This window comes from Cellulomonas sp. PS-H5, from assembly GCF_019265565.1.
Classification (GTDB): domain Bacteria; phylum Actinomycetota; class Actinomycetes; order Actinomycetales; family Cellulomonadaceae; genus Cellulomonas.
The window spans coordinates 55,016-103,409 of record NZ_JAHVCI010000008.1 but is presented as its reverse complement, the minus strand read 5'-3'; the positions used below and the strand labels follow the sequence as shown (position 1 = coordinate 103,409).

The 48,394-nt window shown below is 76.0% G+C and carries 48 protein-coding genes and 1 riboswitch (1 of these 49 only partly in view); of the genes, 18 read left to right on the top strand and 30 right to left on the bottom strand.

The genetic code is table 11. The features are described from left to right. Nucleotides 1-135 precede the first annotated feature (135 nt). Nucleotides 136-1,128, top strand: a complete 993-nt coding sequence (locus J5O08_RS05665; protein ID WP_218705898.1) for a Gfo/Idh/MocA family protein — start codon at nucleotides 136-138, stop codon at nucleotides 1,126-1,128. A 9-nt stretch (nucleotides 1,129-1,137) separates the two neighbouring features. Here J5O08_RS05665 and J5O08_RS05660 read toward each other — a convergent pair whose 3' ends face one another. Both J5O08_RS05660 and J5O08_RS05655 read right to left on the bottom strand, forming a co-directional pair. Then, nucleotides 1,138-1,746, bottom strand: coding sequence for a DUF664 domain-containing protein (locus tag J5O08_RS05660; RefSeq protein ID WP_218705897.1), 609 nt, complete (start codon nucleotides 1,744-1,746; stop codon nucleotides 1,138-1,140). A 49-nt stretch (nucleotides 1,747-1,795) separates the two neighbouring features. After that, nucleotides 1,796-3,061: an APC family permease gene (locus J5O08_RS05655; protein WP_218705896.1), complete on the bottom strand. Its 1,266-nt coding sequence runs from the start codon at nucleotides 3,059-3,061 to the stop codon at nucleotides 1,796-1,798. A 154-nt stretch (nucleotides 3,062-3,215) separates the two neighbouring features. Between J5O08_RS05655 and J5O08_RS05650 the strand changes: the two genes are divergently transcribed. After that, complete coding sequence (locus tag J5O08_RS05650; RefSeq protein ID WP_308281397.1) at nucleotides 3,216-3,704, top strand: nucleotidyltransferase domain-containing protein; 489 nt, start codon at nucleotides 3,216-3,218, stop codon at nucleotides 3,702-3,704. A 100-nt stretch (nucleotides 3,705-3,804) separates the two neighbouring features. Here J5O08_RS05650 and J5O08_RS05645 read toward each other — a convergent pair whose 3' ends face one another. From J5O08_RS05645 to J5O08_RS05630, 4 genes are all read right to left on the bottom strand, one after another. Further along, complete coding sequence (locus J5O08_RS05645) at nucleotides 3,805-5,100, bottom strand: MFS transporter (protein WP_218705892.1); 1,296 nt, start codon at nucleotides 5,098-5,100, stop codon at nucleotides 3,805-3,807. 213 nt (nucleotides 5,101-5,313) lie between these two features. Continuing rightward, complete coding sequence (locus J5O08_RS05640; protein ID WP_218705890.1) at nucleotides 5,314-6,693, bottom strand: UTP--glucose-1-phosphate uridylyltransferase; 1,380 nt, start codon at nucleotides 6,691-6,693, stop codon at nucleotides 5,314-5,316. A gap of 94 nt (nucleotides 6,694-6,787) precedes the next feature. Further along, nucleotides 6,788-7,315: a hypothetical protein gene (locus tag J5O08_RS05635; protein WP_218705888.1), complete on the bottom strand. Its 528-nt coding sequence runs from the start codon at nucleotides 7,313-7,315 to the stop codon at nucleotides 6,788-6,790. A gap of 268 nt (nucleotides 7,316-7,583) precedes the next feature. Further along, the gene (locus J5O08_RS05630; RefSeq protein WP_308281395.1) at nucleotides 7,584-8,177 is read right to left on the bottom strand and encodes a helix-turn-helix domain-containing protein; all 594 of its coding nucleotides are present in this window, start codon (nucleotides 8,175-8,177) and stop codon (nucleotides 7,584-7,586) included. A 143-nt stretch (nucleotides 8,178-8,320) separates the two neighbouring features. Here J5O08_RS05630 and J5O08_RS05625 point away from each other — a divergent pair, with 143 nt between their 5' ends. Genes J5O08_RS05625 through J5O08_RS05610 form a run of 4 tightly spaced genes read left to right on the top strand, consistent with a single transcriptional unit; the run spans nucleotide 8,321 to nucleotide 13,717 of the window. After that, nucleotides 8,321-9,973, top strand: coding sequence for an ABC transporter substrate-binding protein (locus J5O08_RS05625; RefSeq protein WP_218705887.1), 1,653 nt, complete (start codon nucleotides 8,321-8,323; stop codon nucleotides 9,971-9,973). Nucleotides 9,974-9,978: 5 nt separating this feature from the next. Further along, a complete protein-coding gene (locus J5O08_RS05620) occupies nucleotides 9,979-11,028 on the top strand; it encodes an ABC transporter permease (RefSeq protein ID WP_308281394.1) in 1,050 nt (349 codons plus the stop codon). Beyond that, the gene (locus J5O08_RS05615; RefSeq protein WP_308281393.1) at nucleotides 11,025-11,963 is read left to right on the top strand and encodes an ABC transporter permease; all 939 of its coding nucleotides are present in this window, start codon (nucleotides 11,025-11,027) and stop codon (nucleotides 11,961-11,963) included. Before J5O08_RS05620 ends, J5O08_RS05615 begins: the two co-directional genes overlap by 4 nt. Then, the gene (locus J5O08_RS05610; protein ID WP_308281392.1) at nucleotides 11,960-13,717 is read left to right on the top strand and encodes an ABC transporter ATP-binding protein; all 1,758 of its coding nucleotides are present in this window, start codon (nucleotides 11,960-11,962) and stop codon (nucleotides 13,715-13,717) included. The genes J5O08_RS05615 and J5O08_RS05610 overlap by 4 nt, the downstream gene beginning before the upstream one ends. A gap of 105 nt (nucleotides 13,718-13,822) precedes the next feature. Here the strand turns inward: J5O08_RS05610 and J5O08_RS05605 are convergent, their stop codons facing one another. After that, complete coding sequence (locus J5O08_RS05605) at nucleotides 13,823-14,746, bottom strand: NADP-dependent oxidoreductase (RefSeq protein WP_218705886.1); 924 nt, start codon at nucleotides 14,744-14,746, stop codon at nucleotides 13,823-13,825. Nucleotides 14,747-14,926: 180 nt separating this feature from the next. On the opposite strand from J5O08_RS05605, the gene J5O08_RS05600 reads away from it, so the two are divergent. Continuing rightward, on the top strand, nucleotides 14,927-15,373 hold the full coding sequence (locus J5O08_RS05600) for an SHOCT domain-containing protein (RefSeq protein WP_218705885.1): 447 nt from the start codon (nucleotides 14,927-14,929) through the stop codon (nucleotides 15,371-15,373). Nucleotides 15,374-15,425: 52 nt separating this feature from the next. Here J5O08_RS05600 and J5O08_RS05595 read toward each other — a convergent pair whose 3' ends face one another. The 3 genes from J5O08_RS05595 to J5O08_RS05585 all read right to left on the bottom strand — a co-directional run bounded on the left by J5O08_RS05595 (nucleotide 15,426) and on the right by J5O08_RS05585 (nucleotide 17,927). Beyond that, nucleotides 15,426-16,025, bottom strand: a complete 600-nt coding sequence (locus J5O08_RS05595) for a potassium channel family protein (RefSeq protein WP_218705884.1) — start codon at nucleotides 16,023-16,025, stop codon at nucleotides 15,426-15,428. A 65-nt stretch (nucleotides 16,026-16,090) separates the two neighbouring features. Further along, nucleotides 16,091-16,498: an ATP-binding protein gene (locus J5O08_RS05590; protein ID WP_218705883.1), complete on the bottom strand. Its 408-nt coding sequence runs from the start codon at nucleotides 16,496-16,498 to the stop codon at nucleotides 16,091-16,093. 85 nt (nucleotides 16,499-16,583) lie between these two features. Next, the gene (locus J5O08_RS05585; RefSeq protein WP_218705882.1) at nucleotides 16,584-17,927 is read right to left on the bottom strand and encodes a hemolysin family protein; all 1,344 of its coding nucleotides are present in this window, start codon (nucleotides 17,925-17,927) and stop codon (nucleotides 16,584-16,586) included. 352 nt (nucleotides 17,928-18,279) lie between these two features. Between J5O08_RS05585 and J5O08_RS05580 the strand changes: the two genes are divergently transcribed. Then, complete coding sequence (locus J5O08_RS05580) at nucleotides 18,280-20,163, top strand: penicillin-binding transpeptidase domain-containing protein (RefSeq protein WP_218705881.1); 1,884 nt, start codon at nucleotides 18,280-18,282, stop codon at nucleotides 20,161-20,163. A gap of 171 nt (nucleotides 20,164-20,334) precedes the next feature. After that, nucleotides 20,335-20,410: riboswitch (cyclic di-GMP riboswitch) on the top strand. Between the two features lie 13 nt (nucleotides 20,411-20,423). After that, nucleotides 20,424-20,594 carry a hypothetical protein gene (locus J5O08_RS05575; RefSeq protein WP_168216933.1) on the top strand — a complete coding sequence of 57 codons (171 nt, stop codon included), beginning with the start codon at nucleotides 20,424-20,426 and terminating at the stop codon, nucleotides 20,592-20,594. 97 nt (nucleotides 20,595-20,691) lie between these two features. On the opposite strand, the gene J5O08_RS05570 is transcribed toward J5O08_RS05575, so the two are convergent. Further along, nucleotides 20,692-23,259, bottom strand: coding sequence for a lysylphosphatidylglycerol synthase transmembrane domain-containing protein (locus tag J5O08_RS05570; protein ID WP_218705880.1), 2,568 nt, complete (start codon nucleotides 23,257-23,259; stop codon nucleotides 20,692-20,694). A 191-nt stretch (nucleotides 23,260-23,450) separates the two neighbouring features. Between J5O08_RS05570 and J5O08_RS05565 the strand changes: the two genes are divergently transcribed. After that, nucleotides 23,451-24,056, top strand: coding sequence for a DUF308 domain-containing protein (locus J5O08_RS05565; protein ID WP_308281390.1), 606 nt, complete (start codon nucleotides 23,451-23,453; stop codon nucleotides 24,054-24,056). A 4-nt stretch (nucleotides 24,057-24,060) separates the two neighbouring features. Here J5O08_RS05565 and J5O08_RS05560 read toward each other — a convergent pair whose 3' ends face one another. Continuing rightward, a complete protein-coding gene (locus tag J5O08_RS05560; protein WP_218705905.1) occupies nucleotides 24,061-24,801 on the bottom strand; it encodes a CPBP family intramembrane glutamic endopeptidase in 741 nt (246 codons plus the stop codon). 334 nt (nucleotides 24,802-25,135) lie between these two features. Here J5O08_RS05560 and J5O08_RS05555 point away from each other — a divergent pair, with 334 nt between their 5' ends. From J5O08_RS05555 to J5O08_RS05540, 4 genes are read left to right on the top strand one after another with little or no spacing between them, the layout of a single operon-like run. Further along, a complete protein-coding gene (locus J5O08_RS05555) occupies nucleotides 25,136-25,849 on the top strand; it encodes a hypothetical protein (protein WP_218705879.1) in 714 nt (237 codons plus the stop codon). Continuing rightward, nucleotides 25,846-26,148: a transcriptional regulator gene (locus J5O08_RS05550; protein ID WP_218705878.1), complete on the top strand. Its 303-nt coding sequence runs from the start codon at nucleotides 25,846-25,848 to the stop codon at nucleotides 26,146-26,148. The genes J5O08_RS05555 and J5O08_RS05550 overlap by 4 nt, the downstream gene beginning before the upstream one ends. Then, entirely contained in the window at nucleotides 26,145-27,086 is a 942-nt protein-coding gene (locus J5O08_RS05545) for an ABC transporter ATP-binding protein (protein ID WP_218705877.1), read from the top strand. The genes J5O08_RS05550 and J5O08_RS05545 overlap by 4 nt, the downstream gene beginning before the upstream one ends. Then, nucleotides 27,083-27,886 (top strand): ABC transporter permease, encoded by an 804-nt coding sequence (locus J5O08_RS05540; RefSeq protein ID WP_218705875.1) that lies wholly within the window; start codon nucleotides 27,083-27,085, stop codon nucleotides 27,884-27,886. Before J5O08_RS05545 ends, J5O08_RS05540 begins: the two co-directional genes overlap by 4 nt. 6 nt (nucleotides 27,887-27,892) lie before the next feature. Here J5O08_RS05540 and J5O08_RS05535 read toward each other — a convergent pair whose 3' ends face one another. The 11 genes from J5O08_RS05535 to J5O08_RS05485 form a co-directional block, all read right to left on the bottom strand. Continuing rightward, nucleotides 27,893-28,648: a copper homeostasis protein CutC gene (locus tag J5O08_RS05535; RefSeq protein ID WP_218705873.1), complete on the bottom strand. Its 756-nt coding sequence runs from the start codon at nucleotides 28,646-28,648 to the stop codon at nucleotides 27,893-27,895. 104 nt (nucleotides 28,649-28,752) lie between these two features. Then, nucleotides 28,753-31,275, bottom strand: a complete 2,523-nt coding sequence (locus tag J5O08_RS05530; protein ID WP_218705904.1) for a heavy metal translocating P-type ATPase — start codon at nucleotides 31,273-31,275, stop codon at nucleotides 28,753-28,755. Nucleotides 31,276-31,349: 74 nt separating this feature from the next. Further along, a complete protein-coding gene (locus J5O08_RS05525) occupies nucleotides 31,350-31,583 on the bottom strand; it encodes a heavy-metal-associated domain-containing protein (RefSeq protein WP_217614796.1) in 234 nt (77 codons plus the stop codon). Between the two features lie 32 nt (nucleotides 31,584-31,615). Then, on the bottom strand, nucleotides 31,616-31,897 hold the full coding sequence (locus tag J5O08_RS05520) for a metal-sensitive transcriptional regulator (protein ID WP_147794991.1): 282 nt from the start codon (nucleotides 31,895-31,897) through the stop codon (nucleotides 31,616-31,618). A gap of 51 nt (nucleotides 31,898-31,948) precedes the next feature. Next, complete coding sequence (locus tag J5O08_RS05515; RefSeq protein ID WP_218705872.1) at nucleotides 31,949-32,248, bottom strand: type II toxin-antitoxin system Phd/YefM family antitoxin; 300 nt, start codon at nucleotides 32,246-32,248, stop codon at nucleotides 31,949-31,951. Between the two features lie 557 nt (nucleotides 32,249-32,805). After that, nucleotides 32,806-33,951, bottom strand: coding sequence for a type 2 isopentenyl-diphosphate Delta-isomerase (fni, locus tag J5O08_RS05510; protein WP_218705870.1), 1,146 nt, complete (start codon nucleotides 33,949-33,951; stop codon nucleotides 32,806-32,808). Continuing rightward, on the bottom strand, nucleotides 33,948-35,099 hold the full coding sequence (locus J5O08_RS05505; RefSeq protein ID WP_308281386.1) for a phosphomevalonate kinase: 1,152 nt from the start codon (nucleotides 35,097-35,099) through the stop codon (nucleotides 33,948-33,950). Before J5O08_RS05505 ends, fni begins: the two co-directional genes overlap by 4 nt. Continuing rightward, entirely contained in the window at nucleotides 35,096-36,091 is a 996-nt protein-coding gene (gene mvaD, locus J5O08_RS05500) for a diphosphomevalonate decarboxylase (RefSeq protein ID WP_218705869.1), read from the bottom strand. Before mvaD ends, J5O08_RS05505 begins: the two co-directional genes overlap by 4 nt. Then, entirely contained in the window at nucleotides 36,088-37,110 is a 1,023-nt protein-coding gene (mvk, locus tag J5O08_RS05495) for a mevalonate kinase (RefSeq protein ID WP_218705868.1), read from the bottom strand. The genes mvaD and mvk overlap by 4 nt, the downstream gene beginning before the upstream one ends. Then, on the bottom strand, nucleotides 37,107-38,459 hold the full coding sequence (locus tag J5O08_RS05490; RefSeq protein ID WP_218705867.1) for a tripartite tricarboxylate transporter permease: 1,353 nt from the start codon (nucleotides 38,457-38,459) through the stop codon (nucleotides 37,107-37,109). The genes mvk and J5O08_RS05490 overlap by 4 nt, the downstream gene beginning before the upstream one ends. Before the next feature lie 95 nt (nucleotides 38,460-38,554). Then, nucleotides 38,555-38,815, bottom strand: coding sequence for a hypothetical protein (locus tag J5O08_RS05485; protein WP_218705866.1), 261 nt, complete (start codon nucleotides 38,813-38,815; stop codon nucleotides 38,555-38,557). Nucleotides 38,816-39,042: 227 nt separating this feature from the next. Here J5O08_RS05485 and J5O08_RS05480 point away from each other — a divergent pair, with 227 nt between their 5' ends. Then, complete coding sequence (locus J5O08_RS05480; protein ID WP_218705865.1) at nucleotides 39,043-39,936, top strand: SDR family oxidoreductase; 894 nt, start codon at nucleotides 39,043-39,045, stop codon at nucleotides 39,934-39,936. An 82-nt stretch (nucleotides 39,937-40,018) separates the two neighbouring features. Here the strand turns inward: J5O08_RS05480 and J5O08_RS05475 are convergent, their stop codons facing one another. From J5O08_RS05475 to J5O08_RS05460, 4 genes are all read right to left on the bottom strand, one after another. Then, nucleotides 40,019-40,768 (bottom strand): uracil-DNA glycosylase, encoded by a 750-nt coding sequence (locus tag J5O08_RS05475; RefSeq protein ID WP_308281384.1) that lies wholly within the window; start codon nucleotides 40,766-40,768, stop codon nucleotides 40,019-40,021. Between the two features lie 5 nt (nucleotides 40,769-40,773). Then, nucleotides 40,774-41,394 carry an L-threonylcarbamoyladenylate synthase gene (locus J5O08_RS05470; protein ID WP_218705863.1) on the bottom strand — a complete coding sequence of 207 codons (621 nt, stop codon included), beginning with the start codon at nucleotides 41,392-41,394 and terminating at the stop codon, nucleotides 40,774-40,776. Between the two features lie 58 nt (nucleotides 41,395-41,452). After that, nucleotides 41,453-42,052, bottom strand: a complete 600-nt coding sequence (locus J5O08_RS05465) for a bifunctional 2-polyprenyl-6-hydroxyphenol methylase/3-demethylubiquinol 3-O-methyltransferase UbiG (RefSeq protein WP_218705861.1) — start codon at nucleotides 42,050-42,052, stop codon at nucleotides 41,453-41,455. A 148-nt stretch (nucleotides 42,053-42,200) separates the two neighbouring features. Continuing rightward, nucleotides 42,201-42,665 (bottom strand): hypothetical protein, encoded by a 465-nt coding sequence (locus tag J5O08_RS05460; protein ID WP_218705859.1) that lies wholly within the window; start codon nucleotides 42,663-42,665, stop codon nucleotides 42,201-42,203. Between the two features lie 106 nt (nucleotides 42,666-42,771). On the opposite strand from J5O08_RS05460, the gene J5O08_RS05455 reads away from it, so the two are divergent. Together J5O08_RS05455 and J5O08_RS05450 are read left to right on the top strand one after the other, a co-directional pair. Then, nucleotides 42,772-43,794: an aldo/keto reductase gene (locus tag J5O08_RS05455; protein WP_218705858.1), complete on the top strand. Its 1,023-nt coding sequence runs from the start codon at nucleotides 42,772-42,774 to the stop codon at nucleotides 43,792-43,794. A 19-nt stretch (nucleotides 43,795-43,813) separates the two neighbouring features. Further along, nucleotides 43,814-44,230 carry a MerR family transcriptional regulator gene (locus J5O08_RS05450; RefSeq protein ID WP_308160915.1) on the top strand — a complete coding sequence of 139 codons (417 nt, stop codon included), beginning with the start codon at nucleotides 43,814-43,816 and terminating at the stop codon, nucleotides 44,228-44,230. A gap of 14 nt (nucleotides 44,231-44,244) precedes the next feature. Here J5O08_RS05450 and J5O08_RS05445 read toward each other — a convergent pair whose 3' ends face one another. The 3 genes from J5O08_RS05445 to J5O08_RS05435 all read right to left on the bottom strand — a co-directional run bounded on the left by J5O08_RS05445 (nucleotide 44,245) and on the right by J5O08_RS05435 (nucleotide 47,868). Further along, nucleotides 44,245-46,326 (bottom strand): elongation factor G, encoded by a 2,082-nt coding sequence (locus tag J5O08_RS05445; RefSeq protein ID WP_218705857.1) that lies wholly within the window; start codon nucleotides 46,324-46,326, stop codon nucleotides 44,245-44,247. Between the two features lie 124 nt (nucleotides 46,327-46,450). Then, the gene (locus tag J5O08_RS05440; protein WP_217614810.1) at nucleotides 46,451-47,380 is read right to left on the bottom strand and encodes an FKBP-type peptidyl-prolyl cis-trans isomerase; all 930 of its coding nucleotides are present in this window, start codon (nucleotides 47,378-47,380) and stop codon (nucleotides 46,451-46,453) included. 92 nt (nucleotides 47,381-47,472) lie between these two features. Continuing rightward, nucleotides 47,473-47,868: a helix-turn-helix domain-containing protein gene (locus J5O08_RS05435; RefSeq protein WP_218705856.1), complete on the bottom strand. Its 396-nt coding sequence runs from the start codon at nucleotides 47,866-47,868 to the stop codon at nucleotides 47,473-47,475. A gap of 120 nt (nucleotides 47,869-47,988) precedes the next feature. Here J5O08_RS05435 and J5O08_RS05430 point away from each other — a divergent pair, with 120 nt between their 5' ends. Continuing rightward, nucleotides 47,989-48,394, top strand: partial view of an SDR family oxidoreductase gene (locus J5O08_RS05430; protein WP_218705855.1) — the 5' portion only. Its footprint extends 458 nt past the window's final position; only the first 406 of its 864 coding nucleotides appear in the window; it begins with the start codon at nucleotides 47,989-47,991; its stop codon lies beyond the right edge, outside the window.

Sequence of the window (48,394 nt, the reverse complement as noted above, 5' to 3'; positions counted from 1 at the left end):
CGCTCGCGGCCGCGGTGGCGGCCCTGGCGGAGGTGCGCGCCGCCGCCGTGGGGGCGCCCGCGACCGGGCCGGGCGCGCCGGACCGCGCGCCGGACCGCGCGCCGCAGCCGACCGCCGCGGGCTAGGGTGCGGGACATGTCGACGGTGCGTCTCGGGGTCCTCGGTGCTGCTCGCATCCTGCACGACGCGGTGGCCGTGCCCGCCGCGTCCGTCCCGGAGGTCGAGGTGACGGCCATCGCCGCCCGCGACCGGTCCCGGGCGCAGGAGATGGCCGACGCGGAGGGCATCCCGCGGGTGCTCGACGACTACGACGCGCTGCTCGCGGACCCGGACGTCGACGCGGTGTACGTGCCGACCCCGGCCGCGCTGCACGGGGTGTGGGTGCTGCGGGCCATCGCCGCCGGCAAGCACGTGCTCTGCGAGAAGCCGTTCACGGCGAACGCGGCCGAGGCCGAGGACGTCGAGGCCGCCGCCGCGGGGAGCGGGCTGGTCGTGATGGAGGCGTTCCACTCGCAGCACCACCCGTCGTGGGCGCGGCTGCGCGAGCTGCTCGCGGAGGGCGTGATCGGCGACGTGACGTCCGCGGAGGCCGACTTCTGCGTCGAGATCGCCGACCGCGGGGACATCCGGTGGCAGGAGGCGATGGGCGGCGGGGCCCTGATGGACCTGGGCGTCTACCCGCTGCGGTTCCTCTCGCACGTCCTGGGTGCGCCGACGGTGCGGTCGGCCGAGGCGGTCGAGGTCGACGGGGTGGACGCGTCGATCGTGGTGCACCTGGACCTGCCGGGCGGGGTCGAGGGGACCGTGCGGGCCAGCATGGTCGCGTCGGAGGACCAGAGCGTGCGGGCCCGGATCGTCGGGACGAGGGGGACGATCACCGTGCACAGCCCGTACGGGCCGCAGAACGGCGGCCGCATCGTGGTCGAGCACGCCGACGGACGGGTCGTCGAGGAGCCCGTCGACCCCACCGCGTCGTACGTGTGGATGCTGCGGTCGTTCGCCGACGCCGTGCTGCGCGGCGGGGACCCGGTGTCGGGGACCGCGCAGGCCGTGGCGGCGATGCGGCTGGTGGACGACGCGTACCGCGCGGCGGGCATGGCGCCGCGGGAGCCCGCGCCGCTGGGCTGACCGCCCGGGTCAGGCCGGGCGCTCCGGCAGCGGGTACAGGGCCGGCGCCGCCGGCGGGTCCTCCCCGACGAGGCCGTCGACCGCCTCGCGGTACAGGTCCGCGTGCCCGACGTGCCGCGCGTACTCCTCGACGAGGTCGACCAGCACCCGGCGCACGTTCGGCTGCGCGTCGGGGTCGTCGGACCAGGCGATCGGCCGGTCCAGCCCGCCGTCGGCGATCGCGTCCGCGAGCGACTGCCGGGCCCGCAGCACCGAGTCCCGCCACAGGCCGTAGAGGTGCTCGGGGTCGTCGTCGGCGGCCGAGGTCCACGGCCAGTCGGGGGTGGCGTCCCAGTCGACGCTCTCCCACGGGTCGCCCGGCCGGCGCCCGTTCACCCGGGTGCACAGGTGGAACACCTCGACGAAGGCCAGGTGCTTCACCAGGCCCCCGAGCGTGATCGCCGACGGGCCGAGCGTGGCGGACAGCGCCGCGCGGTCCAGGCCGCCGACCTTCCAGGCGAACGTCGCCCGCTGCCGCTCGAGCGAGCCGACCAGCGAGGCGACCTCGTGACCGGCGACGGGCGGTCCCCACCAGCCGTCCCGGTCGTCCCGGTCGTCCCGCGCGGAGTCGTCGGACATGGTGCCTCCCTCGTCGGAGCCGCCGGCGGGCCCGCCGGTGCGGGGGACGCTACGCCGGGCCACCGACACGCCGGGCGCGGGCCTGCACGACGGCGCGCCACGCGACGCCCGCCGCGACGACGGCGGCCCCGCCGGCGACCGACGCGGGCGGCAGCGTCGCGGCGAGCACGACGCACCCGACGGCGCCGAGCACCTGGAGCGCGCGCGGGAACCGCCGGTGCGCCCGGTCCTGGGTCAGCGCGGCCGCGTTCGCGACCAGGTAGTAGAGCAGGACGCCGAACGAGGAGAAGCCGACGGCGCCGCGCAGGTCGACCGTGAGCACCAGGACGACGACCACCACGGCGAGCGCGACCTCCGCGCGGTGCGGCACCCGGTACCGGGGGTGCACGGCGGCGAGCGGCCGCGGCAGGTCGCCCTCGCGGGCCATCGCCAGCGTGGTGCGGCTGACCCCGGCGACCAGGGCGAGCAGCGCGCCGAGCGAGGCGGCGACCGCGCCGACGCGGACCACCGCGCCGACCCAGGGCCGGCCCGTCGCCGCCGCGGCGTCGGCCAGCGGCGCGGCGCTCGCGGCCAGGTCGTCCGGGCCCAGCACCGTCAGCAGCGTCACCGCCACCGCGGCGTACACGAGCACCGCGAGACCGAGGGCGAGCTGGATCGCGCGCGGGATCGTCCGGGCCGGGTCCCGCACCTCCTCGCCCATCGTGGCGATCCGGGCGTACCCGGCGAACGCGAAGAACAGCAGTCCCGCCGACCCGAGCACGCCGGACCAGGTCGCGTCGGCGCCGACCGCGACCCGGGCCCACGACGCGTCGCCGCCGGCCAGCCCGGCGAGGACGAGGGTGGCGAGGGCGCCGAGCGCGACCGCCACCACGACGCGGGTCAGCCGCGCCGTCCGGGTGATGCCGCGGAGGTTGACGGCGGTGAGGGCCACGACGGCACCGGCCGCGACCGGACGCTGCCAGCCCGGGGGCACGGCGTACGCCGCGAACGTCAGCGCCATCGCCGCGCAGCTGGCGGTCTTGCCGATCACGAAGCACCAGCCCGCGAGGAAGCCCCACCAGGCGCCGAGGCGCTCGCGCCCGTAGACGTACGTGCCGCCCGACGCCGGGTACTGCGCCGCGAGCTGCGCGGAGGACGTCGCGTTGGCGTAGGCCACCACGGCGGCGAGCGCGAGGCCGACCAGCAGCGCGGAGCCGGCGGCCTGCGCCGCGGGCGCGAAGGCGGCGAACACCCCGCCGCCGACCATGGACCCGAGCCCGATGACGACGGCGTCGCCCAGTCCGAGGCGCCGGACGAGCCCGGTGCTGCCGCTCATGCGTGGTCCTCCCGGGTGCCCGTGGTCACGGCGCGTGCCCGGCCGTCGCGGGCCAGTGTGGCCGACCGAGGTGTCCGGGCGGTGTCCGGCGTGCCCCGGGCGTCCGCGCGCTGGCACAGTGGGGCCGCACGGTGGCCGAGGGGAGGTGGCGCCGGTGGACGCCGACGAGGTGCACCGCGTGCTCGACGTGCTCGCGGCCGCGGGCTGCCGCGCGTGGGTCGCCGGCGGCTGGGGCGTCGACGCGCTCGCCGGGCGGCAGACCCGCCAGCACCGGGACCTGGACCTGGCCGTCGACGCGACCGGCGAGGGCGCCGCCCTCTCGGCGCTGGGCCGGCTCGGCTACGTCGTCGAGACGGACTGGCGCCCGGTGCGGGTCGAGCTCGCCGCCCCGGGCTCCCGCTGGGTCGACCTGCACCCGGTGGCGTTCGACGGTTCGGGGCGCGGGACCCAGGCGGGCCTCGACGGGACGACGTTCGACTACCCGCCCGAGTGCCTGGTGACGGGGACGATCGGTGCGCGCGAGGTGGGCTGCCTGTCGGTGGCCCAGCAGGTCGCCTTCCACACCGGCTACCCGCCGCGGGACGTGGACCGGGCGGACCTGGTGGTGCTGGGACGGCTGGCCGGGGGTGGCGCCGCGATCTGAGCGCGGGCGGGCGCGAGACGCGCGGAGCCCCGGGTCGGACGTGCGTCCGGGCCCGGGGCTCCGTGGCGGGGGTGCGGCGCGCGGCCGCCGGGGTGTCAGGTCAGCGGACCGACTTGATCCGCGTGATGAAGAAGGCGCCGAGCAGCGCGGCCACGATCGACACCGGGAACACCAGCCCGTAGCCGCCGGTCGCCACGACCAGGGCCGAGGTGATGAGCGGGCCGACGGTCTGGCCGGCGGTGGTCGAGAGGTTGAGGATGCCGAGGTCCTTGCCGGCCTCCTCCTCGTTCGGGAGCACGTCGACGTTCAGCGCCTGGTCGACCGACGTGTAGACGCCGTAGCCGAGGCCGGCGATGCCGGCGAACAGGAACATGCCGGCGGGGGTCGGCCAGACCCACGGCATCGCGATACCGACGGCGAACAGCACGCTCGACAGCACCACGGGGAGCTTGCGGCGGCCGATCAGGTCGGAGATCGGGCCGGCGGCCACGGAGCCGACCAGCGACACGACCAGCGTGATGACGGCCATCGTGGCGATGGTGGCCGCGGACTCGGCGGTGGTCTGCCCGACGTGGTCCTGCACGATGTAGAGCTGGTACGCCATGATCATCTGGTACGAGACCAGCATGAACAGGCGGCCCGCGAACGCCAGGTAGAAGTCGGGCGCCTTGCGCGGCGGCCGGAACGACTTGAGCAGCTCGCCGAACCCGGCAGCGGCCGGCGGCAGGTCGACGGCCGACTTCTCGCGCGGCCAGACGACCAGCGCGATGACCGCCGAGACGGCCATGAGCGCACCGCCGAGGACGAAGCCCGGCAGCGAGTTGGTGATGAACGCGGCGCCGACCAGCGAGCCGATCGGGGCGCCGCCGGCCAGGCCGCCGCCGTAGAACGCGGACATGGTGCCGCGGACCTTGCCGGGCACGCGGTCCGCGAGGACGGCGACCGCGGGGGCCAGCATCATGTTCAGGCCGACCATGCTGATGCAGTAGGACAGCGTGATCAGGCCGGGGCTGGTCAGGACGCCGATCGCGAACAGCGAGACGCCGCCGAGGACGCCGCCCCCGAGGATCCACGGGGTGCGGCGGCCGAACCGGCCGCGGGTCCGGTCGGAGAGGTTGCCGAACACGAGGTTCGACACCAGCGACACGATCGCGGTGATCGCGCTGATGGAGCCCAGGAGGGTCTCGGGGGAGTCGACGCCGATGTCGCGCAGGCGCTGCGGGAGCAGTACGGCCGCGACGATCTGCAGGCCGACGATCCACAGCAGGCCGTACGCGAAGAACCCGGCGCCGAAGCGCAGGGTGCGTGCCCGGGTGAACGGGGCACCCGTGTCGGGGGCGATGTCGTCCCGCGTCGAGGGGGTGCCCTCGGCGGCGACCGTTGCCTGCGCGTCCATGCGAACCTTCTTCGGCGTCATGGGAGTCGGACGGCTCCACGTTGAGACGTCGTGGGCCGGCCGACGCCGGCGCCACCACTACCTACCGCTTGGTAGGTACCGCAGAAATTACGACCGGGTGGTCGGGATGTCAACTCGCTCGCCGGGACGCACGAGGGCCCCGGCCGGCGTGCGCGCGGCACACCGGTCGAGGCCCTCGGGAGAGCTCGCTGGTCAGCCGCCGATCGTGGTGCCGCCGGCGATGGTGCCCGGCGCGCCGTCGGCGTCCACGACGGCCGCGCCGGTCGCGACGACCCCCGGCTCGAAGGTCCAGTCGCCCTTCACCGTGAACGAGGACGCGCCACGCAGCGACGGCGCGGCGGGGAACCGCTGCTCGAACTTCCCCACGGTCTTGTAGACCTTCGTGTCCAGGTCGACCAGCGGCGCCTTCTCGACCGCGAGCCGCAGTGTCGCGTCCTCGCCGAGGTCGTACGCGTCGGACCGGAGGAGCAGCAGGTCGTTGGTCGTCTTGACCGGCAGGAACCGCTCGCGGCCCACGGCGATCGCGGTCGCGCCCTCGAACACCTCGATCGCCGCGCCCATGGCCGTCTCGATCTGGAAGACCTCGGGCGAGGAGGAGTCGGTCGGGTCGACGGTCTTGACGTTGCGGATCAGCGGCAGGCCGAGCACCGCGCCCCGGGCCTCCAGCGCCGCGGCGATCTGCTCCAGGTCGAACCACAGGTTGTTCGTGTGGAAGTACGGGTGCCGGTGCTCGTCGGTGAAGTAGTCCATCTCGTCCGCGGGCGTCTGCGCGGTGTCGCGCAGGATGAGCCGGCCGTCGGACTTCCGGACCGCCAGGTGGCCGCCCTTGCGGTCGGCGGCGGTGCGGCGGCACAGCTCGGCGGCGTACGGCGCGCCCGAGGCGGCGAACCAGCCGGCGATGGTCGGGTTCGGTGCGGCGCCGAGGTTGTCCGAGTTCGACACCGACGCGTACCGGAAGCCCGCGTCCAGCAGCTGCTGCAGCACGCCCGAGGCGAGCAGCGCCGTGTACAGGTCGCCGTGGCCCGGGGGGCACCACTCCAGAGTCGGGTCGGCCTCCCAGGTCACCGGGGTCAGGTCGTCGGTCCGAAGCTTCGGCTCCTGGTTCTGCAGGAAGTCCAGCGGCAGGCCGTCGACGGCCAGGCCCTCGTGCTCCGCCAGCGCGGCGAGCGAGTCGGCCTGGGTGCGGAACGAGTTCATGAGGATGAGCGGCAGGCGGGCGCCGGTCTCGGCGCGGGCGTGCTGCACCTGCTCGACGATGAGGTCGAGGAACGACTTCCCGTCGCGCACCGGGAGCAGGGACTTGGCCTTGTCCATGCCCATCGAGGTGCCGAGGCCGCCGTTGAGCTTGATGATCGCGGTCTTCGCGAACGCCTCGCGCGCCGCCTCGGGGTCGATGTCGACGTCCGCGAGCTGCGGGGGGTCGAGCAGGGGGTCGATGGTGCCCTCGGGGATGAGGCCGGTGGCCCCCGCCTCGAGCTCCCGGTAGTAGTGGGTGAAGACGTCGATCGCGGTCGGGGCCACCCCGGCCGCCGCCATCTTGTCCTGGGCCTGCCGCAGTCCGGTGTCGCTCATGGGGTCGATCCTAGGAACACCGGGTGAGACGGGGCCACACGCGCGGGCGGTGGCGCGCGGCGAGCAGGTGAACGGCGGGCGACACGCGCTCCGCTCACGCGTCGACGACGAGGGTGACGATCCCCGAGGTGCGGCGTCGCCAGTCACCGCCCTGGCTCCAGGCCCACGCGACGGCGTCGGGGATCGCGAGGAGGGGCTCCGTCGCGGCGCGGGCGTGCGTGTACCGGAGTCGGTCCTGGCACCTGGCGTGACGCGCTGCCGCGTAGAGGGCCGCGCGATCCGGCTCGACGAGGGTCTCGTCGAGCTCGAGCACCAGGTGCGTCTCGCCCCGTCTCGCGAGGTCGCGCACGAGCCGGTCGAGGCATCTCCGTCGCCGCTCTCGATCGTTCGTGCCGCGACCGACGCGGTAGATGCCCACGGTGCCCGGCGTGCGGGCGATCGTCGAGAGGATCGCCCGCTGTCGTGACGCGCGTTCCTTGACCATGTGGAGCCGGCTCTGGCCGGGGAGGTGGAGCGCCCGGATCGCGCGCCGCGCAGCGGCGGCGTCCCCGCGCCGGAGGAGCGCGACCGCCAGGACGTAGTCCGACCTCTTGCTCTCGTCCGCGAGTGCGTACGTCGTCATGCAGGTGCGGGGTGGTCGGGCGCCGTCATGGCCTCGACCATAGGGAGAGCGTGCCGACGCGGTCGGCGTCGTCCCCAGGCCGTCCGTCCAGCGGTGGTGGAGTGTCCCGGTTCTCACCCACATGTCCGCTCGGCGATCGCCGTTGAGTCGGGCCCGATCGACCGCTACCGTGGGAGCAGCCCGCTGCACTAGCGGCGGGAAGTGGACCCGAGACCCTTCCGGACGGTTGTGGCGCTCGGGTCTCGCGCTGTGCGGGGCCTCCGGCTCGTCAGTCCAGCGCCCCGCGCACCGGCGCCAGCGCGCGGTCGAGAAGGTCCGGGAGCCGCGTTCGCGCGGCCCCCGCCAGCGCCCAGGCCTCGACCGCTGCGACGAGCGCCCCGGCCCAGGCCGCGCCCGCCACCCGGGCGTGCAGGGGGTCGACGCCGCGCCCGGCGGCGTAGGTGGCGATCGCGGCGCCCAGGTCCGCGGTGCGGCGCGCGGCCGCCAGCCGGAGGTCGTCGCCGAGCCCCATCGTGTCGGCCTGGGTGAAGGCGAGGGCGACGTGCTCGGCGGGGAGCCGGGCGGCGAGGTCGCGCAAGGCCGCCTCGACGACCTCGCCCGGGGTCGCGTCCGCCGGTCCGGCTGCGAGGGCGGCCCGCAGCGCCTCGACCCGCTCGTCGAACGCCGCCCACAGCAGGTCGGACTTCGCGGTGAAGTAGTTGAAGAACGTGCTCCGCGAGACACCTGCGCGCTGCGTGATGTCGGCGACCGAGGTGGTGGCGTACCCCCGCTCGAGGAACAGCTCGCCCGCGGCCTCCTCGAGCATCGCCCGCGAGGAGGCGTGCGGGCGCCCGGACCGGCGGGGGGCGGCGGGGCTGGGCACGCGCCCATGCTAGGCGGGCGGTGGGACCGGGATCACAGCCGGTGGGGCAGGATCCCCGCGCGACCCGGCCTATTGTTGGACGCAGTGCAACAAGCCGGTCGGTGGACGAGCCGCGGCCGGACCCCGACGCCCGAGGTGGACCCGTGCCCCACGCCCTCCGTCCGACCCGCGCCCGCACCGGCGCCGCGCTGGCCGCCGTCGCCGCCCTCGCCCTGGCGGCCTGCACCGGCTCCGGCGGCGACGCCGACGACGCCTCGACGCCCCGGGACGGCGGCACGCTGGTCTACGCGACCGGCGACGCCGAGCCCACCTGCCTCGACCCGCACGTCGGCGGCAACTACCCGCAGGCCCTGATCAGCACGCAGTACCTGGAGCCGCTGGTCGGCCGGGACGCGGACGGCACCATCCTGCCGTGGCTCGCCAGCGAGTGGTCGGTCAGCGACGACCTGCTGACCTGGGACTTCACCCTCGTCGACGACGTGACGTTCACGGACGGCACCCCGTTCGACGCCGCGGCGGTCCAGGCGAACATCGAGCACCTGCAGGACCCGGACACCGGCTCGTCGACCGGCTACCTCGCGGTGCAGAAGGTCGAGTCCGTCGAGGTCGTGGACGCGACGCACGCCCGGTTCCACCTCACCGAGCCGGACTCCGCGCTCCTGGAGTCGCTGAGCCAGCAGTGGACCGCGATGGAGTCGCCGGCCGGCATCGAGCGCGGGACGGACGAGAACTGCGCGGCCCCCGTCGGCACCGGCCCGTTCGTCGTGGACGAGTGGGTGCCGCAGCAGCAGGTGACCCTGGTGCGCAACGACGAGCACGTGCCGCTCGACCCGCAGGCGGAGCACGACGGCCCCGCCCACCTGGACGAGATCGTCTGGCGGTTCATCCCCGACGCGGCGACCCGGTATGCGGCGCTCCGCTCCGGCGAGGTGCAGGTGATCGACAACCCGCAGCCCGACGCGATCGCGCAGGCCGAGGCGGGCGGTGACATCACCCACGTCGACGCGCCGCGGCCCGGCTCGTCGAACCGGATCGAGCTGAACAGCGCGCAGCCGCCGTTCGACGACGTGCGGGTGCGCGAGGCGTTCGTCCGCGCGGCCGACCCGGACCCGGGCATCGAGACCCTGTTCGCCGGCACCGCGACCCGGTCGTACTCGCCGCTGTCGAGCGTGGAGCCGACCGCGTACGGCGACGAGGACCCGTTCACCACGGACACCGACCGCGCGGAGCAGCTGCTCGACGAGGCCGGCTGGACCGCCGCGGACGACGAGGGCTACCGGACCAAGGACGGGCAGCGTCTGACCGTGCGGTTCCCGGTGAGCACCAACCAGTCGGTGGCCGCGGAGCAGTCGCTGTTCGAGCAGATCCAGGCCAACGCGAAGGCCGTGGGCTTCGAGGTCGTGCTGACGCCGTCCGACCTGTCCGCCTGGTACGCCGCGCTCGGGGCGAACGAGTACGAGGCCGTGTCCGCGCCCTACACGAAGGTCGGCCCGGACGTGCTGCGGATCCTCTACCACTCGGACGGCACGGTCCCGGCGCCCAGCGGCTACTTCGCCAACCACGCGCAGGTGAAGGACCCGGAGCTGGACGAGCTGCTGGACCGCGCGTCCGCGACGGCCGACGACGCCGAGCGTGCCGACCTGTACCAGCAGGCGCAGCAGATCGTGCTGGAGGGCTACTACATCCTCCCGCTCTACGACCAGCAGAACCACTTCCTCACCCGCGGCGTCACCGGGATGCGGACGCTGGACACCGTGTCCACGCCGACGTTCCTCGACGCCCGACTCGGGTCCTGACCGCCGTGCGCGCCGTCGCCGTTCGCCGGGCGGTCCGCCGCCCCTGGCTGCGGTGGCTGCTGGCGCGCCTCGGCGCAGCGGCCCTCGTGGCCTGGGTGGTCGCGACGGTGGTGTTCTTCGCGCTCCGCGCGGCCGGCGGCGACCCGACCGAGGCGATCCTCGGCGGACCCGGCTCCCAGGCGGGACCGGAGGCGGTCGCCGCCGCGCGGGCGCAGTACGGGCTCGACCAGCCGCTCGTCGTGCAGTACCTGGTGCAGCTCTGGCGGGTGGCGACGTTCGACCTCGGCGACTCGTACGCGCGCCGGGTGCCGGTCTCCGACCTGCTCGCCGAGCAGCTGCCCGGGACGATGCTGCTCGCGGTGCTGGCGCTCGTCCTCGCGTGGGTGCTGGCGCTCGCGGTCGCGACGCTCGCGGTGCGGGCCACCGGGCCGGTCGGCCGGGCGTGCGCGGCGGCGCTGCGTGGGGCCGAGGTCGTGGCGGCGGTGCTGCCGCACTTCTGGCTCGGGGCGGTGCTGATCGTGGTGTTCTCGTCGACGCTCGGCTGGTTCCCCGCGACGAGCAGCGGCACCGACCCCGCGGGCCTGGTGCTGCCGACGGTCACGCTCGCGATCCCGGTGGCGGGGTTCCTCGGGCAGGTCATGCGCGACTCCCTGGAGGAGGCGGCGGCGGCGCCGTTCGCGACCAGCGCGCGGGCCCGCGGGGCGTCGCCGGTGCGGGTGCTCTGGCGGCACACGCTGCGGCACGGGGTGCTTCCCGCGGTCTCGCTGTCCGGGTGGGCGTTCGGGTCGCTGCTCAGCGGGGCCGTCGTCGTCGAGACGCTGTTCGGCCGCCCGGGGCTCGGCCGGCTGCTGCTCGACGCGACGATGCAGCGGGACGTGCCCGTGGTGGTCGGGGCCGTGGTCGTCGTCGCGCTCGCGTACGTCGTGGTGATGCTGCTGGTCGACGTCGCCGAGCGGCTGCTCGACCCGCGGCTGCGGGGTGCCGCCGAGGTGCCCGGGGCGCCGGGCGGGGCGGCACCGGCCGCGCGCGCCGGGGAGCCGGCGGTGCTCGGGTGACGGCAGTGGCGGCGGAGCGGCGGGGCGCCGCGGACGACGGGCACGGCGCGCGCGGGGGCGCGGGCGGCCCGGGGGGTCCGGGACGTGCCGGGGCCGGGGGCGCGGGGTCGCGGCTGGTCGCCGGTGCCGTCGCGGTGGTGCGCGGGCTCGGCGTCCCGGGCGTGCTCGCCGCGCTCGCGGTGCTCTGGATGGCCGTCGCGGTGCTCTGGCCCGACGCGCTGGCCCCGGGCGACCCGAACGCGATCGACGCGCGCGCGGCGTTCACGGCGCCGGTGCCCGGCCACTGGTTCGGCACCGACGAGTCCGGCCGCGACGTCTACACCCGCGTCGTGCACGGGGCGGCCGCGTCGCTCGGCATCGGCGCGGCCGCGACCGCGATCGGCGTCGGCGCCGGGCTGGTGCTGGGGTTCGCCGCGGGGCTCGGGCCGCGCTGGCTCGACGCCGGGATCGGGCGGGTGCTCGAGGTGCTGTTCGCGCTGCCGACGCTCGTGCTCGCGCTGCTGCTGGTCGCCGTGCTCGGGGCGGGGGTGGAGGCGTCGGTGCTGGCCGTCGGCGCGGCGACCGCGCCGGGGTACGCCCGGATGCTGCGCGCCCGGGTGCGGTCGGTGGCCACCAGCGGGTACGTGGAGGCGGCCCGGCTCGAGGGGCACCCGCCGCTCACCGTGCTGCGCCGGCACGTCGTGCCGAACACGCTCTGGCCGCTGGTGTCGGTCGCGACCCTCGGGATCGGGCAGGCGGTGGTGTGGGTGTGCGCGCTGAGCTTCCTCGGGCTGGGGACGCTGCCGCCGTCGCCGGAGTGGGGGGCGATGCTCAACGCCGGCCGGGTGTACATCGACACGGCGTGGTGGCTGACGGTGTTCCCCGGGCTCGCGATCACGGTGACCGCGGCGGCGCTGACGGTGCTCGGCCGCCGGGTCGGGGCGGTGGCGTCGTGACGGGGCGGGTCGGGGAGGCCGGTGGGCCGGGGGCGGCGCTCGGTGAGCCCGGCGGCGGCGGTGCGGGCGACGGGGTCCCGGTGCTCGACGTCGCCGGGTTGCGCGTCGCGTTCCCGGGCGGCGCCGAGGTGCTGCACGGCGTCGACCTGCGGGTGGCGGCGGGCGAGTGCGTCGCGGTCGTCGGCGGGTCCGGCGCGGGCAAGTCGGTGCTGGCGCGCACGCTCGTGGGGCTCGCGGGCGAGGGGGCGCGCGCGGACGTCCGGGCGGACCGGCTCGCGCTGCTCGGCCGGGACGCGCTGCGGTTCACCGAGCGGGACTGGCGCGCGGTGCGCGGGCCGGACGTCGGCCTGGTGCTGCAGGACGCCCTCGGCTCGCTGGACCCGCTGCGGACCGTCGGCGCCGAGGTGGGCGAGGCGCTCGCGGTGCGCCGGCCGGGCGCCGGCGGCACGTCGGGCGCGCGAGGCTTCCCCCGCCGATCCTCGCGCCGCCACCCGATCGATCAGGGTGCCGCGCGAGGATCCGGTGGGGATCCGGGGGCGCCGCGGGTCTCGCGGGTCGACCGCGCCGAGCGGGTGCTGGCCGCGCTCGACGAGGCCGGGCTGCCCGACCCCGCGGTGCGCGCGCGGCAGCGCCCGGGGGAGCTGTCCGGCGGCATGCGGCAGCGCGCGCTCATCGCGTCCGCCGTGGTCGCCCGGCCACCCCTGCTTGTCGCCGACGAGCCCACGACGGCGCTCGACGCCACGGTCGCGGCCCGGGTGCTCGCCCTGCTCGGCGACCTCCGCGACGCGGGCACCGCAGTCGTCCTGGTGACGCACGACCTCGGCGCCGTGGCGCGGGTCGCCGACCGGGTCGTGGTGCTGCGGGACGGCCTGGTGGTCGAGGAGGGCGCCACCGCCGACGTGCTCGGTGCGCCCCGGCACGAGTACACCCGGGAGCTGGTCGCGGCGGCACGGCTGGGCGAGGGGCCCGGCGCGGTCCCGGAGCCGGGCGCGGCGGTGCTGGAGGGCCACGGGCTGCGCCGGGTGTTCCCGCTGCCCGGCGGCGGTGCGGTGACGGCGGTCGACGGCGTGGACGTCGCGGTGCGCGCAGGCGAGGCCGTCGGGCTGGTGGGGGAGTCGGGGTCGGGGAAGACGACGCTGGCCCGGCTGCTGCTCGCCGCCGACGCCCCGGACGCCGGGGAGGTGCTGCTGGACGGCCGGCCGTGGTCGGTGCTGCCCGAGCGGGAGCGGCGCGGGCTCCGGTCGGGCGTCCGCCTGGTGCCGCAGGACCCGCTGGGCACGGTCGACCCGCGGTCGACGGTGCGGGCGGTGCTGCGGGCGGCGCTCGCGACGGGGCCCCGGCCGGCCGCCCGCGCCGACCGGGACGCCGCGGCGGCCGCGCTGCTCGCGCGCGTGCACCTGCCCGCGGCGGTCCTGGACCGGCGGCCCCGGACCCTGTCCGGGGGGCAGCGGCAGCGGGTGGCGATCGCGCGGGCGCTCGCCTCGGAGCCGCGGGTGCTGCTGCTCGACGAGCCGGTGTCCGCGCTGGACGTCCAGGTGCAGGCGGCGATCCTCGACCTGCTGGTCGAGCTGCGCCGGGACACCGGCGTGGCGATGGTGCTGGTGTCGCACGACCTCGGCGTGATCCGGCGGGTGTGCGACCGGGTGCTCGTGATGAGCGGGGGCAGGGTGGTCGAGCACGGCCCGGTGCCGGACGTCTTCGGCGCCCCGGCCCACCCGGTGACCCGCGACCTGCTCGCGGCCCGCGCGGTCTGAGGCGCCGCCGAGCGCCGTCGTCCGCGCCGAGCGCGGCAGCCAGAGCCACCGCGCTCGGCGCCGGGCACCGCGCTCGGCCCGAGCCACCGCGCTCGGCGGCGCGGGTCAGACGGTGACGACGATCTTGCCGCGGGTGTGGCCGGTCTCCAGGGCGCGGTACGCCTCGGCCGTCTCCTCGAGCGGGTAGGTCGCCGCGATCTCGACCTTCACGACGCCGCGCGCCGCGAGGTCGGCCAGGTGCGCGAGGTCGGCGCTGTCGGGGCGGACCCACACGTACTGGCCGCCGAGCTCGTCGCGGGCGCGGGCGTCGGTGATCGACGCGATCGTGCCGCCCGGACGCAGGAGCGCCGGCGCGGTCTCGACCGCCTGGCCGCCGACGTAGTCGAGCACGACGTCGAACCCGCCGGGGACGGCGGCGCGCGCGGCCTCGACCAGGCCGTCGCCGTACGCGACCGGCTCGGCGCCGAGCGAGCGCAGGTAGTCGTGGTTCCGCTCGGAGGCGGTGCCGACGACGCGGGCCCCGGCGTGCACGGCCAGCTGCACGGCGATCGAGCCGACCCCGCCGGCCGCGGCGTGCACCAGGACGGTCTGGCCCTCGGCGAGCCCGGCGCGGCGGATGCTCTGCAGCGCCGTGAGCCCGGCCAGCGGCAGCGCGGCGGCCTCCTCGAACGACAGCCCGGCCGGCTTCTTCGCCGCGGTCCGCACGGGGACCGCCACGTACTCGGCCAGGGTGCCGTCCTGCACGACGTCCTTGCGGGCGTAGGCCAGCACCTCGTCGCCGACCTGCAGCTCGGGGGTGTCGAGCCCGGCCTTCACGACGGTGCCGGACACGTCCCAGGCGGGAACCGCCGGGAAGTGCACGTCCATCAGGCCGCGCAGGTACCCCTCGCGGATCTTGTAGTCGACCGGGTTCAGGGACGCGGCGGCGACCTTGACGACCACGGCGTCCGCCCCGATGTGGGGCTCCGGACGGTCGACGACCCGGAGCACGTCGGCCCCGCCGAACTCCTCGTACACGACAGCTCTCATACCGGTGCGAACGGGCCGCCGGTCCGGGGCATTCCGGGGCGTGGCGCGGGTCACGGCTCATCCCGACCGGGTGGTCCGGCCCGAGACCGCCCGTCCTAGCGTGCGGGTCAGGGGCGCCACCCGGCGCCGCCCGCCGTCCCGGCCGGATCGCCGGCCTGTCGCACGAGGAGCGTGGTGGCGGTGGAGTTCTGGTCCGACTTCTGGGACATCATCTGGTGGTTCGTCTGGGCGTTCGTCTTCATCGCCTACCTGTTCGCGCTGTTCTCGATCATCACGGACCTGTTCCGGGACCGGGAGCTCAGCGGGTGGTGGAAGGCGGTGTGGCTGATCTTCCTGCTGGTGCTGCCGTTCGTGACCGCGCTGGTGTACCTGATCGCGCGCGGGCGGGGGATGGCGGAGCGCAGCGCCCGGTCCGCGGTCGCGGCGCGGAAGGCGGGCGACGCGTACATCCGCGACGTCGCCGGGTCGGCGTCGCCGGGGCAGCAGATCGCGCAGGCCAAGGCGCTCCTGGACGAGGGCGCGATCAGCGCGGAGGAGTTCGCCGCGCTGAAGGACCACGCGCTGGGGCAGGCGCGGGCGGCGACGACGGGCGCGGACGGGACGGGCGCGCACCGCGCACCCGCCTGAGGCCGGCGCGGGGCCGGGCGCCGGCCTGGGCTCGGTCGGCGCGGACGCGGGCTCAGGCGCCGCTCGCCGGCGGCGGCCCCGGGGGCTGCGGGCCGCCCGCACCGGTCTGCCCGTCCTGCGCGCGCCGGACCGCCGCCAGGAACTCCCGCCCCACGAGCGCCGCGAACGCGAACCCGCACACCATCTGCAGCGTCACGACCATGCGCGCGGGGCCGGTGACGGGCGTGATGTCGCCGAACCCGACGGTCGCGAGCACGGTCATCGTGAAGTAGATCGCGTCCAGCCGGTCGACGGGCTCGGTGAAGGCGCCCGGCGTCGACTCCGAGAGCGACGTGTACCCGGCGGCGAACAGCACGACGAACAGCACCGTCGCGGTCACGAAGGCCTCGATGGCGCGCAGCACCGGGTACGGGGACCGGACGACGCTGCGGATCTGCCAGCCGAGCAGCAGCACCAGCAGCGTGAGGCCGGCGACGAGCAGCACGAGCGTCGCCGGCGTCGCGCGGTCCAGCGGCCGGCCCAGGTACAGGCCGACGATCAGCGCCGTGCTGCCGACGGTGCGCTGGGCGGTGCGCAGCCGGGCGCGTCGACCGGACGGCCGCGTGGCGTTGTGCGGTCGGGACGGTGCGGGCGGGGCCTGCTGCGCCTCCATCCGTTCATCGTGGTGGCGCGGGGGCGGTGGCGGCATCGCCCGCAGCGGGCGGTGTCGTCAGGAGGTCAGGCCGTCAGCCCGTGCGTGCCCGCGGGGGTCTCGAACCAGACGGTCTTGCCGCGCCCCGGGTGCAGCTCGATGCCCCACGCGGTGGCGAGCGCGTCGACCAGACGCATCCCGTGGCCGCCGATCCGGCGCGCGTTGCCCGGCTTGACCAGCGGCAGCGTGGGGTCGGGGTCGGTGACCTCGACCCGGACGCAGTCGTCGTGGCACTCGGCGGTGAGGGCGATGTGCCGGTGCGCGCGGGTGTGCACGACCGCGTTGGTGAGGATCTCGCTGGTCAGCAGCTCGACGGTGCGGGCCGCCTCGGCGGTCGCGTGGCCGAGCTCGGCCTCGTGCGCCGCCCAGCGGCGGCCGGTCGCGACGGAGCCGGGCTCGGGGTCGAGCACGAGGCGGTGCGGTCGGTGGCCCACGCGCGCTCCCTCCTCGTCGTGCCCGGTCCCGGCAGGCTGGCAACAGGGTGGGGCACGGAGGCGCCGCGCGCATCCCGGACGCGGGTCAGCCGCGGCCCTCCCCGGTCCCGTCCGGGGCGGGCGCGCCCGGGTCCGGCGCCGCCGGCTCCTCGGGCGGCGGCACGACCCGCACCCGCGCGATGCGCCGGCCGTCGACCGCGGTGACCTCGACCCGGTGCCCGTCGACCTCCACGGCGTCGCCGACCTCGCCCAGCCGGCCGAGCTGCGCGATCACGAAGCCCGCGACGGTCTCGTACGGCCCGTCGGCGAGCGGCACGCCGGTGAGCTCGGTGAACTCCTCGATCGTGATGCCCGCGTCGTAGGAGCCGGGCGCGCCCTCGCGGGCCTCGGCCCCTGAGGACCCGGGCATGTCGTACTCGTCGCGGATGTCGCCGACGAGCTCCTCGACCAGGTCCTCGAGCGTCACGATGCCGTCGGTGCCGCCGTACTCGTCGACGACGACCGCGATGTGCACGCCCTCGCGGCGCATGGACGAGAGCGACGGCAGGAGCTTGTTCGTGCCGGGGAGCACCACGATCTCGCGCATGACGTCCCGGACCCGGACGCCGGTGCGGTCGGTGGCCTCGAGCAGCTCGCGGATGTGCAGGAACCCCAGGACGTCGTCGAAGTCCTCGCCGATGACGGGGTACCGGGACCAGGGCTGCTCGCGGACCTGGTCGAGCGCGTCGGCGAGGGTGAGGTCGGCCTCGAGGAAGTGCACCTCGGGCCGAGGGCGCATGACCTCGGCCACCGATCGGTCGGTCGCGGCGAACACGTCGCCGAGGATGCGGCGCTCGTCCTCGGGCAGGCCCTGGTGCGCGATGACGAGGTCGCGGAGCTCGGCCTCGGACATCTCCTCGCTGGTGGCGTGCGGGTCGCCGCCGAACAGCCGGACCAGCAGGTTCGTCGACGTCGAGAGCAGCCAGATCACCGGGCGCATCAGGGTGGCGAACCGGTCGAGCGGCGGGGCGACGGCCAGCGCGACCCGGCCGGACTGCTGGAGCGCGATGCGCTTGGGGACGAGCTCGCCGAGCACCAGCGACAGGTACGCGATCACGAGGGTCAGGGCGACGAGCGCGATGGTGCCGGCGAGGCCCTCGGGCACCCCGAGCGCCTCGATGACGGGCGCGAAGTCGGGGGCGATCGTGGAGGCGCCGTACGCGGCGGAGAAGAACCCCGCGACCGTGACGCCGATCTGCACCGCGGCGAGGAACCGGTTCGGGTCCCGGGCGACGGACGCGACCCGCGCGCCCCGGGCGCTCTGCCGCTCGAGGTGGTTGATCTGGCTCTCGCGGAGCGAGACGAGCGCGATCTCCGTCCCGGCGAACACGCCGCCGATCAGGATGAAGAGCAGGACGAGGGCGATGTTGCCCCAGGTCTCGGAGTCCATCAGCGGCGAGCCCCCGGGCGTTCGGCGCGGGCCGTCGGGCCGGTGCGCGGGGTGGTGCGGGCTCGCCGCACGGGACTGCAGGGCTGGTCGGGAGGCGACATCGCACCATTCCAGAGGCGTCCGGTGCTGTCGTCAACCGCTGGCGGCCCGGGACCCCGAGCGCACAGGACGCGCACAGCACGTCCCCGGATCGGCACGCCGAACGACCCGTCCGTGCAGGTCGGGGTCCCTAGGCTGACGGTGCCGGAGGCGCGTCGCCCCCGGTGAGGCGGCGGACGACGGGGTGAGGCGTGTGAGGTCGGTGCGGGTCGCAGGGGGTCGAGGCGCGGCGCGGCGCGGGGTGGCGGTCGGCGTGCTGCTCGCGCTCGTCGGGACGCTGGGGGCGTGCTCGGGCGGGCCGGACGACCGGCAGCGGACCGCGGACGCCCTCGCCGACGCCCTCGCGTCGGGCGACTTCGCGGACGTCCCGCTCGACGGCGCCACCGCCGCGGAGGCGGGCGAGGCGCGCACCGCCGCGTACGCGGGCCTGGACCCGTGGCAGCCGGAGGTCGCGGCCGGCGACGTGGTGGCGGCGGACGACGACGCGGCGGCGTCGGTCGAGCTGACCTTCACCTGGGACGTCGGCAGCAGCGCCACCGCGTGGACGTACACGACGCACGCGAACCTGGCGAAGGTCGACGACGAGTGGCGCGCCCGCTGGTCGCCGATGCTGCTCGCGCCGGACCTGGCCGCCGGCGAGGCCCTGCAGGTGCACCGGGTGCAGGCGGAGCGCGCGGACGTGCTCGGGGCCGGGGACGCGGTGCTCGTGGAGTCCCGGCCGGTGTTCCGGATCGGCATCGACAAGACCCGGGTCCCGGCGGAGCAGGCGGACGGGGCGGCGCGCGAGCTCGCGGCGGCCCTCGGCCTGGACGCCGACGCCTACGCGGCCCAGGTCGCCGCGGCGGGGGAGAAGGCGTTCGTCGAGGCGATCGTGGTGCGCGCGGACGACCCGGCGTACGACCGTGGCGCGCTCTCGGTGGTGCCGGGCGTGAACATGATCGAGACCGCACTGCCGCTGGCGCCGAACCGCGCGTTCGCCCGCCCGGTGCTGGGGACGGTCGGCCAGGCGACCGCCGAGATCGTCGAGGAGTCGGACGGCGCCGTCGTCGCCGGCGACCTCGCGGGCCTGAGCGGCCTGCAGGCGCAGTTCGACGAGCAGCTGCGCGGGGAGCCCGGGCTGACGGTCGTCGCGACCGCCGGCGGCGCGCAGGAGCGCGAGCTGTTCCACGTGGAACCCCAGATGGGTGCGCCCCTGCGCACGACGCTCGACCCCGCGGTGCAGCAGGCCGCGGAGGACCTGGTGGCCACCGTGGCGGGCAGCGCGAGCGCGATCGTGGCGATCCGGCCGTCCACCGGCGACGTGCTCGCGGCGGCGAGCGGGCCGGGCGGCGGCGGCATGTCGACGGCCACGCTGGGCCTGTACGCGCCCGGCTCGACGTTCAAGGTCGCGACCTCGCTGGCGCTGCTGCGCGCCGGCCTGACCCCGGACAGCACCGTCACCTGCCCGGAGACCGCCACCGTCGACGGCCGGTCGTTCCAGAACTACCCGGGCTACCCGGCGGACGCCCTCGGCGAGATCACGCTGCGGACGGCGGTCGCCGAGTCGTGCAACACCGCGTTCCTCACCGCGGCGGGCACGGCGCCGCAGGAGGCGCTCGCGGCCGCCGCGGAGTCGCTCGGCCTGGTGGCGGGTGCCGACCTCGGCTTCGCGGCGACGCTCGGCGAGGTGCCGGCCGAGGCGACCGGTGGCACCGACCACGCGGCGTCGATGATCGGGCAGGCCCGCGTCCAGGCGACGCCGCTCGGCATGGCGACGGTCGCGGCGTCGGTGGCGGCCGGCGCCCGGGTCACGCCGCGGCTCCTGCTCGACGCCGGCGGAGAGACCGCGACGGCCGTGCCGGAGCCCGCGCAGCCGCTGACGACCGCCGAGGCGGACGCGCTGCGGTCGATGATGCGGGCCGTGGTGACCGAGGGCGGCGGCGACTTCCTGCAGGACGTCCCGGGGCCGGAGGTCATCGCCAAGTCGGGCACGGCCCAGTACGGGTCGGGGGAGGACCTGCAGAACCACGCGTGGATGATCGCGGCGCAGGGCGACCTCGCGGTCGCGGTGTTCGTCGAGACCGGGGACTTCGGCTCGACGACGTCGGGGCCGCTGCTGGAGTCGTTCCTGCGGGCGGTGGCGGTGCCGGCCGCCTGAAACACGGCGTGACCTGCGCATTCACCGGAAAGCGGCGTCCCGCCGGCGGGGTACGCGCTCTCCGCGCGTTTTGTCCGCTTTGGCCCGAGTGGGTGAAATGCGTGTTCTGGGCTGAAGTTTCCCGTCCGCCCCCTTCCGCTCGGCCCGGCGCCGGGCCTACAGTCGCCGTGTCAGCGACAAGGGCAAACCCTCCGCGAGGAGGGGACGCAAAGCCACGGGACCCCCGCAGGTCAGCCGGGCTGCCGAACGAAGGATCTGCCATGGAACAGCGCGGCTTCTACGAGCCGGCCGAGCGTGAGGGCTCCGATCTCCGCTCCGACGTGACGGGGCGCAGCGCGACGCGCCTGTCCTCCTGGTCCCGCATCGCGGCGACCCTCGCGACGCACGGGGACCTCGTGCCCGCGCAGCGCGAGTGCACCTCCGCCTCCTGATCGCACGCCCCACGGGCGCCCGCGCCGCCGCGCGCCGGGCGCCCGTCGGCGTGCCCGGGGGCCGGACGCCGCGGTGGCCGCGGGCCGGCGCGCGGGGTCAGAGCTCGCCGACGCGCTGCATGTACCGCATGGACGCCCAGCCGACGGGGATGCGCAGCCAGTAGGTCAGCACCCGGAACAGGACCGCCACGGAGGTGGCGACACCGGGGTTCACGCCGATGACCGTCAGCGCGCCCGCCAGGGCGATCTCGGTGGTGCCGATGCCGCCGGGCGTCGGGGCGATCGAGCCGGCGGTGTTGCCCGCCAGGTAGACGATCGCGACCTGCACCAGCGACAGGTGCTGGTTGAACGCCAGCAGGCACACCTCGAACGCGAGGATGTAGCCGAACGTCGTGATGAGGTTGCCGGCGAGGCCGACCGCGAGCCGGAACGGCTGCCCGACCACCTCGATGAGCCGGGGCCAGGTCTGCTGCACCGTCGGCAGCGTCTTGGCGGCGACCCACTGCCGCACCTTCGGCACCAGGAGCGCGGCGCCGATCAGCGCCGCGAGCACGCCGATCACGACGACCACCGTCGGGGACACCGTGAACCGCTCGAGCTGGTTCGTGCCGGACGCGACCGACAGCACCAGCAGCATCGGCAGCGTCACGACGAAGTGCGACACCTGGACGAGCGCCACGGTCGCCGTCGCCAGCGAGGTCGAGGTGCCGCGGCGGGTCAGCAGCCGCAGGTTGATCGCGGCCGGGCCGATGCCCGCGGGCGCGGCGAGTGCCACGAACGTCGACGCCGACTGCGCGACCGACGCGCGCCACAGCGACAGCTTGACGGGGGAGAACGCCACCAGCGACAGCGCCGCCCCGAACAGCGTCGCCATGCCGAGCAGGAACGCGAGCACGCTCAGCCGCCAGTCGGTCGTGGAGAGCGCGTCGAGGATGGTCTGCAGGTTGATCGACGTCAGCAGGATGATGACGGCGGCCGTCGTCAGCAGGATCGTCAGCACGGCGCGCGCGCCGAACCGGACCAGCTGCACGGGCTCGACGTCGGCCTCGGGCAGCCGCGCGACCAGGGCCGACCGGAGCTCGGCGAGCACCTCCTTGTGCACGCGCAGTTCCTCGCGCGTGCGGCGGGGGAGGGTGATCGTCTGCAGCAGCGGGCCGATCGCCGCGATGTCGCCCTCCGGCAGCACCGCCACGGCGGACTCCAGGGCGCGGGCGGGCCCGACGCGGAGCGCCAGCAGCGCGACCATCTGGGTCCGGTCCATGCGCTGCGCGAGCTCGGAGGAGGCGACGTCGCCCTGGTCCCAGCCGACGAGCCACACGGTCGGGTCGTCCGGGCCGTCGGCCACCAGGATCACGTCGCTGGTCAGCGCGCGGTGCGCGAGCCCCGCCTCGTGGGCGGTGCCGAGCTGGCCCCAGATCGCGCGGAGCACGTCGTCGGTGATCACCTCGGGGTCGAGGTCCGCGAGCGAGGTGGCGGCCGGCACGGGGTCCTGCACCAGCAGCATCGACGAGTCGGCCTCGGCGATGCCGCGCAGCGCGGGGTTGCGGACGCCGGCCGCGGTCGCGGTGTACGAGAGCAGCGCGGCGCGCTCGGCGGCCTGCCGTAGCGACACGACCGACCGCCCGTCCAGGCCGCGCAGCCGCAGCGACCGCCACAGCCGGCTGAGGAAGCCGATCACCTGGCGGTCGCCGTCGAGCACGAGCACGTCGAGCTCCTGGCCGTCCTCGGTGACCATCTCGTATGCGCGGTGCTCGGCGTACCGGACCGCGGCCCGCGCCCCGGCGCTGGGCGCGACGGCGGGGGTCCCCGGGGTGGCCTGCATCGCGGCGGGGCGGTGGTCGGCGTCGTCCGCCGCGTCGTCGTCCTCGTCGGGCACCCGCACCAGGACCCGCGGCTGCCAGCCCGCGCGCCGCACGCCCGCGACGAGGCTCGCGCCGTAGGCGCGCTCCGAGCGGACGCCGGACACGTACCGGACGGCGAGGCCGGACGCGCGGCCCAGCAGCAGCGCGACCGCCACGCCGGGCAGCGAGGCACCTGCCGTGATGACCATGACGCCGACCGCGACCCAGACCAGGTTCCACGACCAGGAGACAGTCCGACGGCGGCTGCGCGGGCCGGTCGCCGTCAGCAGGCCGGCGATGAGCGCGAGGTACTCCGGGATGGACAGCGTCAGCTGACCGTTGAGCCGGACGGAGAGCCCGGCGACGAGCTGGTCCGATCCGAGGTGCTGGACCAGCCACGCGACGCCCGCCGCGGCGAGCACGGCGACGATCGCGGCGATCGACGCCTCGACCATCTGCCGCCCGAGCCGGCGCAGCGCGAGCTCCGCCAGGACGGCGATCGGCACGAGGTAGGTGACGACGGTCTCGAGCAGGGTGACCGGCACGACGAGGATCTGCCGGAGCAGCGACGCGAAGCCCTGCACGTCCTCCGCGACGCCGGACGTCGTGTTGTGCGCGTACGTCGCGAGCGCCATGACCGCGACGGCGCCGACGAGGCTGAGTACCACGCCCAGCAGGTCGCTCGGGTGGTGCACCCGGACCGCGGGGGTGTCCAGCACCTGCGGACGGCCGAGCCCGTCGAGCGGCACCCGCGTGCGCGCGCCTGCGGCGGGCCCGTCGGGTCGACCGGGCGCCGCCGGCGCGCTGGTCGAGGCGTCGGGCATGGTCGCGAGTCTAGGCAGCGCGGGTCGCCCCCCGGGGCCCCTGCGTGCGCGCCGTCCGGATTTCCGTCCGCGAGGATGACCCCCTCCGGGCACCGTCTCCGTCGCGAGGATGACCCCCGGGGGCTAGCGTGACCCGCGAGGACGCCGCCGGACGGGCGGAGCCCCGACGGCATGACGACCGGGAGGCGCGCGTGGCTCAGGACGTGGAGGGCCGGGTCGCGGCGGTGCTGCGGTCGGTCTGGTGGCTGCCGGTGCTCCGGGGCGTGCTCATGGTCGTGCTGGGGCTGCTGCTGCTGGTCGAGCCGCTGGGCACGCTCGTCGCGCTCGTCTGGGTGTTCGGCGTGTTCGCGGTGGTCGACGGCGCCGTGGTGCTGATGCAGGCGCTGCTCGCGCGGGGGCGGCCCGGGTTCGGCTGGCTCGTCGCCGAGGGCCTGGTCAGCATCGGGTTCGGCGCGCTCATCATGCTGTGGCCCGACCTGACCGCGCTGGTGCTGTTCTACCTGCTGGCGCTCTGGGTGCTGGTGCTCGGGGTGACCGCCGTGATCGTCGCGGTGACCCAGTACCGGGCGCGGGACCTGGCCTGGTCCGGGACGCTGGTGTTCGGCCTGATCGGCTTCCTGTTCGGTCTGCTGCTGGCGATCAAGCCGCAGGGCACCGTGGACGTCATCCTCACCGTGTACGGGCTGTTCGCGTTCGTCGCGGGCGTGGTGATGCTGGTGTCGGGGTTCGCGACCCGGTCCCTGAGCCGGCAGCTGGCCGCGGGCGGCCGGACGCCCACGGGGTCGACGCCCGCCTGAGGCGTCAGCGGATCCCGAGCGCCTCGCGCCACGCCGCCGGGAGCAGGGCGTAGCCCACGAACGCCACGACGTCGAGCACCGTGTGCGCCACCACGAGCGGCATCGTGCGCCGCCTCCGCCGGTAGTACTCGGCGAACACCAGTCCCATGACGACGTTGCCGAGGAACGGGCCGATGCCCTGGTAGAGGTGGTACGAGCCGCGCAGCACCGCGGAGGTCACGAGGATCGCGGGGGTCCGCCAGCGCAGCTCGCGCAGCCGCTCCATCAGGTAGCCGACGACGACGACCTCCTCGAGCAGGGCGTTCTGCAGCGCGGAGAGGATCAGCACCGGCACGGTCCACCACGCGGCGTTCAGCGCGGCGGCCTGCACCTCGACCGTGATGCCGACCGCCCGGCCGACGACGTACAGCGCGAGGCCCGGCAGGCCGATCAGGGCGGCGAGCCCGAACCCGACGCCGAGGTCCCGGCCGGGGCGCGACCCGTCCAGGCCGATCCGGCGCGCGGCGCTCCGCCCGTTCGCGGACAGCAGGTACAGCGCCAGGGCGACCGGGACCAGCGCGAACCCGATCGACAGCAGCTGGTAGGTGAGGTCGAGGTACGGGCGCGGGGACCGGCTGGCGTTGAGCGTGGTGCTCTGCGACGCCAGCGGGGTGCCCGCCGTGAGGCGCGCGGCGATGTTGACCACCGCGTACACGGCCGACTGGCCGAGGGACAGGCCGAGGACGATCCAGATCTCGGCCGTCAGGCGGCGGCGCCGGGCGCGCTCGGAGACCGGCGGGGTGCCGGAGGGCTGCGGCGCGACCGTGGCGTCGGCGGGTGCGGGTGCGACGCCCCCGGGTGCGACGCCCCCGGGGGCAGCGGCGCCGGGCGCGTCCGGGGCGGTCTCGGCGGGCGGGCGCGGGTCGCGGGCGGTCACGCCCGGCAGCGTAGGCCCCGTCGCTGACCGTCGGCTGGACGTCGTCTGAGCGGGCGGCTCTTGTGCGCGCGGTCGACGCGGCACTAGGTTTGCGACACAAAGTAGTTGGTGAGTTGCTCCCGCCCGGGTCCGCCGCCGCCGAGCCGCACCGAGGACAGCCGCCATGCCGCACCCCGCCGACGCACCCGACGCACGCCGTGTCGCCGACGCGCCCGACGTCGCCGACGCGCCGGACGTCCCCGACGGCCCGCTCGACCCGGCGCTCGCCCGGGCGATCATCGACGCCCAGCGCACCCGGGTCCGCACCACCGCCTACACCGACGACCGCGTGATCTTCGGCGTCTGGTCCGTGGCGTGGCTGGTCGGCTACGGCGTGCTGTGGGCCACGAGCGGCGACGGCGTCACGGCGATCCCGTGGTGGGCGTGGGCGGTGTTCGGCGTGCTGATCCTCACCGGCGTCGCCACGACCGTGCTGCACTCCGTGCGCCGGATGTCCGGCATGGACGGCGTCAGCCGCCGCACGGGGCAGCTCTACGGCTGGTCCTGGTTCGTGGCGTTCGCCGCGGGCCAGACCCTGGTCGGCGGGCTCGCGGGGGCGGGCCTGCCGGACGAGGCCGTGACCCTCGCCGCGAACGGCATCTCCGCGCTGATCGTCGCGGTGCTCTACATGGCGGGCGGCGCGCTCTGGCAGGACCGGGCGCAGTTCGCTCTCGGGGTGTGGATGGCCGTGGTCGCCGCGGCCGCCACCGTCGTCGGGCTGCCCGGCACGTTCGTCGTCATGGGGCTGGCGGGCGGCGGCGGGATGGCGGTCGGCGCCCTGCTCGCGCACGTCGCGCAGCGCCGGGGACGCGCGGCCCGCCGCGGGGCGGTCGCGTGACGGACGCCGACCTCGACCCGGTGATCCACGCGCAGTCCCGGCTGCGCGTCGTCGCCACCCTCGCGGCCCTCGCCCCCGGCGACCGGCTCGCGTTCCCCCGGCTGCAGCAGCTCCTCGAGATGACGGCCGGCAACCTGTCCACGCACGTGCGCAAGCTGGAGGAGGCGGAGTACGTGACCGTCGAGAAGACCTTCGAGGGCCGCACGCCGGCCACCTACGTCGAGCTGTCGCCGGAGGGCCGGGCCGCGTTCGCCCGGTACACCCGCGCGCTCACCGACCTGCTCGGCGGTGCCCGGTGACCGGCGCGCTCGTCGAGCTGGACGGCGTCACCCGCCGGTACGGCGACGTGGTCGCGCTCGACGACGTGTCGCTGGCCGTCGGTGCCGGGGAGATGGTGGGCCTCCTGGGCCCGAACGGCGCCGGGAAGTCGACGCTGCTGTCGCTGGTGAGCGGCCTGCGCCGACCCGACGCCGGCACGGTGCGGCTGGCCGGCCGCGACCCGCGGGACCCGGCGGCGCGCGCCGGGCTCGGCACCACGCCGCAGGAGACCGGGCTGCCGTCGACGCTGCGGGTCGGCGAGGTCGTGGACCTCGTGGCCGGGCACTACGCCGACCCGATGCCGCGCGTGGAGGTGCTGGAGCGGTTCGGGCTCACGGACCTCGCCCGCCGGCAGACGGGTGGGCTGTCCGGCGGGCAGCGGCGCCGGCTGGCGGTCGCACTCTCCCTCGTCGGGCGCCCGCGGGTCGTGCTGCTCGACGAGCCGACCACCGGGCTCGACGTCGAGGCGCGCCACGTGCTGTGGGACGCGCTGCGCGACTACCAGTCCGGCGGGGCGACCGTGATCGTCACGAGCCACTACCTCGAGGAGATCGAGGCGCTCGCCCGCCGGGTGGTCGTGGTCGGCGGCGGCCGGGTGCTCGCCGACGACGACCTGCCGACGATCCTCGCGATGGCGGCCGCGCGGCGGGTGCTGGTCGAGGTGCCCGAGGCCGAGGAGCCGCGGCTCCGCGCGCTGGCCGGGGTGCTGGACGTCCGGCGCGAGGGCCGGCGCACCGTGCTGCTCGCCGGGGACGCCGACGCCGTCGTCCGGGCGCTGGTCCGCGAGGACGTGCCGTTCCGCGACCTCGAGGTCCGGGGCGCGTCGCTCGAGGAGGCGTTCCTCGCGCTCACCTCGTCGGCGTCGTCGGCCGCGTCGTCGCCCACCCCGTCCGCCACCACCGACCGGGAGACCCGATGACCACCGACGTGCCCGCCGCTGCCGCCGCCCCCGCGCCCGCCGGGACCCGGTCCTGGCTCTCGCTCGCCCTGCTGCACACCCGGTTCCAGCTGCTGGAGTCCGTGCGGGTGCCGATCGCCGTGATCGGCAACCTGCTGTTCCCGTCGCTCGCGCTGCTGTTCTTCGTGGTGCCGCAGCGCGCCGTGGCCGACGACCCGCTCGCCTCGGTCGCGGCCGTCGCCCAGCTCGGGACGTTCGCCGTGATGTCGGCGTGCCTGTTCACGCTGGGTGCGGGGGTGTCGGAGGACCGGCAGCTCGCGTTCGACCCGTACGTCCGCACGCTGCCCGCGGGCGCCGGGCCTCGGCTGGCCGGGCGGATCGTCAACGCGATCGTGTTCTGCCTCGGCGCGCAGGTGCCGGTGATCCTGATCGCGGTCCTGCTGACCTCGGCGTCGGTGACCCCGGCCCGCGGCCTCGGCGGGCTCGCGATGGTCCCGGTCGTCGCGGTGCCGTTCACGCTGCTCGGGCTCGCGATCGGCTACGCGCTGTCGGCGAAGGCGGCGATCGCGGTCGTGCAGGCGGTGCTGTTCCCGCTCGCGTTCGCGGGCGGGCTGTTCCTGCCGCCGGAGGCGTTCCCGTCCTGGCTCGACGCGCTGTCCCAGGCCCTGCCGTCCCGCGCCGCCCGCGACCTGGTCGTCGAGGTGACGACCGGGATCGAGGGCTCGCCCTGGGCACTGCCGGTGCTGCTGGCGTGGACCGCGGCGTTCGCCGCCCTGGCGGTCCTGGCGTACCGGCGCGACGAGGGCCGCAGGTTCCGCTGACCCGCGTCAGGCGCGCGCCAGCGCCGCGGCAGCCTGGGCGACGAGGTCCGGGTCCGTGACCGTCCAGCCGCCCGCGGAGCCCCCGCCGCCCGGTCCGCCGTCGCCGGCGACCGCGCGGCTCGCGGACAGGTGCACGGCGTCCACGCCGGCCGCGACGAGCACGCCGACGTCGACGGGCCGCACGCCGCCGCCGGCCATGACCTGCACGGCGCCCGCGGCGTGCTCGACCATCGCGGCGAGGCGCCGGACGCCGTCGATGCTGCGGGCCTCGCCGCCCGAGGACAGCACGCGGGTCACGCCCGCGGCGGCGAGGGCGTCCAGGACGGCGAGCGGGTCCGCCACGGAGTCGACGGCCCGGTGGAACGTGACCTCGCGGCCGTCCGCGGCCGCGACCAGCGCGGCGAGCGCGGGCTCGTCGACCCGGCCGTCCGCCGTCAGGGTGCCGACCACGACGCCGTCGACGCCGAGGTCGACCGCAGCGCGGACCTCGCGGACCTGCACGTCGAGCTCGTCGGCGTCGTAGACGAACGACCCCGGCCGCGGTCGGACCAGCACGTGCACGCCCGTCGGTGCGGCACCGCCGGCGGCGCGGGCCTCGCGCTCGGCGACCAGCGCCGCGAGCAGGCCGGCGCCCGGGGTCAGCCCGCCGGTCGCGGCGAGCGCGGCGCACACCTCGACGCGCGCGGCCCCGGCGTCGGCGGCCACCCGGTAGCCGGCCAGGTCCTGGACGGCGATCTCGAGGACGGGTCGGGACACGCTCACGGGCTCCTCCTGGGCGGCGGGGGTCGGTGCCGACCGTAGCGCCTCCGGGCGCCACCTCCTCGGGACGTCCGCGCCGGACGCGTCCGAGGAGGTGGGCCGCCGGGTCAGGCGAACCGGCGCAGCCGGAGCGAGTTCGCGACCACCAGCACCGACGAGAACGCCATGGCGGCGCCCGCGATCATCGGGTTGAGCAGGCCGAGCGCCGCGAGCGGGATCGCCGCGACGTTGTACGCGAACGCCCAGAACAGGTTCTGCTTGATGACGCGCAAGGTGGTGCGGGCCAGCCGCACCGCCTGCGGCGCCGACCGCAGGTCCCCGCGGACGAGCGTCACGTCGGCGGCCTCGATGGCCACGTCGGTCCCGGTGCCCATCGCGAGCCCCAGGTCCGCGGTGGCGAGCGCCGCGGCGTCGTTCACGCCGTCCCCGACCATCGCGACCCGCCGGCCCTCGCCCTGCAGCCGCCGGACCACGTCCACCTTGTCGGCGGGCAGCACCTCGGCCACCACGTCCGCCTCGGCGATCCCGACCGACCGGGCCACCGCGCGGGCCGCGCCCGCGTTGTCGCCCGTGAGCAGCACCGGCCGGAGCCCGAGCGCGCGCAGGTCCTCGACCGCGCGCCGCGAGCCCTCCTTGACGGGGTCCCGCAGCACGAGCACGCCGCGGGCGGCGCCGTCCCACGCGACCAGCACGGCGGTCGCGCCGTCGGCCTCGGCGGCGGCGAACCGCGCGCCCAGGTCGCCGTCGGCGGGGACGCCCTGCTCGGCGAGCCAGGCCGGTCGGCCCACCAGCACGCGACGGGACAGCCCGACGCCGGCGTGCGCCGCGCGGACCACGCCGCTGACGCCCCGCCCGGCCTCGGCCCGGAACTCGTGCACCTCGTCGGTGCCGATCCCGACGCCGTCGCCGCCGACTCCCGCGGCCTCCGGGGCGAGCCCGGTGGCGGCCTCGGCGACCGCGCGGGCGATGGGGTGCTCGGCGAGCGCCTCGACGGCCCCGGCGTACCGGAGCACCTCCCGCTGCTCGGCGCTCCGGGCCGGGGAGTCGGGACCGGGATCCGCGTCCCCGTCGCCGGGGGTGAGCACGGCGACCAGCGCCATGCGGCCCTCGGTGACGGTGCCGGTCTTGTCCAGCACGACGGTGTCGACCGCGCGGGTCTGCTCGAGGATCTCCGGGCCCTTGATGAGCACGCCGAGCTGCGCCCCGCGACCGGTCCCGACGAGCAGGGCCGTGGGCGTGGCGAGCCCGAGGGCGCAGGGGCAGGCGATGATCAGCACCGCGACCGCGGCCGTGAACGCCGTCTGCGCGGACGCGCCGGACAGCAGCCAGACCGCCAGGGTGCCGGCCGCGAGCACGAGGACGATCGGCACGAACACCGCCGAGATCCGGTCCGCCAGCCGCTGCACCGGCGCCTTGCCGGTCTGCGCGGCCGCGACGAGCCGGCCGATCTGCGCCAGCCGGGTGTCCTCGCCGACGCGCGTCGCCCGGACCACCAGGTGGCCGCCCGTGTTGATGGTCGCGCCGGTGACGTCGTCGCCGGGGCCGACGTCGACGGGCACGGGCTCGCCGGTCAGCAGGCTGGTGTCGACCGCGCTGGTGCCGGACACGACCACGCCGTCCGTGGCGACCTTCTCGCCCGGGCGCACGGCGAACTCGTCGCCCACGCCGAGCCGGTCCACGGGGACGCGCTGCTCGGTGCGCCGGCCGTCGGGGCCGGTCACGAGGAGCGCCACGTCCTTGGCGCCGAGGTCGAGCAGCGAGCGCAGGGCGTCCCCGGCCCGGCGGCGCGAGCGGTGCTCGGCGTACCGGCCGGCCAGCAGGAACGTCGTCACCACGGCCGCGACCTCGAAGTACAGCTCGGGCATGTGCGTGCCCATGCCGTCGTCGGCGGCGGGCCAGAGCGTCGGCGTCATGGTCATGCCGAGCTCGCCGGCGCCGCCGAGCAGCAGCGCCCAGAGCGACCAGCCCGTCGCCGCGACGATGCCGATCGAGACGAGCGTGTCCATCGTCGACGCGCCGTGCCGGGCCGCCCGGACCGCGGCGCGGTGGAACGGCCAGGCCGCCCACGTCGCGACCGGGAGCGCGAGCACGGTGACGAGCCACTGCCAGCCGGTGAACTGCCACGCGGGCACCATCGACAGCAGCAGCACGGGGACCGTGAGGACGGCCGCGACCCGGAGCCGGCGGCGCAGGTCGGTGCCGCGCGCGTCCGTCGGGGCGGAGGTGTCCTCGTCGGGGTCCATGTCGTGCCCCGGCGCCATGCTGTGGCCGGACAGCGCGTGCTCGGTCGGGTCCATGCCGGCCATGTCGTGCCCGGCGTGCTCCGCCCCGTGGCGCGCGGCCGTGCCGTGCTCGGCACGCTCGTCCGTCGCCGTCGCCGTCGCCGTCGCCGTCGCCGTCGCCGTCGCCGTCGCCGAGGGTGCGGTCAGGTCGCGGCTCCCGGTCACCGTCGCGTCGTACCCGGCGGCACGCACGGCGGCGACCAGCGCGTCGACGTCCGGCGTGCTGCCGTCCTCGCCCGGGGACACCTCGACGTGCGCGCTCTCGAGCGCGAGGTTCACGGTCGCCCGGGCGCCGGGGACGCGGTTGAGCCGCTTCTCGACGCGCGCGACGCAGGACGCGCAGGTCATGCCCTCGACGGCGAGATCGACGGTGCCGACCGGGGCGACGGGCAGGTCGGCGGGGGTGCGCGGGTCGTCGGCTGTCACAGCAGCGACTTCCGCGGGGTGACGGCGTAGCCGGCCTCGTCGACGGCGGCGGCGATCGCCTCGTCGGTCAGCGGCGCGTCCGACGTGACGGTGACGGGCGACGACCCGCCGGCGACCAGGTCGACCTGCACGTCGGTGACGCCGGGCAGCGCGGTGAGCTCCTCGGTGACGTGACGGACGCAGTTGCCGCAGGTCATGCCGTCGACGGCGAAGCTGGTGGTCTGGCTCATGGTGGTTCCTCTCGCGGTGCGGGTCGGGGGGATCAGGAGCGGACGAGCCGGGCGATGGCCTCGGAGGCCTCGCGGACCTTCTCGGCGCCGGCCTCCTCGGACTGCCGGGCCGCGTCGACGACGCAGTGGCCCAGGTGGTCCTCGACGAGACCGATGCTCACGGCCTGCAGCGCCTTGGTCACGGCGGCGACCTGGGTCAGGACGTCGATGCAGTAGACGTCCTCGTCGACCATGCGCGCGATGCCGCGCACCTGCCCCTCGATGCGCTTGAGGCGCTTGAGGTAGTCGTCCTTGTCGCCGCTGTACCCGTGCATGTCCGCTCCCTCCGGGCGAGGCGCGACCGCACCCCGTCACGAGACTGAACGCTATACCCCCTGGGGGTATTCCGTGGGGACCGAGGTCCCGGTGGGCGGCCAGTCGGTGGCGGCGTCCGGGGACGTCCGGATGCGGGCGGCCCACTCGTCGAGCGTCTCGACCTCGCGTGCGCCGGGGTCGTCCTCGAGCCGGCGGAGCAGCCGGAAGTCGTCGACGCCGATGAGGACCGCGACGAGCTCGCCGTAGCGCCACAGCCCCACGCGCCCGTGCCCGAACGCCACCTCGTTCACCATGGACGCGAGGTGGGTCCGGAACTCCCGCGCCGTCGCTTCTCTCGTGATCGTGTGCATGCCTCGACGCTAGGGCCCGGGAGCGGCGTCACGGCGGTCGTCCCCAGGCGGATTCGCCACTGCTGGTGGCGCTCGGGGCGGCTGGTGGGTGCACCGTGTACGCGGCGTGATCTGGCGGACTCGGCGTTCATTCTGGGCGTGAGTACACCAGGTACGCGGTGAGCGCGGTGCACGCGAACGCGAGCTCCAGGGTTCCTCGACGGCTCGGGGCGGCACGGTGGACGCACGCGGAGAACGGACCCGGTACCGCTGCGCCGAGCCGGCGTGCGGGCAGGGCGCGGTCCGCCCGCGCTGCACGACACCGTGTACGCACGCTCAGATTGAAGGTCGGATCCGCTCGGGTACGCCGTGTACGCACGCTCAGGTTGGAGGTCGGGTCCGCTGGGGTACGCCGTGTACGCACGCTCAGATTGGGAGTCGGGTCCACTGGGGTGCGTGTACGCGCGCGCGGGCCGCGGGCCGCGGGCCGCGGGGTGCGCGGGGCGCGGACCGCGGGGGGTGCGGGGCGCGGAGCGCCGGTCGGGCCGGGGTGCGGTGCGGCGCCGCGTCCCGGGGGGTCAGAGACCGCTGCGGCGGGCGAAGGCGCGGGCGTCGACGCCGCGGAGGTCGCAGAACTCGCGCACCGGACCGGTCAGCAGCAGGTCCACGTGCCGGAGGTCGGCGACGGTGCGGGCGCCGAGCAGCGTCATGATGTCGCCGACCTGGGTCAGCCAGGACTCGATGCGGGCGACCAGGGCGGCCTCGCCGTCGGTGAGCAGCGTGCGGAGGAACCCGCCCGCGACGCCGACCGCCGTGGCGCCGAGCGCGAGCGCGCGGACGACGTCGAGCGGGTGCCGGACGCCGCCGGACGCCAGGAGGTCGACCCCGTCGACCGACGAGGCGTCGAGCAGACCCTCCACGGCGGACTGGCCCCAGGACGCGAGGTAGTCCATGCCGCCGTCGGTGCGGCGCGCGGACTCGATGGCGGTGAAGTCGGTGCCGCCGCGGCCGGAGACGTCGACGGCGGCGACGCCGAGGTCGCGCAGCCGCTCGACGGTGCCGCGGCTCATGCCGGCGCCGACCTCCTTGACGACCACGGGGACGTCCACGCCGTCGACGATCGCCGCGATGTTGTCGGCCCAGCGCGTGAAGTCGCGGTCGCCCTCGGGCATGACGATCTCCTGCGCCGGGTTCACGTGCACCTGGAGGCCGTCGGCGCCGAGGATCTCGACGGAGCGGCGCGCCTGGGCGGGCGTGAGGTTCGCGTTGACGTTCGCGAGCACGAAGCCGTCCGGGTTGAGGTCGCGCAGCACCCGGAACGACGGGATCGCGGCGGGCTCGCGGTGCAGGATCCCGGTGGAGCCGGACGCGATCGGCACGCCGGTCTCCCGCGCGGCGACCGCGAGGGCGCGGTTGATCGTGGCGGTGTGGGCGGTGCCGCCGGTCATGCCGTTGATGTAGAGCGGCACGGGCCAGTCCAGCACCCGGCCGGCCGTCCGCAGCGAGACCTGCGCCCGGTCCCCCGCCGCCAGCGGGTGGTTCATCGGGCGGACGTGGTCGAAGTCGCTCGGGCCGGGCTCGGCGTGCTGCGCGACGGCCAGGCGGACGTGGTCGTCCTTGCGGCGCGCGTCCTGCTCGGCAGGAGTCCCCCCGGCGGCGGGCGCCCCGGCGGCACCGGCGACCGGCTGGTCCTGGCCCGACAGGTGCGCGTCCTCGGGGCTCATCGGGCGTCCCCGGCGTCGCACGGCTGCTGCACGCGGAGCGACAGGTGCCGCACGTCGGACAGCTCCCAGTCGCGCAGCATCGGCTCGAGGTCGGTGTCGGCGTCGACCAGCACGATGCCGCAGTCGCCCCCGCCCGCCCCGGACGACTTCGCCGCCGCGCCCACGCTCTCGGCCGTCTCGCACAGCGTGCGCAGCGCGGGGGTCTCGATGTCGACGCCGGCGGCGCGCGCCAGCGAGGTGAGCAGCCCGCGCGCGCGGTGGATCTGCGCCTTGGCGGCGGGGGCGTCGTCGCGCTCGATGGCGTCGGCCAGCGCGTCCACGCACTCCCGGGAGGCGGCGAGGAAGTCGGGGTAGTGGGCCTCGGCGGCGCCCTTGCGGGACTGCATGCGCTCGACCAGGCGGGTGGTCGACGCGGGGACGCCCGTCCAGCCGACGACGAGCCGCATGGTGCGGGGCGTCGGGAGCCGCCGGACGGACAGGCCGGGCCAGTCGGCGTCGAGCAGCGCGGACAGGGGCCGCCGGGCGCCCGACGACTCGGCGGCGGCCTGGGCGGTGCGCAGCCAGTCGCGGTCGAGCGCGGCGTACCGGATCCACCCGCCGTACAGGCTCGCCGCGACGTCGCCGCCGGAGCCCATGGGGTTCACCGCCACGGTCGCGAGCAGCGCGAGCCGCAGCAGCCGGTCGGTCGGCAGGTCGAGCGCGTAGAACCGGTCGAGCGCCCGCACGGTCGCGGCGGTGACGGCCGCCGACGACCCGAGGCCGAACTTGCGGCCCGACTGGTCGTCGAGCTCGGAGGTGATCGTGATGTCGTAGAAGCCGAGCTCGCGGCCCTGCTCCGCGGCGAACCGCTCCACGACGTCGATCGCCGCGAGCACGTAGTCGAACGGACGGCTGTCGTGGTCGAGCACGACCCGGCCGCCGTCGCGGCGCCAGACGACCGGCAGCCGGCCGTACTGGTCGGAGGCGATGGACCCGGCGCCCTCGGCACGCGCCAGCCGCACGGTCACGTGCCGGTCGACGGCGACGAGCACCGCGGGGTACCCGGCCTCGACGACGGCGTACTCGCCGGCGACGAACAGCTTGCCGGGGGCGCTGACCTCGATGGGGGCCTCGGTGGGTGCCGGGGCCCCGGCGACGGGCGCGGTCACGCAGCACCTCCCGTCGTCACGCGCAGGTCCGGCCCGGGTCGCGCGGTCACCACGCGGCGGGTGCCGCCCTCGGACAGCGCCTCGGCGACGGCGGCCAGGTCGCGGCCGGCGCACAGCACCTTGACGTTCGGCCCCGCGTCGATGGTCGCCCAGCACGGCAGGCCGTCGGCGCGCAGCGCCTGCACCTGGTCGAGCACGCCGACGGTGTGCGCGGTCCAGTACCGGACCGGCGGGCGCGCGCCGAGCATCGTCGCGTGCATCCGCAGGGCGTTCGACTCGGCCAGCGCGCCGAGGGTCGGCAGGTCGCCGGCGCGCACGGCGTCGAGCATCAGCGCGACGTCGACCTCGGTCGACTCGGTCCAGGACGGGAAGAACGGGGAGGTCTCGACGGTGCGGCGCATGGCCTCGCGCGACGAGATCGACTTGGGCCCGGCGTCGAGCACGACCACGGCCATCGCCGGGTCGAGCGGGCCGCCCGCCTCGCCACCCGGCACGGGCTCGGCGAACGACGAGGCGTCGTCGGTGCCCGCGTGCCAGACCACCAGGCCGCCGAAGACCGAGCGCGCCGCCGACCCGGAGCCGCGGCGGGCCAGCCGGGAGAGCGCGCGGGGGTCGAGGTCCAGCCCGTACGCGGCGGCCGCGGCCCCGGCGAGCGCGGCGAACCCGCTCGCGGACGACGCCAGGCCCGCCCCGGTCGGCACGGTCGAGACGGACGTGACCGAGGCGTGCACGGACGAGCCGGCGAGCGAGCGCACCAGGTCGAGGAACCGCCGGACCCGCACGACCTCGCCGTCCGACATCGGCCGGCCGTCGAGCGTGCCGGAGTCCTCCGACGCGGCGGGGTCGAGCGTCACGGTGGTCGTCGCGTGGAACGCGTCGAGCGTGAGCGACAGGCTGGACGTCGCGGGCAGCGCCAGGGCCTCGTCGCGCTTGCCCCAGTACTTGGCGAGCGCGATGTTCGCGTGCGCGACGGCGGTCGCGGAGTCAGTCATCCGAGGGGCACCTGGGCGGAGGGGGCGGCGGGGCGCCGCGCGTCGGTCCGGTGCAGCCACGTGCGCGCCGCTCCCGCGCGGCGCAGGGCAGCGGCGATCGTACCAGCGGAGGCGGCGTCGGCCGCGAGCGCCAGCATGCATCCGCCCTGGCCACCGCCGGTGAGCTTGGCGCCGAGGGCGCCGGCCGCGAGGGCCGCGCCGACCAGGCGGTCCAGCTCGGGGGAGGAGACGCCGAGCTCCGCGAGGGCGCCGTGCGCGCGGGTCATCCGCGCGCCCAGCTCCGCGGGCCGGTCGAGGGCCAGGTCGTCGACCACGTCCCGGGTGATCGCCCCGAGCTCAGCGATCAGCTCCGCGCCCCGTGCGGGGTGCCGGTCCCGGAACGACCGGACGTCGGCGACCGCGACCCGGGTGCGTCCGTGCACGCCGGTGTCGGCGACGACGAGGTGCGCGCGCAGCGCGAGGTCGAGCGGGCGGATCTCGCCGGCCTGGAACCACACCGGCTCGGTCGAGGCGGTGGTGCGGGCGTCCAGCCCGCTGGGGTTGCCGTGCGCCACCCGCTCGCCGACCTGCACGAGGTCGAAGTGCTCCTGCGGGGTCAGCCTGCGGCCGGCCAGGTCGGCCAGCGCGAGCGCGAGCGCCCCGGCGGTGGCGGCGCTGGACCCGAGCCCGCGGGCGGCGGGGATCGTGGACTCGGTGGACAGCACGATGTCCCGGTGCGGCAGGCCGAGGTGGTCGAGCGTGGCCTCGACGGCGGCGACCGGGGCGGCGAGCTGCTCGGGGGCGTCGGACAGCGCGCCGGAGTACAGCACGGACTCGAGCGCCAGCGGCCCCTCCTCGCGCCGGGCCACGGCGCGCATCGGCAGGCTCGCCAGCGGCAGCGCGATCGCGGGCTCGCCGTACACGACGGCGTGCTCGCCGACCAGGATCGCCTTCGCGCGGGTGTGCCCCGTCCCGGTGGCGCGCGGGGCGCCCGGGCCGGTGCTGCGCGGGTTCGAGCTCGAGATGGTCCGACTCCTCACATCAGGTGCGCCACGAACCACGGGGCCGCGTACAGCGACATGAACTGCACCCCGAAGTTGACGCCCAACCGGTTCAGCGTGCCGCAGGTCAGCCCGACCAGCAGCACGGCGAAGACGTTGACGAGCCCCGCGTCCAGGTAGGCGAGGAGCAGCACGAACACGATGAACAGCGCCAGCACGGCCTCGTGCGGGACGTACCGGGTCACGAGCGCGGTGAGCCGGAACGAGTACCGGACCGCCAGCACGTAGGACAGCACCAGGGCGAGCGCCCCGCCGACCACCACCGCGACCACGAACTGCGACGTCGACAGCAGCTGGTGCAGGTTGTTGTCGAGCGTGAGCACGGGCGGCGCGTTGAAAAGCGCGTTCGCGGGGCCGACGGCGACGGGCGACAGCGGCAGCCCGACCGCCAGCAGCGGGATGATCACGCCGGCCAGGTACGTCGAGTGCGCCAGCGCGGCCATCGAGGTGATCGCCCGGGACGACCGCTCGACGGGCTGCTGGGCCCGGGCGCCGGACGCCTCGCCCATGAGCAGCGTGAGGGCGACCGGGCTGAGGAAGAACAGCGGCGTCGACGCGGCGGAGACCGTGGCCGAGGCGCCGAGCTCGGCCTTGGTCAGCAGCCGGCGCGGGCTCAGCGGGGCGCCCTTCAGCTCCGAGCGCGTGATGACGACGGGCGTGCGGCCGGCGCGGGGGAGCGCGGCGCGCAGCGTCGGGTTGAGCAGCGTCGCCAGGCTGAGCAGCAGCGGGCCGGCGGTGATCGACAGGAAGAACGACACCGTGATCGTGCCGTCCTCGGGCAGCACGCCGGTCTGCCGGTACAGCGCCTGCACTCCCTGGAACAGCAGGCCGAGCGGGATGATCGCGAGCAGCGACAGCACCTTGTTCTTCCCGATCAGCGCCAGGACCACCGCGCCGCCGACGAACAGCAGCGACCCGTACTCCCGGAGCTGGTCGGCGAACGGCGTGATCGCGCTCGCGATCAGCAGCGCCAGCGGCACCGAGATCAGCGTGCCGACCACCGACCCCGCCGCCATCTTGCGGATCGTCTCCGCGGCGCGGCCCTCCCGCTTGAGCAGGAGAGCGTGGTCGATCATCGGCGCGGAGAGCACGCCGCCGGGCAGGCCGACCAGCGCGGTCGGGATCGAGTTCGTGAGGTTCAGCGTCACGACCGCGGCGATGAAGAACGCCAGCACGACCTGCGGGTCGGTGCCCGCCAGGACGAGCGCGAGCGTCACGGGCAGCAGCACCGACGTCTCGTCGGTGCCGGGGATGAACCCGATCAGCGTGTACAGCGCGACGGCCGCGAGGGCGGCGGCGACCATCGGCAGCAGCAGGGAGAGGTCCACGGAGGTCTTTCGGTGCGGGGCGCCCGTCCGGATGGGTGGCGGCGGGCGCGGCGGCTGGCGCGCGGGGGGCGGCGCGCGGCGGGGTGCGGGCGGCGTCAGGCCGGTGGCGGCCCCGCGTCCACGTCCTCGTCGGCGACGATCCGCACGTCCCGCTTGGGCCGGATCAGCACGACCGCGGCGACGAACCCGACGACGGAGCCGCCGAGGCCCCAGAAGAACTCGGACGAGCCGAGCGCGCGCCCGACGACGACGGCGCCGACCGTCGCGGCGGCGGTGACCGCGAGCGCCAGGAGCAGGTCGCGCATCGACACGCGGTCGCCCCAGATCTCGACGTACTGCTCGTCGTCGCTGCTCACGTTCCTCCTCAGGTCCGGACCGCCACCCTAGGACTCCCGCTGCGGGGAGCCTGTGCGGCGGTTGTGCGCGCGACGTGGACGTGCGGGTCGGAGCGCGGGTGGCCGACGGCCACTGTGGGGTGACCCGGCCCGTGGGGGCAACTCGGGGCGACGCGCCGGGGGCCGACACGCCGACGGTTCACCCGCTCCGGTGGCGGTCCGCCGCAGGGTGCGGACGATGGATGAGCATGAGCGACCAGACGACCCCCCAGGACCCGCAGACCCAGCACCCGGAGCCCGAGCAGCCGGCCCAGAACATCCCGCACCCCGGCCTGACGGACGACATGCCGCAGCAGCCCGACCACGGCGAGGAGTCGTACGTCGGCTCCGGCCGGCTCGAGGGGAAGCGCGCGCTGATCACCGGCGGCGACTCCGGCATCGGCCGCGCCGTCGCCCTGGCATTCGCCCGCGAGGGCGCGGACGTCGCCATCTCCTACCTCCCGGACGAGGAGGAGGACGCGCAGGAGACGGTCCGGCTGATCGAGGACGCCGGCCGCCGCGCGCTCACCCTGCCCGGCGACATCCGCGACGAGGCGTTCTGCTCGGAGCTGGTGCAGCGCACCGTGTCCGAGCTCGGCGGGCTCGACGTGCTCGTCAACAACGCGGCCTTCCAGATGTCCCAGGACAACGGGCTGCTGGACCTCACGACCGAGCAGCTCGACCGCACGTTCAAGACGAACCTGTACGCGATGTTCTGGATCACCAAGGCCGCGCTCCCGCACCTGCAGCCGGGGTCGAGCATCATCAACACCACGTCGGTGCAGGCGTACGAGCCCAGCCCGCAGCTCATCGACTACGCGACCACCAAGGCCGGCATCCTCAACTTCACCAAGGCGCTGGCGCAGCAGGTCGCCGAGCAGGGCATCCGGGTCAACGCCGTCGCACCCGGGCCGATCTGGACCCCGCTGATCCCCGCGACGATGCCGGCGGAGAAGGTGAAGGAGTTCGGCGCGGACACCCCGCTGGGCCGCGCGGGCCAGCCGGCGGAGCTCGCCCCGGCGTACGTGTTCTTCGCGAGCCAGGAGAGCAGCTACATCACCGGCGAGCGCATCGGCGTCACGGGCGGCCGCACCCTGGCCTGACCTCGATCCGCCGAGGTCGAGCGTTCCCGCCGAGGTCGAGGGTCTCCGGCCGGCCCACGCGCCGAAACCCTCGACCTCGGCGTCAGGCCGCCAGGGCGCGGGCGCGGAGCAGGACCGCGTCGAGCATGTCCGGGGTCAGGCGGCCGGTGAAGGTGTTCTGCTGGCTGACGTGGAAGCAGCCCAGCAGGGTCAGCCGATCACCGGTCGCCGGGCGCTCCAGCACCACCTCGGCGCCGTGGCCGAACCGCGGGCGCGGGCGCGGCACCGCCCAGCCCTGCTCGGCGAGCGTGCGGAGCAGCGCGTCCCAGCCGAACGCCCCGAGCACCAGGGCGACCCGCGGACGGACGATCTCCAGCTCCCGCGCCAGCCACGGCCCGCAGCGGTGCCGCTCCTCGGGCAGCGGCTTGTTGTCCGGCGGCGCGCAGTGCACGGGCGCCGTGATCCGGACGCCCGTGAGCGTCAGCCCGTCGCCGACGTGCGTCGAGGTCGGCTGAGAGGCCATGCCCACGCGGTGCATCGCGGCGAACAGGAAGTCGCCGGACCGGTCGCCGGTGAACATCCGGCCGGTCCGGTTGGCGCCGTGGGCGGCGGGCGCGAGGCCCACGACCAGCACGGGCGCGTCGGGGTCCCCGAAGCCGGGCGCTGGGCGGGCCCAGTACTCCTGGTCCCGGTAGGCGGCGCGCTTCACGGTCGCGACGTGCTCCCGCCAGGCGACCAGCCGCGGGCAGGCGCGGCACTCGACCACGGCGCCGTCGAGCTCGGCGAGGTCGCGCGCGCCGGGCGCGCTCGCGGCGGGGAACCCGGGGTCGTCGGGCAGCGCGGACGGGACCACGCGCGTCAGGCGAACCGGTCCGGGTCGCCCGCGCCCGCGCGGACCACCTCGGGGTAGCCCTCCGACCAGTCGACGACCGTCGTCGGCTCCGCGGACACCTCGCCCGCCTCGATCACCGCGTCGACGACGTGGTCGAGCTCCTCCTTGACCGTCCAGCCGTCGGTCTGCGGCTCGGTGTCGCCCGGGAGGATCAGGGTCGAGGACAGCAGCGGCTCGCCGAGCTCGTGCAGGATCGCCTGCACCACCCGGGAGTCCGGGATGCGCACGCCGACGGTCTTCTTCTTGGGGTGCGCCAGCCGCCGGGGGACCTCCTTGGTCGCCGGCAGGATGAACGTGTACGGCCCCGGGGTGGCGGCCTTGATCGCCCGGAACGGCGCGTTGTCGAGCCGCACGAGCTGCCCGAGCTGGGCGAAGTCGGTGCACATGAGCGTGAAGTGGTGCTTGTCCGTCAGGTGCCGGATCGCGCGGATCCGGTCGGCGCCGGTGTGGCTCTCCATCCGGCAGCCGAGCGCGTACCCGGAGTCGGTCGGGTAGGCGATCAGGGCGTCGTCGCGCAGCAGCTGCACGACCTGGCCGATCGACCGGACCTGCGGGTCGTGGGGGTGGACGTCGAAGAACCGGGCCATGCGGTCGAGGGTGGCACGGCGCCCGCGCGCCGACCACCCCGGGATCGGCGGCCGCGGGTCAGCCCAGCACCGCCACCAGGAAGTCGGCGTCCGGCCCGAACGGCCGCAGGTCCCAGGTCGCGAACCGGTGCTGCACGACGAACCCCGCGGCCGCGGCGTCGGCGTCGAGCGCCTCGAACGCGTACCCGCGCCCCGCGCCGAACCCGACGGCCAGCCGTCCGCCGGGCGCGAGGTGCGCGCGGATCCGCCGCAGCACCTCGGCCTCCGTCCCCGGGGCGACGAACGTCAGCACGTTGCCCGCCATGATCGCGACGTCGAACGGCTCGGCGACACCCGCCGCGGGCAGGTCCAGCTCGGCGAGGTCGCCGACGTGCCAGTCGCCCTCGGGGTGGTCGGCGCGCGCGGCCTCGACGAGCAGCGGGTCGACGTCGACCCCGACGACGGTGTGGCCCCGGAGCGCGAGCTCGCCGCCGACCCGGCCCGGCCCGCAGCCGGCGTCCAGCACGCGGGACCCGCGGGGCACCATCGCGTCGATCATCCGGGCCTCGCCGGCCAGGTCGGCGCCCTCGGCCGCCATGGTGCGGAACCGCTCGACGTACCAGGCGGACCGGTCGGGGTTCTGCTGGCCGATCTGCTCCCACCGGGTGGGCTGGCGCATGGAGGCTCCTCGGGGACGGCGGCTGACGGGGCGCGGACCCGAGCCTAGGCGCGCCACCTACGCTCTCCGGCCCCGCCCACCACGATCGGGGCAGGCGGGGCCGGAGAGCGGAGGGCGGACGCAGCCGCCCGCTGCGGCCGCCGGGGCGTCAGCGGTGGACGGCCTTCGTCGCCTTCTTCGCCGCCTTCGCCCCGGCCTTCTTCGCCGACGACGTCAGGGTGTCGATCAGGTACGACGCCGCGGCGCCCAGGATGACGACGTCCTTCGCGATCCCGACCCCGTCCGGGTTCGGTCGCGGGTCGCCCTCGCCGCGGTGCAGCGCCGGCGTGCGCAGGTACATGCCGACGAGCGCGGCGGAGAACGCGGTGAACCCGGTGGCGACGACGACGCGCGGCAGCACCGGGACCAGCAGCGCGGTGCCGAGGCCGACCTCGGCCGCGGCGAGCCCGGTCGTGAACGTCTTCGGGTCCACGCCGGACAGGAACGGATACGCGCCCGCGGCGGTGCCGTGCAGGCCCGTCGCGGTCTCCTCGTCGGCGCCGAGCTTGTCGAGGCCGGAGTTCAGGATGTACGCGCCGGCGCCCAGGCGCAGCGGCAGGTGGCGGAGCTTCACGCGGTCCTCCTCGGGGGTGGTGGTGCCTCGACGCTACGACCGCGCGCCGGGACCCGCAGGGCGACGCCTTGACTTCGAGCGCACTCCAAGGAGGACCGTCGCGGACATGAGCCTCACCACCCGCACCCTCGGCAGCGCCGCGCACGGCACCGCCCTCACCGTCTCCGCCCTCGGGCTCGGCTGCATGGGCATGTCCGAGTTCTACGGGGCCACCTCCGCGCCCGGCTCCGACCAGGAGCGCGAGTCGGTCGCCACGATCCACCGCGCGCTCGACCTCGGCGTCACGCTGCTCGACACCGCCGACATCTACGGCCCGCACACCAACGAGCGCCTGGTCGGCCGCGCGATCGCCGGCCGCCGCGACGAGGTCGTGCTCGCCACCAAGTTCGGCATCGTCCGCGACCCCGACCCGACGGTGACCCGCCGCGCCGTCGACGGGCGCCCCGAGTACGTCCGCGCGGCGCTGGACGCCAGTTTGCAGCGGCTCGGCGTCGACCACGTGGACCTGTACTACATGCACCGGATGGACCCGAAGGTCCCCGTCGAGGACACCGTGGGCGCGCTCGCGGAGGCGGTCCAGGCCGGCAAGGTGCGGCACCTCGGGCTGTCCGAGGCAGGGCCCGCGACGATCCGTCGGGCGCACGCCGTGCACCCGATCACCGCCGTGCAGACCGAGTACTCGCTGTGGACCCGGGACGTCGAGGCCGAGGTGCTGCCGACGCTGCGTGAGCTCGGCATCGGCCTGGTGCCGTACTCGCCGCTGGGCCGCGGGATGCTCACCGGGGCCATCGCGGCGCCGGACGACCTCGCGGCCGACGACTTCCGGCGGGCGAACCCCCGGTTCGCCGGGGAGGCGTTCGACGCCAACCGCGCGCTGGTCGAGCGGGTGCAGGCGCTCGCGGCCGAGCGCGGCGTCACGGCGGCCCAGCTCGCGCTCGCGTGGGTGCTGGCCCAGGGCGACGACGTCGTGCCGATCCCGGGCACCCGCCGGGTCCGCTACCTCGAGCAGAACGTCGCGGCCGCCGACGTGCGGCTGACGGCCGAGGACCTCGCGGCGCTCGCGGCCGCCGTGCCGCCGCAGGCCGTCGTCGGCGACCGGTACCCCGACATGTCGACCATCGGGCGGTGAGCGGCGCATGCTGAGGGGCGTGACCGAGGAGAGCCGCACCCTCACCATCGCCGAGGCCGCCACGGCGACCGGGCTGACCCCGCACACACTCCGGTACTACGAGCGCGACGGGCTGCTGCTCGACGCGGTCGAGCGCGCGTCCTCGGGGCACCGCCGGTACACCGAGCGCGACCTCGGCTGGATCCACCTGCTCACCCGGCTGCGTGCCACCGGCATGCCGATCCGGGAGATCCGGGAGTACGCCGACCTGGTGCGGCAGGGCGAGGGCACCGAGCCGCAGCGGATGGCGCTGCTGCAGGCGCACCGGGACGCGGTGCGGGCGCAGCTGGCGGAGGTGACCGAGCACCTCGCGGCGATCGAGATGAAGATCGACGTCTACGCGGGGCGGCTGGGGTCGGGCGCTCCGGTGCCGGAGGCGGCCGCGGCGGCGGGCTGAGGGGCGCCGCCGCGTCACACCGGCGCCAGGTGCCCCGGCCGGACCTCGTAGTCCCCGGGCGCCAGCACCACCTCGCCCCGCCCGCCGGTCAGCGCGCGCAGGTCGAGCGCGTACCGGACCACCTCGGCCTCCGGGACGACCGCCTCGATCCGGACCCGGCCGTCGTCGGTCGTGCTGCTCGAGCTGATCCGCCCGCGCCGCCCGGAGAGGTCGCCGAGCACGTCCCCCTGCGCCTCGGGCGGCACGACGACCGTGACCCGCAGCGTCGGCTCCAGCAGCACGGTGCCGGCGGAGGCGAGCGCGGCGCGGACGCCGGCGGCGGTGGCGGTGCGGAACGCCATGTCCGAGGAGTCGACGGCGTGCGCCTTGCCGTCGTGGACCTCGACCTGGACGTCGACGACGGGGTGCCCGAGCGGCCCGCCCGCGGCCAGCGCCTCGGCGGCACCGCGCTCGACGGCGGGCAGGTAGGACCGCGGCACCGCGCCGCCGACCACCGAGTCGACGAACGCGAAGCCCGACCCCGGGGGCAGCGGGCTGAGCCGCAGCTGCACGACGGCGAACTGCCCGTGCCCGCCGGACTGCTTCTTGAGCCGACCCTCGGCCTCGGCGGCGCGGGCGATCGTCTCCCGGTACGCGATCCGCACCGGCTCGGTGGTGACGTGCACGCCGAACACCCGGGCCAGCCGCTCGACGGCCACCGCGAGGTGCGCGTCGCCGAGCCCGCGCAGGACCGCCTGGTGCGCGGTGCGCTCCACGACGAGGGTCGGGTCCTCGGCGGCGAGCCGGGTGAGCGCGCCGGACAGCTTGTCGTCGTCGGCCTGGCTGACCGGGACCAGCGCGAGGCCGAGCACGGGCGGCCGGGCGGGCAGCGTCGCGGGCCGGACCGGCTGGGCGCGCGTGGCGAGCAGCGTGCCGGTCGGGGCCGAGCCGAGCTTGGCGACCGCGGCGATCCCGCCCGCCGCGACCGCGTCGACCGGCAGGTGCTCCCGGCCCCGGAGCCGGAACAGGCCGTGCAGCCGCTCCTCGGTGCCGGCGGCGGTCGTCAGCCGGTCACCCGAGCGCACGGTGCCGGACAGCACCTTGAACACCGACACCTGGCCGACGAACGGGTCGGCCACGGTGCGGAACACGTGCAGGACCGTCTCACCGGCCGGGTCGGCGGGCAGCTCGGTCTCCGCGCCGTCGTCGGGGCCGCCGCCCCCGACCCGCAGCCGCGCGGGCCGGTCGGTCGGCGCCGGGCCGATCTCGCACACGAGGTCCGCGAGCCGGTCGATGCCGACCCCGGTGGCCGCGGAGGCGACCAGGACGGGCACGGCGCCCCCGGAGGCGACCTCGCGGGCCAGCGTGCGCTCGAGGTCCACCGGGCCGGGCTCGTCGCCGGACAGGTACCGCTCCAGCTGGTCGTCGTCGTGGGCGACGATCTCCTCCGTCACCTCGCCGTGCAGGCGGTGCTCCTCGTCGGCGACGTCGGCGGGGAGGTCGCAGTCGCGGTGCCGGCCGTCGGCGCCGTAGTCGAACCCGCGGTCCGAGAGCACGTCGGCGACGCCGTGCAGCGCCTGCTCCTCGCCGAGCGGCAGCTCCAGCGGCAGCACCGCGGCGGCGTCGTGCCCGGTGCGGACGGCGAGGTCACGCACCTGGTCGAGCACCCGGTGGAAGTCGGCGCGGGCACGGTCCTCCTGGGAGACGACGACGAGGCGGGGGATCCCCGCCTCGTCGCACCTGCGCCACGCCGCCTCCGTCCCGGACTGGACCCCGTCGACGGCGCTCACCACCACCACCGCGAGGTCCGCGACCGCGAGCGCCGCGTCCACCGCCCCTGCGAAGTCCGGAGCCCCCGGGGTGTCCAGGAGGGTCATCCGGTGCGGGCGGCCCTGGCTGCACGTCCAGTCGAGGTCGGCCACGCCGAGCGCCACGGAGGAGCCGCGGGCCACCTCCTCCGGTTCGTGGTCGCAGACCGTCGAGCCGTCCTCGACCCGGCCGGCGCGGGGGACGGCCCCCGCGCGCAGCAGCAGGGCCTCGGCGAGTGTCGTCTTGCCGGATCCGGCGTGGCCGACGAGCGCCACGTTCCGGACCGTCGGCGTCGTTGCCGCGTCCATCGCACGTCCTTCTGGATCGGTGCCGGGACGGCCAGGCTAACCACGCGGGTCGCGGGAACGACAGGGACCTCGGTCGCTGGTGCGACCGAGGTCCCTGTGCTGCGCGTGCCCCCGCCGGGTGCGATCAGGACGCGGAGAGGATGTCCACCACGAAGACCAGCGTCGAGTTCGCCGGGATGCTGCCCGACTCCTGGTCGCCGTAGCCCAGCTCCGGCGGGATGATCAGCAGCACCTGGCTGCCGACCGTCTGGCCGACCAGGCCCTGCTGCCAGCCCTGGATGACGTTCGTCAGCGGGAAGGTCGTGGCCGAGCCGCGCTCCCAGGACGAGTCGAACGAGGTGCCGTCCCAGAGCCAGCCGCTGTACTGGACGGTGAGGGTCTGGCCCGCCTCGACGGCCGCGCCCGCGCCCTGGATCAGCGGCTGCACGACCAGCTCGGTCGGCGGGTCGGTGTCGAGCGGCTCGATCGACGGCGCGCCGTCCTCGTCGAGCGTGACGGTCGGCAGGCCCTCGGGCAGCGGGGTGACCGCGGTGCCCTCGGCGCGGGTCGGGACCGCCTCGGTGCCGACGACCTCGACCGCGAGCAGCGACGTCATGCCGTTGGCGGGGTTCGCGAACAGCAGGCGCGCGCCGATCTGCTGGCCGACGAGCTCGTCGAGCAGCACCGGCGGCAGGTTGTCGCTGGTCGCGAGGTACTGCTGCGGCTCGGCGCCGTAGGTGCCGCCGAGGGTGCTGCCGTCCTCGCCGCTCACCGCGGCGATGTTGACGGTGACCAGGTCGCCCTCGGCCACGGTGTCGCCCGTGCCGGGGGTGACGACCCGCGCGACCGGGGCGGACACCGAGAACGGCTGCTCGAAGTCGAACGCGGGCTCCTGGCCGGCGTCGCCGGTGAGGGTCACGGCCTCCAGCGCGGCGACGTCCTCGGCGGACGCGGTCGCAGCGGCCGTGGCGGACTCGGAGGCGCTGGGGGAGGCGGAGTCGTCGGAGCCCCCGTCGCTGCACGCGGCGAGCAGCAGCAGGGACGCGGCGAGGAGGGTGGCGGCCGTACGGCGCACGTGCTCGTCCTTCGATCGGGTGCGGGTTGCGGTGGGCCATCGTAGGCGCCCCCGCTGTGGCACTCCCGGGCCCGGTGCCCGGGTGCGGTGGTTCAGGGCCGCGCGACCATCGCGTCCGCGTGCCGCACGATCCAGCCCATCAGCGGCAGGAGGTGGTCGGCGAGCTCGCGGCCGAGCGGGGTGAGCGAGTAGTCGACCCGCGGCGGGATCGACGGGGTGGCCTCGCGGAGCACCAGGCCGTCGGCCTCGAGCGTGCGGAGCGTCGAGGCCAGCATCTTCTCGCTGATGCCCTCGACCAGCCGGCGCAGCTCACCCCAGCGGAGCGTGCGCTCGGACAGCGCGACCAGGACGAGCACGCCCCACTTGCTGGTCACGTGGTCCAGCACGACCCGGCTCGGGCACGCGGAGGCGAGGACGCCGTCCGTGAGCAGGTCGCCCAGAACAGATCCGGAGACTGTCCGGGCCGTGTCCTCGATGCTTACCGTCATGCCAGTACCTTACGCGAAAGTGGGTACCGGCGACCGGGAAGGGTGGGCAGCGGTCGGCCGTTGGGGCAGGTGCCGGACGCGTCAGGCGGCCGGCCACGCCCACCTCGGAGGAGCTCCACCATGTCGATCGTCGTCACCGGCGCCACCGGCCACCTCGGCCGCCTCGTCGTCACCCACCTGCTCGCCGACGGCGTCCCGGCCGACCAGATCGTCGCCGCCGGCCGCCGCACCGAGACCCTCGCGGACCTCGCCGAGCGCGGCGTGCGCGTCGCGACGCTCGACTACGGGCAGCCGGAGACGATCGCGGTCGCGCTCGAGGGCGCCGAGACCGTGCTGCTGGTGTCGGGCAGCGAGGTCGGGCAGCGCGTCGAGCAGCACCGCGCCGTGATCGACGCCGCGAAGGCCGCCGGCGTGGGTCGCCTCGTCTACACCTCCGCGCCGAAGGCCGACACCTCGCCGCTGGTGCTCGCCCCGGAGCACAAGGCCACCGAGGAGATCCTCCGCGCGTCCGGTCTGACGTTCACGA

What these genes read in the sequence shown, in the direction of transcription:
- J5O08_RS05665 (WP_218705898.1), top strand. Translation starts at nt 136, where the DNA reads ATGTCGACGGTGCGTCTCGGGGTCCTCGGTGCTGCTCGCATCCTGCAC.
- J5O08_RS05660 (WP_218705897.1), bottom strand. Translation starts at nt 1,746, where the DNA reads ATGTCCGACGACTCCGCGCGGGACGACCGGGACGACCGGGACGGCTGG.
- J5O08_RS05655 (WP_218705896.1), bottom strand. Translation starts at nt 3,061, where the DNA reads ATGAGCGGCAGCACCGGGCTCGTCCGGCGCCTCGGACTGGGCGACGCC.
- J5O08_RS05645 (WP_218705892.1), bottom strand. Translation starts at nt 5,100, where the DNA reads ATGGACGCGCAGGCAACGGTCGCCGCCGAGGGCACCCCCTCGACGCGG.
- J5O08_RS05640 (WP_218705890.1), bottom strand. Translation starts at nt 6,693, where the DNA reads ATGAGCGACACCGGACTGCGGCAGGCCCAGGACAAGATGGCGGCGGCC.
- J5O08_RS05635 (WP_218705888.1), bottom strand. Translation starts at nt 7,315, where the DNA reads ATGACGACGTACGCACTCGCGGACGAGAGCAAGAGGTCGGACTACGTC.
- J5O08_RS05605 (WP_218705886.1), bottom strand. Translation starts at nt 14,746, where the DNA reads ATGAGAGCTGTCGTGTACGAGGAGTTCGGCGGGGCCGACGTGCTCCGG.
- J5O08_RS05595 (WP_218705884.1), bottom strand. Translation starts at nt 16,025, where the DNA reads ATGGAGGCGCAGCAGGCCCCGCCCGCACCGTCCCGACCGCACAACGCC.
- J5O08_RS05585 (WP_218705882.1), bottom strand. Translation starts at nt 17,927, where the DNA reads ATGGACTCCGAGACCTGGGGCAACATCGCCCTCGTCCTGCTCTTCATC.
- J5O08_RS05575 (WP_168216933.1), top strand. Translation starts at nt 20,424, where the DNA reads ATGGAACAGCGCGGCTTCTACGAGCCGGCCGAGCGTGAGGGCTCCGAT.
- J5O08_RS05570 (WP_218705880.1), bottom strand. Translation starts at nt 23,259, where the DNA reads ATGCCCGACGCCTCGACCAGCGCGCCGGCGGCGCCCGGTCGACCCGAC.
- J5O08_RS05555 (WP_218705879.1), top strand. Translation starts at nt 25,136, where the DNA reads ATGCCGCACCCCGCCGACGCACCCGACGCACGCCGTGTCGCCGACGCG.
- J5O08_RS05540 (WP_218705875.1), top strand. Translation starts at nt 27,083, where the DNA reads ATGACCACCGACGTGCCCGCCGCTGCCGCCGCCCCCGCGCCCGCCGGG.
- J5O08_RS05530 (WP_218705904.1), bottom strand. Translation starts at nt 31,275, where the DNA reads ATGACCTGCGCGTCCTGCGTCGCGCGCGTCGAGAAGCGGCTCAACCGC.
- J5O08_RS05525 (WP_217614796.1), bottom strand. Translation starts at nt 31,583, where the DNA reads ATGAGCCAGACCACCAGCTTCGCCGTCGACGGCATGACCTGCGGCAAC.
- J5O08_RS05520 (WP_147794991.1), bottom strand. Translation starts at nt 31,897, where the DNA reads ATGCACGGGTACAGCGGCGACAAGGACGACTACCTCAAGCGCCTCAAG.
- J5O08_RS05515 (WP_218705872.1), bottom strand. Translation starts at nt 32,248, where the DNA reads ATGCACACGATCACGAGAGAAGCGACGGCGCGGGAGTTCCGGACCCAC.
- fni (WP_218705870.1), bottom strand. Translation starts at nt 33,951, where the DNA reads ATGAGCCCCGAGGACGCGCACCTGTCGGGCCAGGACCAGCCGGTCGCC.
- mvaD (WP_218705869.1), bottom strand. Translation starts at nt 36,091, where the DNA reads ATGACTGACTCCGCGACCGCCGTCGCGCACGCGAACATCGCGCTCGCC.
- J5O08_RS05480 (WP_218705865.1), top strand. Translation starts at nt 39,043, where the DNA reads ATGAGCGACCAGACGACCCCCCAGGACCCGCAGACCCAGCACCCGGAG.
- J5O08_RS05470 (WP_218705863.1), bottom strand. Translation starts at nt 41,394, where the DNA reads ATGGCCCGGTTCTTCGACGTCCACCCCCACGACCCGCAGGTCCGGTCG.
- J5O08_RS05465 (WP_218705861.1), bottom strand. Translation starts at nt 42,052, where the DNA reads ATGCGCCAGCCCACCCGGTGGGAGCAGATCGGCCAGCAGAACCCCGAC.
- J5O08_RS05455 (WP_218705858.1), top strand. Translation starts at nt 42,772, where the DNA reads ATGAGCCTCACCACCCGCACCCTCGGCAGCGCCGCGCACGGCACCGCC.
- J5O08_RS05445 (WP_218705857.1), bottom strand. Translation starts at nt 46,326, where the DNA reads ATGGACGCGGCAACGACGCCGACGGTCCGGAACGTGGCGCTCGTCGGC.
- J5O08_RS05435 (WP_218705856.1), bottom strand. Translation starts at nt 47,868, where the DNA reads ATGACGGTAAGCATCGAGGACACGGCCCGGACAGTCTCCGGATCTGTT.